This window comes from Streptomyces sp. NPDC044044 (genome assembly GCF_056434405.1).
On the sequence record NZ_JBWKFG010000003.1, the window covers coordinates 1 to 57,223 of the forward strand.

Genomic DNA, 57,223 nt, shown 5'->3' on the forward strand with positions numbered 1-57,223 from the left:
TCACGCTTGTAAGGCCAGAACACCTCACTGCCGTCGTCCTCGGTGTGATTGGTACCCGAGGCGAACTGCACCCGCAGATCCGGCAGTTCATCCGTATCCGGGATACGCCAGGGCTCCGAACCATTGGCCAGATAACCGTCGGAGAGCAGGAACACCGGGGTGCGGTAGCTGACCGCGATGCGGGCCGCCTCGATCGCCGCGTCGAAACAGTCGGCCGGCGTCTTCGGCGCCACGATCGGCACCGGCGCCTCACCATTGCGCCCGAACATCGCCTGCAACAGATCCGCCTGCTCGGTCTTCGTCGGCAACCCCGTACTCGGCCCGCCCCGCTGGATGTCCACCACCAGCAACGGCAGTTCGAGGCTGACCGCCAGCCCGATCGTCTCCGACTTCAGCGCCACCCCCGGCCCCGACGTCGTCGTCACCGCCAGCGAACCACCGAACGCCGCACCCAGCGCCGCACCGATACCCGCGATCTCATCCTCGGCCTGAAACGTCCGCACCCCGAAATTCTTGTGCTTCGACAACTCATGCAGGATGTCGGAAGCCGGAGTGATGGGATACGAACCCAAGTACAGCGGCAGATCCGCCTGCCGGCCCGCCGCGATCAACCCGTACGACAGCGCCAGGTTCCCCGAAATATTGCGATACGTACCCGACGGGAACGCCTCAGAAGCGGGCGCGACCTCATAGGAGACCGCGAAATCCTCCGTCGTCTCCCCGAAATTCCAGCCCGCATGGAACGCCGCGATGTTCGCCTCGGCGATCTCCGGCCTCTTCGCGAACTTCGCCCGCAGGAACTTCTCCGTCCCCTCCGTCGGCCGGTGATACATCCACGACAACAACCCCAAAGCAAACATGTTCTTGCTGCGCCCCGCGTCCTTGCGCGAGAGATCGAACTCCTTCAGCGCCTCCACCGTCAACGTCGTCAACGGCACCGGATGCACGCTGTAACCATCCAGCGAACCATCCTCCAGCGGCGACACCTCATAGCCGACCTTCGCCATCGCCCGCTTGGAGAACTCATCCGTATTGACGATGATCTCCGCCCCACGCGGCACATCGGCAATGTTCGCCTTCAACGCCGCCGGATTCATCGCCACCAGCACATTCGGCGCATCGCCCGGCGTGAGGATGTCATGGTCGGCGAAATGCAACTGAAAGGACGACACCCCCGGCAAAGTCCCCGCAGGAGCACGGATCTCAGCAGGGAAATTCGGCAACGTCGACAGATCGTTCCCGAACGACGCCGTCTCCGAAGTGAACCGGTCACCGGTGAGCTGCATACCGTCACCCGAGTCACCCGCAAAACGGATGATCACCCGATCCAGACGGCGTACATCCTTCTCACCAGCAGGCTTGCGCTGCTCTCCGACGACTGCCCCATCGGCCTGCTCGGCTGGGCTACTGACCTGGCTGGTCACTGAACTGGACCTCCCTCGGGCGGCTGAGCGGGAAGGGCTGGGCGACCGGCCTTCCCAAGGCCCACCCTACGTCTGTAAGGGTCGCCTTCCCGGGGTAGATCGCATGGCGGACGCACTTTTGAGACGCGCATATGCCCCGTTTTGCCATGGTGTGCCTCGCCCCCCGGCCCGACATGGAAGACGCCCCCCGCTCATCCTTTGGTTCTAGGACTGTGCTCCGTACTCGTTCTCCGTGCTCGTTCTCGTGCTCGTTCGCGTGCGCTCGCTCGCGCTTCTTGCTCGTGCGCTTGCGCTTGCTCTCGTCGTAACGAATATCTGACAGGGTGTCAGATTGCTAGGAGTTGAGGTAGGTGAGTACCGCCAGTACGCGCCGGTGGTCCCCGTCGCTCTGGGAGAGCCCCAGCTTCAGGAAGATGTTGCTGACGTGCTTCTCGACGGCGCCGTCACTCACCACCAACTGCCGGGCGACCGCGGAGTTCGTCCGCCCCTCGGCCATCAGACCGAGTACCTCGCGTTCGCGCGGTGTAAGCCCCGCGAGGACGTCCTGCTTGCGGCTGCGGCCGAGCAGCTGCGCCACGACCTCCGGGTCGAGCGCGGTGCCGCCCTGCGCGACACGCACCACCGCGTCCACGAACTCGCGCACCTCGGCGACACGGTCCTTGAGGAGATAGCCGACGCCGCGGCTGGATCCGGCGAGGAGTTCGGTGGCGTACTGCTCCTCGACGTACTGCGAGAGGACGAGTACCCCGAGCCCGGGGAACAGGTGGCGCAGGTGCACCGCGGCCCGCACCCCCTCGTCGGTGTGGGTCGGCGGCATCCGCACGTCGGCGACGACCACGTCGGGCAGCGCGCCCTCCGAGGAGAGTTCGTTGACCGTCTTGATCAGCGCGTCCGCGTCACCCACCCCCGCGACGACGTCGTGCCCACGGTCGGTCAGCAACCGGGTCAGGCCCTCCCTCAGCAGCACTGAATCCTCGGCGATGACGACCCGCACTTTGTCCTCCACGTTCACGGCCCCCCGGCATATTCGATTCTGGTTGTCCCCCGGCACCTCAGTATCGCGCGTGAGAACGCGCGTGAAGGGGCGTTACGGCGTTCGATGGCACGGCAGAACCCATCCGATCACCCCGTGCCGCGGGGTGATCGGATGGGTGGACAGCAGGAGGCTCACGCCGGGCCGGGCAGGATGCCCGCCGCTCGGCCCGGCAGGAGATTCGCCGCTACGCCCGCCAGGGCAGCTCCGCCGTCACCGTCGTGGGCCCGCCCGCAGGCGAATTCACGACCAGGATCCCGTCGACCGCGTCGAGCCGCTCGGCGAGCCCCGCGAGACCGGAGCCGCTGGTCACGTCCGCGCCCCCCGCCCCGTCGTCGGAGACCTGGAGCATCAGCCGGTCCTCGACCTGCCAGACGTCGACCGAGCCACGGGTCGCCCGCGCGTGCTTGCTGATGTTCTGCAGGAGCTCGGAGACCGTGAAGTACGCGATGCCCTCGATGGCGGCGGCGGGCCGCGCGGGCAGGTCCACCTCGACCTGGACCGGGACCGTGCACCGGGCGGCGAGCGAGGAGAGCGCCGCGTCCAGGCCGCGGTCGGTCAGGACCGCCGGGTGGATGCCGCGGGCCAGGTCGCGCAGCTCCTGGAGGGCGACCTTCACCTCGCCGTGCGCCTCGCCCACCATGCGGGCCGCGGCCTCCGGGTCCTCCGTCAGCTTCTCCTTGGCGAGGCCCAGGTCCATGGCGAGCGCCACCAGGCGGGCCTGCGCGCCGTCGTGCAGGTCGCGCTCGATGCGGCGCAGGTCGGCCGCGGCCGTGTCGACGACGACTCCACGGTCCGACTCCAGCTCGACGACGCGCGTCGCCAGGCTCGACGGGCCGAGCAGACCGACGACCATGACGCGGTCGACGGTGGTCAGGGCCCGGATGATCCAGGGCGTGGCCAGCGTGATCAGCAGGCCGGTGAGGGCGGTGACGCCGATCTCGAAGGGGTTGTCCAGGTAGATGCGGTGGCCGTCGTCGCTGTAGAGCTGGATGCCGTCCTGGCCGCCGTACAGCGGGAAGAGCCACTGCCACAGCGGGTACGTGAGCATCGCCCAGCCGTACGTCCAGAAGGCCACCGACACGGTGAAGGAGAAGACCGCCCACGGCATGTGGAGGACGGAGTAGAGGACGTGCCGCCAGGAGACGCCGCTCTTGAGCACGGCGCCCATCCACCCCATCGCGCCGCCGCCCTTGGGCCGCAGCGGCTCCGGGTTCGCCACCTCCACGTCGAGCAGCGCCCGTGCCCGCACCCGCTCAAGGGAGCCGAAGCCGCGGCAGGCGGCGAGCCCGGCGGCGAGCACCGGGATGCCGATGAACGTGATCAGCAGGCCGACGCCGAGCGACAGCATCGTGACCGCGAACGTGAACGTGACGATGCTGATCGGCAGGCTCAGGAGCACATAGCCGAATTCCTTCCAGGCGCGGGCCTCGATCGGCGCGCGCAGCCCGGCGGGGACGCGGGGCCGCCGCTCGTCGAGGTCGGATCCCCGGAACTCCGAACGGTCCATGCGTCCGTACTCCTGTCCGTACTCCGTGGCCATCGGTGTCGTCCGTTTCTGCTCGGTCTGCGGTTCGCGGTTCGCGGTTCGCGCTCTGCGGTTCGCGGTCCACGGTCTGCGGTTCCCGCGGTATCTCCAGAGTGCTGGCCGAGGCTGATCCGGACCATGTGGTGCGTAGGTGTCTTGGACGGGGGGTTTTCCCTACCCCGGACATAGTCCCGGGCATCCCGGACATCATCCCGGGCATCCCGGGCGTCACCCCCGGGCAGCGTCGCCCCGGTCCCGCCACGGCAGTTCCGCCGTGATCGTCGTGGGCCCGCCCTCAGGGGAGTCGATCACGAACAGGCCGTCGACCGCGCCGAGCCGGTCCGCGAGCCCGGCCATGCCCGTGCCCCCGTCCAGACTCGCGCCGCCCCGGCCGTCGTCCCACACCTGGATGAGGAGGCGCTGATCGGCGCGCCACACGTCCACGGACGCCGCACGCGCCCCGCTGTGCTTGCTGACGTTCTGCAGGAGCTCGGAGACCGTGAAGTACGCGCTGCCCTCGATCGCCGCGGCCGGGCGCGACGGCAGATCGGCCGTCACCTTCACCGGGACCGTGCACCGGGCGGCGAGCGAGGACAGCGCCGCGTCCAGGCCGCGGTCGGTCAGGACCGCGGGGTGGATACCGCGGGCGAGGTCGCGCAGCTCCTGGAGAGCCAGCTTCACCTCGCCGTGCGCCTCGTCGACCATCGCCGCCACCGTGTCGTCGGCCTGCCCCTCCAGGAGCTTCTCCTTGGCCAGACCGAGCCCCATGGCGAGCGCCACCAGGCGGGCCTGCGCGCCGTCGTGCAGGTCGCGCTCGATGCGGCGCAGGTCGGCCGCGGCCGTGTCGACGACGACTCCGCGGTCCGACTCCAACTCGACGATGCGCCGCTCCAGTTCGTCGGAGGGCGAGAGAAGTCCGCGCACCATCGCGCGATCGGCGTTGGTCAGTCCGCGCACGATGTAAGGGAGCACCGGCCACAGCACGAAGAGCCCGACCATGCTGACGGTGAACGTCACCACGCCCCAGGGCAGCCGCATGAACGAGTACAGCATCGTGCGCCAGCCGACCGGGTCCTTCAGGCTCGTCCACAGCCAGTTGAAGAAGCCGTGCCCCCGCTGCTTGGGCATCGGACTCGGCTCGTCGATCCGCAGCCCGAGCAGCTTCCGCGCCCGTGCCCGCTCCGACCTGCCGATCAGCCGCGCACCGAGGAGTGCGACCGCGAGCAGCGGCAGGCCGACGACCGTCACGGCGAGACCGCCGCCCGCCGCGAGCGTCACGACCACGTAGACGAAACCGGCCACGCCCAGCGGCAGGTTGGCGAGGAGATGCGCGATCTCCTTCCAGGTCTGCCGGTCGTACGCCGCGAAGCGCGCGGGCGGTGGCGTGGACGTGGACGAGGACGGGGACGGGGACGAGGACATGGTGCTTGCGGTCATACGCGCCAGAGTGCACGGCTTGTCGCCGCGATGCCATGAGGAGGACCGCCCGGACTCCCGGGGGATAACCCCACCGTGCGGTGCGCCCGCGGTGCGCCCGCGGTGCGCCCGCGGTGCACCCGTGGAGCGCCCCCGGTCCACCGCACGGTGGGCCGCCGATGCACTCGCGGTGCCGCATCACGGCCGATCAGTCCTTGCCGATGCGTGACGCTCTGCTTACCTCGTCTTTAGCAGGCCCTAGACTCCCGTGCGTACAGATCGTCGAACAGTGATGAGTGTCAGAGGCGGTCAGGGAGTGAGGGGCTGACGTGCACGTGACGAACGTCGCGGCGAGCTACTACCAGTCGTACTCCGTCGTCGGACTGCTCGCCGTCGTCGGCGTGCTGTTCGTCGCTGTCGCCTTCGGCGCGGGGCGGCTGCTGCGGCCCGTCGTGCCGACACCCGAGAAGCTCCTGACGTACGAGTGCGGCGTCGACCCGGTCGGCGACGGCTGGGCCCACACCCAGGTCCGCTACTACGTCTACGCGTTCCTCTATGTCATCTTCGCCGTCGACTCGATCTTCCTCTTCCCCTGGGCGACGGTATTCGCCGCGCCCGGCTACGGTGCGACGACGCTGGTGGAGATGTTCATCTTCCTCGGCTTCCTGACCGTGGGCCTGCTGTACGCATACAAGAAGGGCGTCCTCACATGGACGTGACCCCGGAGCCCGTGCTCCTGCCCGAGCCGACCCTGCTGCCCACGCCCGAGCCGCAGAAGCTGGGCGTGCTCTCGCGCCTGGCCCCCGAGCCGATGAAGGTGGTCCTCAACTGGGGCCGCCGGTACTCGCTGTGGGTCTTCAACTTCGGCCTCGCCTGTTGCGCCATCGAGTTCATCGCCGCCTCCATGGCCCGGCACGACTTCATCCGGCTCGGCGTGATCCCGTTCGCGCCGGGCCCGCGCCAGGCCGACCTGATGGTGGTGTCGGGCACGGTCACGGACAAGATGGCCCCGGCCGTGAAGCGCCTGTACGAGCAGATGCCCGAGCCCAAGTACGTCATCTCCTTCGGCGCCTGCTCCAACTGCGGCGGTCCGTACTGGGATTCGTACGCGGTGACCAAGGGCGTCGACCAGATCATTCCGGTCGATGTGTACGTGCCCGGCTGCCCGCCCCGTCCCGAAGCGCTGCTCCAGGGCATCCTCAAGCTCCAGGAGAAGATCGCTCGGGAGTCGCTTGCGGAGCGGTACGGCAAGGGCGCCGGCAACGGCGGCGGCAACGGCAATCGGCCTTCGGCGGCGGCTCTGCAGAGCGGACTCGTGAAGCCGCCGACGGCGACGCCCGGGTCCGTGGCATCCGCGACAGAGGAGGGGAAGGCATGACCGGCTGGCTGCCGAGCCCCGTCGAGGAGCTCTTCGGCGCGGAGGCCACGGCGGACGAGTCGTACGACCTCCTGACGGTCGACGTCCCGCCGAGCTCGTGGATCGCGGCGCTCGAAACCGCGCGTACGACCCTGACCTGCACCTATTTCGACTGGCTGAGCGCCGTCGACGAACCGGGCACGGGCTTTCTCGTCTCGGCGCACGTCGTCGCCCTCTCTCCGGTACGCCGCCTCCTCATCCGTACGACCGTCCCGCACGAGGCCCCGGTCCTGCCGACCGCGGTCGACGTCTACGCGGGCGCGGCGTGGCACGAGCGCGAGACGCACGAGATGTTCGGCGTCGCTTTCGAAGGCCACCCGCACCTGGTGCCGCTGCTTCTGCCGGACACCTTCGAAGGCCATCCCCTGCGCAAGGACTTCGTCCTGGCGGCGCGGGTCGCGAAGGCGTGGCCCGGTGCGAAGGAGCCGGGGGAGTCGGAGCACGGCGGTCCCAAGCGCCGCCAGATGCTGCCTCCCGGCGTACCCGACCCGAACGAATGGGGCCCCCTGAAGGGCCAACTCCCCGCGGCCCCGGCCCGCCCGGCCCGCGGCGCCGCCCGCGCGGCAGGCGACCGCCCGGTCCGCAGGGCACGCACGGCGGGCGAGGGCTCGGCGAGCCAGGCGGCAGCGGGTCCGGCCGCCGCGGGTCAGGCCGCCGAAGGTCAGGCCGAGGGTGCGCAGCCCGAGGCGCCGACTCCGCGCCGGGCGCGCAGCGTGAGCCAGGGCTCGGCATCCCAGCGAACGGCGGCGGAGACACCGCCGAAGCCCGAACCGGAGCCTGAGTCGAAGCCCGAACCGAAGCCCGAACCGAAGCCTGAGCCAGAGGCCGCTTCGGCACCTCAGGCGAAGCCCGAGAAGCCCGCGGCCAGTTCCGACGCCCCGTGGCACCAGGCCCGCCCGGCGTTCGAGGACACCAAGAAGCCCGCCGACACCGCCGAAGGCAACGGCCCCGACGGCCCTGAAGACAACGGCCCCGCAGCCAACGACCACCCCGAAGACAACGACCGGCCAGGAGGCACGGAGTGACCGACGTGCTCGACGTCGCCCTGCGTCTCCTCATCGTCTTCGCCGTCTTCCTCGTCCTGCCCCTGGTCATCGGCCAGACCGAGCACAAGGTGATGGCCCACATGCAGGGCCGCCTCGGCCCCATGTACGCGGGCGGTTTCCACGGCTGGGCCCAGCTCGTCGCCGACGGAGTCAAGTTCGCGCAGAAGGAAGACGTCGTACCGGCAGACGCCGACCGCCGCATCTTCCAGCTCGCCCCCGCCGTCGCCCTGCTGCCCTACCTCCTCGTCCTGGTGGCCATCCCCATCGGCCCGAGCGAAGGCGCCGTCGGCCAACTCGTCGACGCCGGCATCTTCTTCGTGCTCGCGGTCATGGGCGTCGGCGCACTCGGCTCGCTCATGGCGGGCTGGGCGAGCGCCAACAAGTTCTCCCTCCTCGGCGGCCTGCGCACCGCCGCCCAGCTCCTCGCGTACGAACTCCCGATGCTGCTCGCCGCGGCCTCGGTCGCGATGGCGGCGGGGACGGTGTCGCTGCCCGGCATCCTCAACGCCTTCGAGTGGTGGTGGCTGCCCTGGCAGATCGTCGGCGCCCTCGTCTTCTTCGTCGCGGGCCTCGCCGAACTCCAGCGCCCGCCCTTCGACATGCCGGTCGCCGACTCGGAGATCATCTTCGGTGCGTACACCGAGTACACGGGCCTGCGCTTCGCCCTCTTCCTCCTCGCCGAGTACGCCGGAATCGTCGTCCTCTGCGGCCTCACCACCGTCCTCTTCCTCGGCGGCTGGCACGGCCCCTGGGGCGCCGACGGCCTCGGCTGGGTCTGGACCCTCCTCAAGACGGGCGTGCTCGCCTTCCTCGTGATCTGGTTGCGCGTCAGCTACCCCCGTCTCCGCGAGGACCAGCTCCAGAAGCTCTCCTGGACCCTCCTCGTCCCGCTCGCCCTCGCGCAGATCGCGCTCACCGGAATCGTGAAGGTGGCGATCAACTAAATGCCTCCGATCCCTGGCAGCGGCCTGGCCAAGGGCCTCGCCGTCACCCTCCGCACGATGACGAAGAAGACCGTCACCGAGCAGTACCCGGAGCACCAGCCCGAACTCCCGCCCCGCACCCGGGGCGTCATCGGGCTCTTCGAGGAGAACTGCACGGTCTGCATGCTCTGCGCCCGTGAGTGCCCGGACTGGTGCATCTACATCGACTCCCACAAGGAGACGGTCCCGCCGGCCGTCGAGGGCGGCCGCGAGCGCAGCCGCAACGTCCTCGACCGCTTCGCCATCGACTTCTCCCTCTGCATGTACTGCGGCATCTGCATCGAGGTCTGCCCCTTCGACGCACTGTTCTGGTCCCCGGAGTTCGAGTACGCCGAGACCGACATCCACGAACTCACCCACGAGCGCGACAAGCTCCGCGACTGGATGTGGACGGTCCCGGCCCCGCCGGCCCTGGACCCCGCGGCCGAGGACCCCAAGGAGATCGTCACCGCCCGCAAGACGGCGGAGAAGCTGGCCGCGGCTCAGGAAGCGGCGTCCACATCGGACACGCCGACCGGACCGGAGGGAGACGCGTGACCCTCGCCCTCGCAGCAACAGCGACCGCCCCTCTGGCCCCTCTGGCGGCCAACGCCCCCCAGGGCTTCCTCTCCCCGACGGGAGTGGAGATCGCCTTCCTCCTGGTCGGCCTCGTCACCCTCGGCTCGGCGATCGTCACCGTCACCACCAAGCAGCTGGTGCACGCCGCCCTGTGGCTGGTGGCGACGCTCGGCGGCCTGGCCGTCGAGTACCTCCTGCTCACCGCCGAGTTCATCGCCTGGGTACAGGTCCTCATCTACGTCGGCTCCGTCGTCGTCCTCCTCCTCTTCGGTCTGATGCTGACGCGGGCCCCCATCGGCCGCTCCCCGGACGCCGATTCGGGCAACCGCCCGGTCGCGCTCGCGGTGGCCGTCCTCGCGGCGGCCGCCCTGGTCTGGGTCGTCGTCGACGCCTTCCGGACGACCTGGATCGACCTCGACCGCGCCGCCGACGAGGCCCAGGGCTCCACCGCCGTGACCGGAAAGTTCCTCTTCCAGCACTGGGTGCTGCCCTTCGAGGCCCTCTCGGTCCTGCTCCTCGCCGCTCTGGTCGGCGCGATCGTCCTCTCCCGCAGGAACGCCCGCATGACCCGCCTGAACGGCGCCCCCGGCGACAGCCCCACGACCGGTGCCCCCAGCGACAAGGAGCAGCGCTGATGCACCTCGCCTATCCCGCCGTCCTGGCCGTCCTCCTCTTCTGCGTAGGCCTGTACGGAGTCCTCGCACGCCGCAACGCGATCCTGGTCCTGATGTCCGTCGAGCTGATGCTCAACGCCGTCAACCTCAACCTGGTCGCCTTCGACGTCTGGCTCCGCGACGCCCTCCACTCCGGCCAGGCCCTGACCCTCTTCACCATCGCCATCGCCGCGGCGGAGATCGGCATCGGCCTCGCGATCGTCCTGGCGGTCTACCGCAACCGCGGCTCCTCCGCCGTCGACGAACTCCGCGACACCGCCGAGGGCCCCGACGACCCCGACGACGACACCGAGGGCGCCACAGCCGACGAGCCCGGCGACGAAGACCCCGCCTCAGCACAGAAGACGCAGAAGACACAGAAGACGCAGAAGGCTGAGGCCACCGCGTGACCACGACCACCCTCGCCGTACTCGTCCCCCTCCTGCCGTTCCTCGGCGCGGTCGCAGGCCTGCTGCTCGGCCGCACCGTCCCCGGTCTCGTACGCCCCCTCGCGGTGCTGCCCACCCTGGTGGCGCTGGTCATCGCCGTCCTGGTCGCGGCCCGCCACGGCGGCGGCGCCGACATCGACTCCGCCACCGAGCTCACCCCGACCGGCTCGGTCCCCATCGAACTCGCCCTGCACATCGACGGCTTCGCCGCCCTGGTCGCCGTCCTGGTCGGCGTCGTCGCCTCCTGCGTGCAGATCTACTCGACGGGCTACCTGCGCGACGACCCGCGCTACCCCTCGTACGCCGCTCTCGTCTCCCTCTTCACCTCCGCGATGCTGCTCGTCGTCTACTCCGGCGACCTGATGGTGCTCCTGGTCGGCTGGGAGATCATGGGCATCTGCTCGTACTTCCTCGTCGGCCACTACTGGGAGACGCCCGAAGCCCGCGCCGCCTCCCTCAAGGCCTTCCTGGTCACCAAGCTCGGCGACGTCCCCTTCCTGATCGGCCTGTTCGCGCTCGCCGTCGACGCCGGGTCGTTCCGCATCACGACGATCCTCGCGAAGGTCGCCGACGGCGGCCTCGACCACCCGACGCTGATCGCCCTGCTGCTCCTGGCCGGTGTGGCGGGCAAGTCCGCGCAGTTCCCGCTGCACACCTGGCTGCCCGACGCGATGGCGGGCCCGACCCCCGTCTCCGCGCTCATCCACGCCGCGACGATGGTCGCCGCCGGTGTCTACTTCGTGGCCCGGCTCCTCCCGGTCTTCGCCGCCTCGTCGGCAGCCCTGGTCGTCCTCGCCGTCATGGCCGCCGTCACGATGGCGGGATCGGCCCTGGCCGCGCTCGCCCAGGACGACATCAAACGCGTCCTCGCCTACTCGACGATCGGCCAGCTCGGCTATCTCACCGGCGCCCTCGCCGTCGGCGACCGCGGTGCCGCCGTCTTCCACCTCCTCTCGCACGGCGCCTTCAAGGCGCTCCTCTTCCTCGGCGCGGGCGTGATCATCCACGCCGCCGGCACCAACTCCCTCGCCGCGATGTCCCGCATGAAGGGCCTGCGCGACCGGGTCCCCGACGCCTTCTGGACGATGACCGTGGCGCTCCTCGCGCTCGCCGCGATCCCGCCCTTCAGCGGCTTCTTCTCCAAGGAAGCCGTCCTGGGCGCCGCCGAGCACGCGGCCACCGGACACTCCGAGACCGCCCCCACCGCGGCGGGCTGGATCGTCCTCGTCGCCGGTCTCGTCACCGCCCTCCTCACCGCGGCCTACGCGACGCGCCTGTGGCTCCTCGCCTTCAACGGCCAGGGCCCCGCGGCCCCCGACCACGGCCGCCAGCCCGTCACGATGACCGCCGTGCTCTGGGTGCTCGCCGTGCCCTCACTCGCCTTCGGCCTCACCGTCGGCGTCCTGCCGGACTGGTTCGACGGCCACTCGCTCACCCCGACCCTCACCACCTCCGTCCTCGGCACGGGACTCGCCCTCGTCGGCGGGCTCGTCACGTACGGAGCGTGGCGGCACACCACCGCGCTCGCCGTCCGCCACCCGATGGGCGCGGTCGCCGTCGACTCGGGAGCCGACGGGGGCCTGGTCGAGGCAGAGGCCATCGCCTCGCACGAACCCGCCTACGGGGACGTGGCCGCCGCCCACGACCCGGCCGACCCCGGCCGCCTCCTGCTCGGCCCGCTGCACCGGCACGCCGCAGTCGGCTTCCACCTCGACGCCCTCTACGCCGCGCTGTTCGTGCGCCCCGTCCAGGCCGCCGCGCGCCTCGTCCGGTTCCTCGACCGCGAGGTCGTCGACACGTACGTACGCGGCGCGGGCACCGCACCCCGCTGGCTCGGCGCGGCCGTCCGCCGCGCGCAGACCGGCAATGTGCAGACCTACCTGAGCGCGCTGCTCGCAGGCACCGTCGTCCTGGCTGTCGCCGCCGTCCTCGTCGCCACCGTCGGAGCGTGAGCAGCCGTGATCGATATCAGTGAATCCGTGATGCAGCTTCTTCTGGCGTTGATCGTGGTCGGCCCGCTCATCGGTGCCGTGGCCGCCCTGCTCCCGGCCCCGCCCGGACTGAAGGGGAAGTCGCCCGACCAGGCGGTGCTGCGCCACGGCGTGGTCGTGACCGGCGTGATCCTCATCGCGGCGATCACCCTCGCGCTCGGCTTCGACCATGACCACCCGTCAAAGATGCAAGCCACGACCGATATCAGCTGGATCCCCGCACTCGACGTGCGCATCCACCTCGGCATCGACGGCATCTCGCTCCCCCTCCTGGTCCTGACCGCGCTGCTGACCTTCCTCTGCGCGCTGTACTCCTACTTCAAGCTGCAACATGAGCGGCTGACGCCGCGGGCGACGGGCCCGTCTCCCAAGGCATTTGTGGCACTGATCCTCGTGCTCGAGTCCGGCACCCTCGCGACCTTCGCCGTCCTCGATCTGCTGCTGTTCTTCCTGGCGTTCGAGATGGTCCTCATCCCGATGTACTTCCTCATCGCCCGCTGGGGCGGCGCCCAACGCACGCAAGCGGCTTGGAAGTTCATCCTCTACACGCTGCTCGGCTCCGTCGTGATGCTGCTCGGTCTCCTCCTCATCGGCCTCAAGTCCGGCACATTCGACATGGTGGCACTCGCCACTGACAACGGCCGGGGCCTGACCACATCCGTGCAGGTCATCGCCGTTCTGGCGATCGGGATCGGGCTCGCGGTCAAGACGCCGATGTGGCCGCTGCACAGCTGGCTGCCGGACGCGCACACCGCCGCGCCCACCGTCGGCTCGGTCCTGCTGGCCGGTGTGATGCTGAAGATGGGCACGTACGGCTTCGTCCGGATCCTGCTGCCGGTCGCGCCGGACGGGATGCGGGAGTTCGCGCCGTACCTCGCGGCCTTCGCGGTCGTCGGGATCATCTACGGCTCGCTCGCCTGCCTCGCCCTCGCCAAGCAGGGCGCGAAGGGCGACCTCAAGCGCCTCATCGCGTACTCGTCCGTGGGCCACATGGGCTTCGTCCTGCTCGGCATCTCGACGATGAGCCCGACCGGCGTGAACGGCGCGCTGTTCGCCAACATCGCGCACGGCCTCATCACCGGCCTGCTGTTCTTCCTCGTCGGCGCGCTCAAGGACCGCACCGGCACCAGCGACCTCGACACCCTCGCGCAGGAATCGGGCGCCGCGCTCTACGGCAAGGCCCCGCGCCTTGGCGGCCTCCTCGCCTTCGGCGCCGTCGCCTCGCTCGGTCTGCCGGGCCTTGCCGGGTTCTGGGGCGAAATGCTCGCCCTGTTCGGCGCGTTCAAGCCCGCCGACGACCTCAGCCGCCCCGCCTTCCTCACCTTCATGGCGATCGCCGCCTTCGGCACCCTGCTCACCGCCGCGTACATGCTCATCGTCGTACGCCGCGTCTGCATGGGCCCGATGCCCCAGGGGGCCGCCACGACCGATTCCCCGGCGCTCGCCGACGTCCAGGGCTATGAGTTCGCCGCCTGGACCCCGCTCGTCGTCCTCACCGTCCTCGCCGGACTCTGGCCCGCCGCTCTGCTCGGCCTCACCGACCCGGCCGTGCAGCAGCTCCTCTCAGGAGGCAAGTCGTGACCGTGGCCGCCGAAGGCGCCGCCGGCGTCGTCCAGTCCGTCGACTGGCTCGCGATCGCTCCGCCCACCATCGCGGCCGTCGTCGGTCTCCTCGTGCTCGTCGCCGACCTCTTCGTGGGCGACAAGAAGAAGGCGCTGCTCGGCTGGATCTCCGTGGCGGGCCTCGCCGTCGCCGCGCTCTCCCTGCTGCCGATCCTGAACGACGACCGCTCGACGTTCTGCCTGACCGGTGGCGCGGACGCCTGCAGCTACACCGCCGACCGCTTCACGCTCGTCATCCAACTGCTCGTCCTCGGCGGCGCCCTGCTGGCCGCGCTGCTCTCGATGAGCGCGCTCAAGGACGCGAACGGCACGGAGAAGGAACTCCCCGAAGGGGAGTTCTGGTTCCTGCTGCTCTCCTCCGCCGCGGGTGCCGCGCTGCTGCCCGCATCGCGTGACCTGGCGACCCTGATCGTCGCCCTCGAAGTCGCCTCGCTGCCCGCCTTCGCGCTCGTGGGCCTGCGGCACGGCGACAAGCGCTCCTCCGAAGCGGCCCTGAAGTTCTTCCTCTCCTCCGTCACCGCGACCGCCGTGACGCTGATGGGCGTCAGCTTCGTGTACGCCGCGACCGGCACGCTGCACCTCACGGAGATCGCCGAAGAGCTCCGGCACGTCGACGGACAGCTGGACACGCTCGCCCAGACCGGCGTCGCCCTCACCCTCGTCGGCTTCGCCTTCAAGGTGGCCGCCGTGCCCTTCCACTTCTGGGTGCCCGACACCTACGTAGGCGCCCCGTTGCCGGTGGCGGCCTACCTCTCCGTGGTCGGCAAGGCGGTCGGCTTCACCGGCCTGATCCTTGTCACCGTCGTCGCCTTCCCCTCGTACGCGGACGTGTGGGGCCCCGCACTGGCCGTGCTCGCCGCCCTCACCATGACCGCGGGCAATGTGGCGGCGCTGCGCCAGCAGTCCACGCGCGCGTACAGCGCGGTCCGGCTGCTCGCCTGGTCCTCGGTCGGTCAGGCGGGATACCTCCTGGTGCCGATCGCCGCCGCCGGATACGCCGACAACCCCGCCGAGGCCGAAAAGGCCATCGGCTCCACCGTCGCGTACGCCCTGATGTACGCGGCCGTGAACCTCGGAGCCTTCGCCGTCGCCGCGCTCGTCGGCCGCACCCAGCGCCTGAACCGCGTCAGCGACTACCGCGGCCTGTACGCGAGGAGCCCCCTCGCGGCCCTGGTGCTCGGCTTCTTCCTGCTCTGCCTGGCGGGCCTGCCGCCGGGCATCATCGGCCTGTTCGCGAAGGTCACCGTCTTCTCGGCGGCCGTCGACGCGGGCCTGGGCTGGCTCACCGTGGTGATGGCCGTGAACGTGGTGATCGCCCTCTTCTACTACCTCCAGTGGACCGCGCTGCTGTTCCGCGCCCCCGAGGGCGAGCCGGTCAAGCACCGCGTCCCCGCGCCCCTGACGGCGGCCATCGCCCTGACCGCGGTCCTCGGCATCGCGCTCTCCGGAGCGCCGCAGCTCGTCCTGAGGTTCTCCGACACCGGCCTCTTCTGACGGGTTCCCCTTCTCCACAGGGCCGCTCGGGCATCACCCGAGCGGCCCACATCGCTCCTGTGCGCACAAGGGAACTAGTGCTCCCCGCCTGGCGTTGACCAGTACGGGAGGGTCCACTGAAGAGTGGAAGCACCAGTAGACAGAGGGTTCCCCCACGCACCACAGGAGGGCGTACCGTGCACCGCCGGCACAACGGGCTGAAGACCGCCGTACTCCTCGGGGGACTGTCCGCTCTCATCCTCGTCATCGGCAGTTTCTTCGGACGTACAGGCCTGATCGTCGCGCTCTTCGTGGCGCTCGGCACCAACGCGTACGCGTACTGGAACAGCGACAAGCTCGCCCTGCGCGCCATGCGCGCGCGCCCGGTGAGCGAATTCGAGGCACCCGAGCTGTACCGCATGGTCCGCGAGCTCTCGACCCAGGCCCGCCAGCCCATGCCCCGCCTCTACATCTCACCCACCGAGGCACCGAACGCGTTCGCGACGGGCCGCAATCCGCGCAACGCGGCGGTGTGCTGCACCGACGGCATCCTGCGCCTCCTGGACGAGCGCGAGCTGCGCGGCGTCATCGGCCACGAGCTCAGCCACGTCTACAACCGCGACATCCTGATCTCGTCGGTCGCCGGCGCACTCGCCTCGGTGATCATGTTCCTGGTCAACTTCGCCTGGCTGATCCCGATCGGCAGGTCGAACGACAACGAAGGCCCCGGCATCTTCGGCATGCTCCTGATCATGCTCCTGGGACCGCTGGCCGCCTCCGTCATCCAACTCGCGATCAGCCGCTCCAGGGAGTACGAGGCCGACGCGTCCGGCGCGCAGCTGACGGGGGACCCACTGGCCCTCGCGAGCGCCCTGCGTAAGCTCGACGCGGGCACCAAGCAGCTTCCGCTGCCGCCCGAGCCTCGCCTCGAGACGGCAAGTCACATGATGATTGCGAACCCTTTCCGTCCGGGGCAGGGCATGTCCAAGATGTTCTCCACGCACCCGCCGATGGCGGAGCGCATCGCCCGGCTCGAGCAGATGGCAGGTCGCCACCAGTGAAGACAATCCTCAACGTCATTTGGCTCGTCCTGTGCGGCTTCTGGATGTTCCTTGGCTATCTCGTCGCGGGGCTGATCCTGTGCATCACGATCATCGGCATCCCGTTCGGCCTCGCCAGCTTCCGGATCGGCCGCTATGCCCTGTGGCCCTTCGGCTACACGACAGTTGAGCGCCGCGACGCGGGCGCGCCGTCCTGCGTCGGCAACGTCCTGTGGCTGGTCCTGGCGGGCTGGTGGCTTGCGCTCGGCCACATCGTCACCGGCTTCCTCCTGTGCGTCACGATCATCGGCATCCCGCTGGGCGTCGCCAACTTCAAGCTGATCCCGGTGTCGTTGATGCCGCTCGGCCGCGAAATCGTGCGCACGGACCAGCCGTTCGCGCAGCGCTAGCGCGCCGGCCGGGCCGCGGTGCGGCCCGGTAAGCGTGTGTCATACACCGCACCGAGCCGATCACCGCAACCGCGCCCCGCCCCTGTGACGTCTTCAAGGGGGACAGCACAACGAGGGGCAGGTACACCGCATGGGCATCATCAGCTGGATCGTTCTGGGGCTGCTCGCCGGTGCCGTGGCCAAGGTCCTGCTGCCGGGCCGCGACCCGGGCGGCTTCATCGGCACGACCGTCATCGGCATCGCAGGCGCCTTCATCGGCGGCTGGTACTCCGCGCGCTATCTCGACCGCCCGATAGCCAACGACTTCTACGACGGCCCGACCTGGGTGGCGGCGATCGGCGGCTCACTCGCCCTGCTCGTCGTCTACCGCATCTTCTTCGGCCACTCGCGCCGCTGAGGCCACACGCGCGCCTCGCGGCGGCAATCCCCCGATCTGCGGCCAGCAGCAAGGGCGGGCACCCGGATCCGGGTGCCCGCCCTTCGGCTTCGTGCGACGAGAAGTCACCAGTACTTACTGGCGACTACCGGTAGTTCGCGAACTGCACGTCGAAATCGAAGTCCTGCCCCTTGATCAGCGCCTGCACGGCCTGCAGGTCGTCGCGGCTCTTCGAGCTGACCCGCAGCTCGTCGCCCTGGACCTGCGCCTTGACGCCCTTGGGGCCCTCATCGCGGATGATCTTGGCGACCTTCTTCGCGTTCTCCTGCGAGATGCCCTCTTCGATCGTGGCGAAGATCTTGTACTCCTTGCCGGAAAGCTGCGGCTCGCCCGCGTCCAGCGACTTGAGCGAGATGCCGCGCTTGATCAGCTTGGACTGGAAGATGTCGAGGATCGCCTTGACCCGCTCCTCGCCGTTCGCCTCCATCAGGATCTTCTCGCCGGACCAGGCGATCGATGCACCCGTGCCCTTGAAGTCGTAGCGCTGCGAGATCTCCTTGGCGGCCTGGTTGAGGGCGTTGTCGACCTCCTGCCGCTCGACCTTCGAGACGATGTCGAAACTGGAGTCGGCCATGTCCTGTGGCTCCTTGTATCGGGGTCTGCGTACTCAGCTGGTGCACGGCCTTCGGTCCCTGGCCGCATCCGCAAAGCCTAGCCACCGCCCCCGCGCCGGGTACTGATCAATCGGGTGGCGAAGCACCCCTGTGCATCAGGTATCGTTTACGTCGTTGCCACGGAGCGCCGCGCAAAGCGAACGATTCCAGGCAGCGACCCAGGCGGTGTGCCCGAGCGGCCAAAGGGAGCAGACTGTAAATCTGCCGGCTCAGCCTTCCCAGGTTCGAATCCTGGCGCCGCCACACGAAGGAGACCCTCTCCGGTCTTGCGGAAACGCGAGTCGGAGGGGGTCTTTTCGTACGCTGAGGCCATGTCGTCCATGCCGTCCTCATCGCGCCGCAGGAACTGTCCCGAGTGCCGCCGGGAAATCGCCGTCGTCGGTGGCCGGTTCGCCCGTCACGATCCGCCGGGCCAGCGCGGCAGCGGCGACCTCGTCTCCTGTCCGGGCTCGCGCAGGCAGGCCCTGCTGGGCGCCGCACAGCCCGCTCTGGACGGCTACACGGTCCCGGACTTCCCCGGCCAGCTCCCGCTGTTCTGAGGCGCTCTCGGGGCCCTCCAGGGCGTTCTGGGGCAGCGATGGGGCTGCGATAGGGCATCTGTGGGGCAGCGATGGGGCATCCGTGGGGCGGGCTACGGCTGCCGTACGTCCATCCGGCTCACCAGGCCGTCGTCGCGGAACGTGTAGACGTGCTCGACCGTCGTCGGTGCCCAGTGGTCGCCCGTCCCGTCCCGCAGCCCTGGCCGCACGGTCGCCACGACCCGCCGTCCGTCGTCGTCGAGCCGCAGCCGCTCCAGATGCACCAGGGGGTGCATCACCGCGAACTGCCGTGCCCAGTAGGCGCGGACAGCCGGGATCCCGCGGGCGCGCGTGTTGTCCAGGAGGTTCGGCCAGTCCACGTCGGGTGCCAGGGAGCGGGGGATGAACGCGTCGCGCTCTTCGGTACTGAAGACGGCGTACATCTGCCGCAGCAGAGCTTCGTGCGCGGCGGGCACATCGGCGGCGGGCATGGTGTTCCTCACGTAGGCGGTGCTTACAGCCAAGCACCGCCCCGCGCGCGGGACATCCCTCAGGAGGCCGACTTCGCCGTACGGACTTCAGTTCCCCGCAACGGACTTGACCGCCACGGACACCGGTGTGGAGCCGCTGACCAGCTCCAGCGTCAGGCCGGCCGTCGCCGACGAGTCGACGAGTTCCGCGAGCACCGCGGCCACGTCGTCACGCGGGATCGGCCCGCGTCCGGTCGAGGCCTCCAGGCGCACGAGTCCGGTGCCCGCGTCGTCCGTCAGCATGCCGGGGCGCAGGATCGTCCAGTCCAGGGCCTTGCGGCCGCGTACGGACGCGTCGGCCTCGCCCTTGGCCCGCAGATAGGCGTCGAAGATCTCGTCGCCCTGGTGCGCGGGATCCGCGCCCATCGACGACACGACCACATAGCGCCGCACTCCGGCGCGCTCCGCGGCGTCCGCGAAGAGCACGGCGGCGTCGCGGTCCACGGTGTTCTTGCGGTCGGCCCCGCTGCCGGGCCCCGCGCCCGCGGCGAAGACGGCCGCGTCCGCGCCCTCCAGAAGCCCGGCGACCTCGTCGACGGACGCCGACTCCAGGTCGCACAGCGCGGCTTCGGCACCCGCGTCCCGCAGATCGGCTTCCTGCCCGCTTCTGCGGACGAGCCCGACGACCTCGTCACCCCGCGCGGCGAGCAACCGCTCGAGCCGCAGCGCGATCTGACCATGACCTCCAGCGATGACAATGCGCATGCCTCCGACCGTACGGCAGCCCCCGCAAGATCGCCCCGCGCACGCGGGGGCGCGTCAGGAGCCGCCGCCCGCCCTCAAGCCCTTCTTCGAGCCCGCCCTCACGACGGTTCCGCGCCCTTCGACCGCCCAGGGCCGCCCTTCTGCGAGCGACCCTGCCGTGGCAGGTCGAGCGCCACGGCGGCAGCCGAATCGCAGTACTCCCGCACCGCGCTCGTCCGTGCCACCACGCGCCCCCGGTGCACCACAATGCGGCTGTACGCGAGCGAGAGCGCCCCCGCGAGATGGTCGCCGCGCACCGCGAGCAGTTCGGCGGGGAAGCCCGCCTCCACCCGCACCTGGGGAAGCCCCATCGCGGCCCGCGCCGCCGAGCTCACCGCGCCGTACGCGTCCTCGGGGCGCAGCCCGCACCGCGAGGCCAGCAGATAGGCGGCCTCCAGCGGATCCCCGCGCCCCACGGGGTTCGACACGTCCCGCATGGCCCCGCTGCCCGCGGCCACCCGCACCCCGGCCGCCCGCAGCAGCCGGACCGGCGCCACGGCGCCCCGCCGGTCCACGCTTCCGCACCCGCCCTGCGGCAGGCACACCACCGTCACTCCGGCCGCCGCCAGCTGTTCCGCGGTCCGCGCGGCCACGTCCGACGGCAGCCGCCCGAGCCCGCCGCACGGCCCGATCGTCACCCCCGGCCGCAGCCCGCCCGCCATCGCGGCGAGCCGCCCGAGCCGCGCCGGATCGCTGCCGTCCGTGTGCAGGTCGACGGGGCAGCCGTGCTCGGCGGCGACTTCGAGCACCGCCTCCACGTACCCGGTCGGATCGGGGTCCAGGTCGGGGCAGCCGCCCACCACGGAGGCGCCCATCTTCACCGCGTCCCGCAGCATCGCGAGCCCGTCGGCGCCGGCGGCCCCGGTCAGCAGGCGCGGCACCGCCACCGTCGTCAGGTCGACCAGGCCGCGCAGCGAACGCCGCGCCTGGAGCACCGCCTCCATCGACGTGAGCCCCGGGACGTCACCGATCCGCACGTGCGAGCGCAGCGCCGTCGCGCCGTGCCCGAGCTGGAGCAGGGCGGACTCTGTGGTCCGGCGCTGGACATCGGCGAGTTCGTACGAGACGGGGCCCTCGGCGTCGGCGGAGAGCGCCGTGTCGCTGTGTGCGTGCGGTTCGGCGGCGGCCGGCAGCAGGAGATAGCCGCTGAGGTCCACGCGCGAGGCGTTGGCCGTCAGGCTGCCCGCCGTGCCGACCGCTTCGATGCGCCCGGAGCCGAGCCGCACGTCCACGGTCCTGCCGTCGGTCAGCCGGGCGCCGCTCAGGAGCAGCGCGGAGGCGTCGGCGTCATCACCTGAGGAGCCGGAAGAGCCTGAGGAGCCGGAGGAGTGGGGCTGCGGCTGGCTGTCGGGCATCGCGCTCCTGAGGTTCGGGGGCGGCTGCGGGGCGTGGCGTCGTCCGGCACCGAAGTGTCCGGAACCAAGGCGTCCAAGATCACGCAGCGTGGGTCGAGCCTAGGGCGACGACCGGCCCTCTTCGAGGAGGAGCGAAATAGTCGTACCGGCGTGGTGCGGGCCTTCGGAGAGGTGTGGTGCGGGGCTCTGAACGGGAGTGGCGGGAGGGGTCGAACCGGTGTGGCGGGAGGGGCCGAACCGGTGTGGCGCGTGGCACCGAAGTGACGTGGTGAGGCGCCCGGGACGCCTGCCGAGATGCCCCTGGACAGCCCCGGCGAAACGGATTTGGGCGATCGGCGACCAACCGTGTAATGTCTTCATCGCTCGCCCCAATAGCTCAGTCGGTAGAGCGTCTCCATGGTAAGGAGAAGGTCTACGGTTCGATTCCGTATTGGGGCTCTGATGTCGAGTGATCCTCGCCCTCGGGCGAGGGGATCCGGCATCGCAGCGGTGTAGCTCAGTCGGTAGAGCAAGCGGCTCATAATCGCTGTGTCACCGGTTCAAGTCCGGTCACCGCTACTCAATTGGTAGCCGATTGTGGGGTCGGACCTTCGATCGGCTACTCTTTTTTTGCGTTCATCCGTCCATCCGTCCGTCAAGGAGCACTCACGTGGCTGCCACAGACGTCCGCCCGAAGATCACGCTGGCCTGCGTGGAGTGCAAGGAGCGGAACTACATCACCAAGAAGAACCGGCGTAACGACCCGGACCGTCTTGAGATGAAGAAGCACTGCCCGCGCTGCAACGCGCACACTGCGCACCGCGAAACGCGCTAGATACAGGCTCGTACACGAGGCCGTCCCCGATTTCTGGGGGCGGCCTCGCGTCGTTTACCCATACCTGCAGGAGGTACCGAGTCCATGGCGCTCGACCAGTCCTTCGTGGGGCGGTCCTACCCGCCCACCGATCCCTATGAGGTCGGCCGGGAGAAGATCCGTGAGTTCGCCGAGGCGGTGGGCGACGCCAACCCCGCGTACACCGACGCGGAGGCCGCCAAGGCGTTCGGGCACCCCGATGTGATCGCCCCGCCGACTTTTGTGTTCGCCATCTCGTTCAAGGCCGCGGGCCTGGTCATCGAGGACCCGCAGCTGGGGCTCGACTACAGCCGCGTCGTGCACGGCGACCAGAAGTTCGCGTACACCCGCCCGGTGCGTGCGGGGGACCGGCTCACGGTCACCTCGACCATCGAGGCCATCAAGTCGCTGGCGGGCAACGACATCCTGGACATCCGCGGTGAGGTCCACGACGAGGCGGGCGAGCACGTCGTCACCGCCTGGACCAAGCTCGTCGCGCGTGCGGCGGAGCCCGCGGCAGAGGGAGCGTGAGTCGATGACCGCCAAGATTTCGTACGACAGCGTCGAGGTCGGCACCGAGCTGACGCCCCAGAGTTTTCCTGTGACGCGCGCCACGCTGGTGCGGTACGCGGGCGCCTCCGGTGACTTCAACCCGATCCACTGGAACGAGAAGTTCGCGGTGGAGGTCGGCCTTCCCGACGTCATCGCGCACGGCATGTTCACCATGGCCGAGGCGATCCGCGTGGTGACGGACTGGGTCGGCGACCCGGCCGCCGTCGTCGAGTACGGCGTGCGCTTCACCAAGCCTGTCGTGGTCCCGAACGACGACAAGGGGGCGCTGATCGAGGTCAGTGCCAAGGTCGCCGTGAAGCTCGACGACAACCGGGTCCGGGTGGACCTGGTGGCGATGAGCGGGGACCAGAAGGTCCTTGGCATGTCCCGCGCCGTGGTCCAGCTCGCCTGACCTTCGCGCGCAGGAAGTGAGTAAGGGGCATCCGCCATGGGCGGGTGCCCCTTACTCGTGCCTCTTCTTGTGCGCGCTCGCCACCTCTTCGCCTGCGCGCTCGCTACCCCTGCGCCCACGTGCTCGCCACCTCTTCGCCTTCGCGCTCGCCACCCCTTCGTCGCGGGTCTCTTGACGTTGGTAGTGATTGGCCACTAATTTTGTTGCATGGTCAGGATGAGCGCAGAGGAGCGACGCGAGAGCGTCATCCGCGCGGCGATGATCGAGTTCGCCCGCGGTGGCTACAACGGCACGTCCACCGAGGTGATCGCCAAGCGGGTGGGCGTCTCGCAGCCGTATCTCTTCCGCCTCTTCCCGGGGAAGCAGGCGATCTTCCTCGCCGCGTCCACGCGCTGCTGCCGGGAGGTCACCGAGGTCTTCAGGAAGTCGTCCGAGGGCCTTGCGGGGGATGAGGCCCTGCAAGCCATGGGCGAGGCCTATCAGGCTCTCATCGCCGACGACCCCGACATGCTGCTCATGCAGATGCAGATGTACGTCGCCGTGGCCTCCGCGGAGGCGTCCGGTGACCGGGAGTTCGGCGAGGCGCTGCGAGCCGGCTGGATGGAGATGTACGACACGGTCCGCCTCGCGCTGGGGTCGGACGTCGGCGAAGCGACGCAGTTCCTCGCCGACGGGATGCTGATCAACGTCCTGGTGTCGATGGGGTTCAAGCCCGAACACCGGGTGTGGGCCGGTCTCTGCGATTCGCCGCAGCCCGAGAAGTCGCAGCCCGAGAAGTCGCAGCCCACGAAGTGAGCCGTGCGGGTCAGAGGGGTGCGTCTTTTTGCGCCCACGAAAGTTAGTCATCAATAACTAACCACAGGGGAAAGCAATGTCACAGCAGACAGCACGGCGCGGGGAAGCGGCCTGGACCCTCGCCATCACCAGCGTCGCCGGATTCATGGCGGCCCTCGACAATCTCGTCGTCACCACCGCCCTGCCCGCGATCCGCGAGGACTTCGGGGGAGCGCTGCACGACCTCGAATGGACGGTGAGCGCCTACACCCTCACGTTCGCCGTGCTGCTGATGTTCGGCGCGGCCCTGGGCGACCGCTTCGGGCGCCGCAAGCTCTTCGTCGTCGGCCTCGCGATCTTCACCGGAGCCTCCGCCGCCGCGGCCCTCGCGCCCGGCATCGAGGCGCTCGTCGCCGCCCGCGCGGTCCAGGGCGTCGGCGCCGCGATCATGATGCCGCTGACGCTGACCCTGCTGACGGCGGCCGTTCCGGTGGCCAAGCGCGGGATGGTGTACGGGATATGGGGCGCGGTCAACGGTCTCGCGGTGGCCAGCGGCCCGCTCATCGGCGGCAGCCTCACCGAACACGTGTCCTGGCAGTGGATCTTCTGGCTGAACGTCCCGCTCGGCCTCGCCGTGCTGCCGCTCGCCCGGCTGCGCCTCTCGGAGTCGTACGGCACGGGCGCACCGCTCGACGTCACCGGCACCGTGCTGGCCAGCGGCGGGCTCTTCGGCATCGTGTACGCGCTGATCCGCGGCAACATCGACGGCTGGACCAGTGCGACCGTCCTCATCGGTCTGATCGGCGGCGGCGTGCTCCTGGCGCTCTTCGTGCGCCACGGCATCCGCAGCGAGAACCCGATGCTGCCGATGCGGCTCTTCCGCAGCCGTGCGTTCACCGCGATCAACACCGCGACCATGATGATGTTCGTCGGGATGTTCGGCGCGATCTTCCTGCTCAGCCAGTTCCTGCAGACCGTCCTCGGCTACTCGCCCACCGAGGCGGGCCTGCGGATGCTCCCCTGGACCGGCATGCCGATGATCGTCTCTCCCGTCGCGGCCTATCTCGCCGACCGGTTCGGCGGCCGCCCCGTCGTCACCGCGGGCCTCGCGCTCCAGGCCGTCGGCCTCGCCTGGTTCGCGGTCATCGTGGAACCCGGAGTGTCGTACGCCGCCCAGCTGCCCGCCCTGATCATCAGCGGGATCGGCATGGCCCTGTACTTCGCCCCCGCCGCGAACCTGGCGATGTCCAGCGTCCGCCCGTCCGAGCAGGGCATCGCGTCCGGCGCCAACAACGCCCTGCGGGAGGTCGGCGGCGCCCTCGGCATCGCGATCCTCGCCTCGGTCTTCTCCGCCCAGGGCGGCTACGGCCCCGCCCAGCACTTCGTGGACGGCCTCGCGCCCGCGCTCTGGGTCGGCGCCGCGCTGGTCGGTGTGGGCGCGGTGGCGGCCGCGCTGCTCCCGGGGCGGACCGTGACCGAGCAGCAGGCCGGTGCCGTACCGGCAGCGGCCGAGACCGAGGCGCGCACCCGCGCCGGCGTCTGAACCGGTTCCGCCCCTCTCGCCCCCACGGTCCGTGGCCCCGCCCGAGCGGCGGGGCCACGGACCGTACCCTTGAGCACGTGCAGGAACTCCACGATGCCCCCCTCGCCCCGCTGACCACCTTCCGGCTCGGCGGTCCCGCGGCCCGTCTGATCACCGCGACGACCGACGCCGAGGTGATCACCGCCGTCCGCGAAGCCGACGAATCCGGGACCCCGCTGCTGCTCATCGGCGGCGGCTCGAACCTCGTCATCGGAGACAAGGGCTTCGACGGCACCGCACTGCGCATCGCCACGAAGGGCTTCGAACTCGACGGGACGAAGCTGGAGTTGGCCGCCGGTGAGGTGTGGACCGACGCGGTGGCCCGCGTCGTGGACGCCGGTCTCGCGGGCATCGAGTGCCTCGCCGGGATCCCCGGCTCCGCGGGTGCGACGCCGATCCAGAACGTGGGGGCGTACGGCCAGGAGGTCTCGTCGACCATCACCGAAGTGATCGCGTACGACAGGAAGACGCACGAGACGGTCTCCGTCACGAACGCCGAGTGCGACTTCTCGTACCGCCACAGCCGTTTCAAGGCCGACCCCGACCGCTTCGTGGTGCTGCGCGTCCGCTTCGAGCTCGAGGACGCCCAGGGGATGAGCGCCCCCCTCAAGTACCCGGAGACGGCCCGCGCCCTCGGCGTGAACGCGGGCGACCGGGTCCCGGCGGCCGTCGCCCGCGAGACCGTCCTGAAGCTGCGGGCGGGCAAGGGCATGGTGCTCGACCCCGAGGACCACGACAGCTGGTCGGCCGGGTCCTTCTTCACCAACCCGATCCTCACGGAGGACGAGTTCGCCGCCTTCCACGCGCGCGTGGCGGACCGTCTCGGCCCGGACGTGGCGCCCCCCGCCTTCCCGACGGACGACGGCCGCGTGAAGACCTCCGCCGCCTGGCTCATCGACAAGGCGGGCTTCACCAAGGGCTACGGAGAGGGCCGGGCCCGCATCTCCACCAAGCACACCCTCGCGCTCACCAACCGCGGCGGCGCGACCACGGAGGACCTGCTGGCCCTCGCCCGTGAGGTCGTCGCCGGGGTGCGGGACGCCTTCGGGGTCACGCTGGTCAACGAGCCGGTGACGGTGGGCGTCAGCCTCTGACGCTTTCGGGCCGCCAGCAGGCGACGCCCTTCGGGCCGCTAGTAGGCGACGCCCACGCCCTGCTTCACCGTCGACAGGTCGTCGATCACCGACAGCATCGCGTGCGCCACATCGGCCCTCCCGATGAACCGGCCGCTGGCCGGGGTGCCCCCGACGACCTTGCGGTAGACGCCCGTCACCGGCTTGTCCTGCAGCCTCGGCGGGCGCACGGACGTCCAGTCCGTCGCGCTGCTCGCAAGGCCGGCCTCCATGGCCCGCAGGTCGTCGTACACGGGCTTCAGGATCCTGCTGACCAAGGCCACCGTGATCCGGTCGACCGCCGGCTGACGCTCGGCCGGAGGGCCGACCGGCGCCGCGCTCACCACCACGAGCCTGCGTACCCCCTCGGCCTCCATCGCGTGCACCACCGAGCGCGTGAGCGCGGTCGTGATCCCCGCGTCCGCCTTCTTGCGCGCACCGAGCCCCGACAGGACCGCGTCACGCCCGGCCACCGCGGCCCGCAGGGACTCCGGGTCGGTCAGATCGGCCCGGACCACCTCCAGGGCCTGTCCCCTCGTACTCAGCCGCGCGGGGTCGCGCACGACGGCCGTGACCGCGTGGCCCGCCGTGAGCGCCTGCCGGACGATCTCCCCGCCGACACCGCCGGTCGCACCGAACACCGTGAGCTTCATTGCGCACCCTCCCCAGGTGGGTAAGTATTCACTCACCCCTAGAGTGAGTATCCACTCACCCCTGCGTCAAGGTTGGTTGGACGGCACATGCAGCAGAAACCCACCCGGGCCCGCATCCTCGACGCGGCCCACGACCTCATGCGCACCATCGGCCTCGCCCGTGCCACCACCAAGGAGATCGCCAAGGCGGCGGGCTGCTCCGAAGCCGCGCTCTACAAGCACTTCGCGAGCAAGGAGGAGCTGTTCGTGGCCGTCCTCCAGGAGCGGCTGCCGCGCCTCGGCCCGCTCCTGCGCCGCCTCGCCGAGGACCCGGGGGAGCGCTCCGTGGAGGAGAATCTCGCCGAGATCGCCCGCCTGGCCAGCCACTTCTACGCCCAGAGCTTCCCGATCGCCGCGTCCCTGTACGCCGAGACCAAGCTCAAGCGCCGCCACGAGGAGTCCATGCAGGAGATGGGCACGGGCCCGCACATGCCCATCGAGGCCCTCGACGCCTACCTCCGCATCGAACGCGACGCAGGCCGCATCGCCCCCGGAGCCGACACCTTCGCGGCCGCCTCGCTCCTCCTGGGCGCCTGCGCGCAGCGCGCCTTCGCCTACGACGCCACGGTCGGCAAGCAGCCCCCGCAGCCCGTCGACGAGTTCGCCGTCGCCCTCGCCCGCACCCTCCTCGCGGGCATCAGCCGCTGAGCCACTCCTCGATCCCCGACAGGAGCTTCTCCTGTACGTCGACCGGGGCGGCCGAGCCGCGCACCGACTGCCGGGCGAGCTCGGCCAGGTCACCGTCGTCGAAGGCGTGGTGCTTGCGCGCGATCTCGTACTGCGCGGCGAGCCGTGACCCGAAGAGCAGCGGGTCGTCGGCCCCGAGCGCCATCGGCACCCCGGCGTCGTACAAGGTCCGCAGCGGCACGTCCTCGGGCTTCTCGTAGACCCCCAGCGCCACGTTGGACGCCGGGCACACCTCGCAGGTCACACCCCGGTCGGCGAGCCGCTTCAGGAGCCGCGGGTCCTCGGCCGCCCGCACCCCGTGCCCGATCCGCCCCGCGTGCAGGTCGTCGAGGCAGTCGCGCACCGAGGCGGGCCCGCTGAGCTCGCCGCCGTGCGGGGCCGCGAGCAGGCCGCCGTCCCGCGCGATCGCGAAGGCCCGGTCGAAGTCCCGTGCGAAGCCCCGGCGTTCGTCGTTCGAGAGCCCGAAGCCGACGATGCCGCGGTCGGCGTACCGCACGGCGAGCCGGGCCAGCGTGCGGGCGTCCAGGGGGTGCTTCATGCGGTTCGCGGCGACGAGCACGCGCATTCCGAGGCCGGTGTCCCGCGAGGCGCTCTCGACGGCGTCCAGGATGATTTCCAGGGCCGGGATGAGCCCACCGAGCCGGGGTGCGTACGACGTCGGGTCGACCTGGATCTCCAGCCACCCCGACCCGTCCCGCAGATCCTCCTCGGCGGCCTCCCGCACCAGGCGCTGGATGTCCTCGGGCTCCCGCAGGCAGGACCGCGCCATGTCGTAGAGCCGCTGGAAGCGGAACCACCCGCGCTCATCGGTCGCCCGCAGCTGCGGAGGCTCACCGCCGGTCAGCGCCGGGGGCAGCCGCACCCCGTACTTGTCGGCCAGCTCCAGCAGGGTCGTGGGCCGCATCGACCCGGTGAAGTGCAGATGCAGATGGGCCTTCGGCAGCTCTCTTACGTCACGTACACGCTCCATTCAAGGATCTTGCCGCACGCACATGGCCTCCCGGTAGCCACTTTCCCCTTCGTGCACATCCCCGAACGAAGAAACGGGCCGCCTCCCCGGAGAAGGGAGACGGCCCGCACGCGCGCGTGGAGCGCGAAAACTCGCTCGATACGTCAGTCGCGGGCCTCGGCCAGGAGCTTCTGGATCCGCGAGACGCCCTCGACGAGGTCCTCGTCACCCAGGGCGTACGAAAGGCGCAGGTAACCCGGTGTCCCGAAGGCCTCGCCAGGAACGACCGCGACCTCGGCCTCCTCCAGGATCAGCGCGGCGAGCTCCACGGAGTCCTGCGGGCGCTTGCCGCGGATCTCCTTGCCGATGAGGCCCTTCACCGACGGGTAGGCGTAGAAGGCGCCCTCCGGCTCGGGGCAGAGCACGCCGTCGATGTCGTTCAGCATCCGCACGATGGTCTTGCGGCGCCGGTCGAAGGCCTCGCGCATCTTGTCGACGGCGGCCAGGTCGCCGGAGACGGCCGCGATGGCCGCGACCTGCGCGACGTTGGAGACGTTCGACGTGGCGTGCGACTGGAGGTTCGTCGCGGCCTTCACCACGTCCTTGGGGCCCACGATCCACCCCACGCGCCAGCCGGTCATCGCGTACGTCTTGGCCACTCCGTTGACCACGATGCACTTGTCGCGCAGCTCGGGCAGGATCGCGGGGAGCGAGGTGAACTTCGCGTCTCCGTAGACGAGGTGTTCGTAGATCTCGTCCGTCAGGACCCACAGGCCGTGCTCGACGGCCCAGCGGCCGATCGCCTCGGCATCGGCCTCGCTGTAGACGGCACCCGTCGGGTTGGACGGCGACACGAAGAGGACGACCTTCGTGCGCTCCGTGCGAGCGGCCTCCAGCTGCTCCACCGAGACGCGGTAGCCCGTGGTCTCGTCGGCGACGACCTCGACCGGCACGCCGCCCGCGAGACGGATCGACTCCGGGTACGTCGTCCAGTAAGGAGCCGGGACGATGACCTCGTCGCCCGGGTCGAGGATCGCGGCGAACGCCTGGTAGATCGCCTGCTTGCCGCCGTTGGTCACCAGGACCTGCGAGGCGTCGACCTCGTAGCCCGAGTCGCGCAGCGTCTTCGCGGCGATCGCGGCCTTGAGCTCGGGGAGCCCGCCGGCCGGGGTGTAGCGGTGGTACTTCGGGTTCTTGCAGGCCTCGACGGCGGCTTCGACGATGTAGTCGGGCGTCGGGAAGTCGGGCTCACCCGCGCCGAAACCGATCACCGGCCGCCCGGCGGCCTTGAGGGCCTTCGCCTTGGCGTCGACGGCGAGGGTCGCGGACTCGGAGATCGCGCCGATGCGGGCGGATACCCGGCGCTCGGTGGGAGAAGTGGAGGCGCTCATCACCCCATCGTTCCAGACCCCAAACGCCCCCGGCACACGGGTTTCGGTGTTTTCCGGGGACGACCGGAACCGATTCTGTTCGACGGAGGGCCGTGAAGCACGTACACTCACTGCTCGTTGGCCCTCACCGGCCGCGCCCTCTCACCGCACTCTGTGCACTCGGGCGGATGCGGTAGGTTGGGGGAAATCAAAGGGTCGTAGCTCAATTGGTAGAGCACTGGTCTCCAAAACCAGCGGTTGGGGGTTCAAGTCCCTCCGGCCCTGCTACACACTCCTCTCGGATGTGTGCGCATGTACGTACTGCATTGCACCGCCGTGCGGCTCATACCGGGCGCGGCACGGCCACGACCCGGAATCAGGTGAGGACGAGTGACGGACGCCGTGGGCTCCATCGACATGCCTGATGCCCAGGACGAGGCGCCGGAGTCCAAGAAGAAGGCCCGTAAGGGCGGCAAGCGCGGCAAGAAGGGCCCCTTCGGCCGTCTCGCGCTCTTCTACCGCCAGATCGTCGCGGAACTCCGCAAGGTCGTCTGGCCGACTCGCAGTCAGCTCACGACGTACACCACCGTGGTGATTGTCTTCGTCGTCATCATGATCGGCCTTGTGACCGTGATTGACTATGGGTTCAACCAGGCCGTCAAGTACGTCTTCGGCTGAGCCGATGGCTGAGCCGAGAGCGAAGGGCGCCGTACCCGGCGCCCGTTTCGCGCGTTCCACCCCTCTGTATCCAGGAAGAAGCAGCCACCGTGTCTGACCCGAACCTGAACGACGCCATCGAGTCGGCGGAGTCCGTGGAGGACCAGCTCGACATCGTCGAGGCGTCGGACGCCGAGGACCCGGACCAGGCCGAGGCTGCTGACGCCGCCGCGGGCGCACCCGCCGAAGAGTCCGCGCTGCACGTCGAGACCGACGCCGAGGCCGCCGACGACGCCGAGGCCGGCGACGAAGCAGCCGGTGAGTCCGACGAGGACGGCGAGGCCGTCGCCGAGGACGAGTCCGAAGAGGACGCCGAGTCTGAAGAGGACGACGAGGCCGCCGAGTCCGCAGAGGACGAGGAGGAGGCCGAGCCGGTCGACCCGATCGTGGCCCTGCGCGAAGAGCTCCGCACCCTCCCCGGCGAGTGGTACGTCATCCACACGTACGCCGGTTACGAGAACCGCGTGAAGACCAACCTCGAGCAGCGTGCCGTCTCGCTGAACGTCGAGGACTTCATCTTCCAGGCCGAGGTGCCGCAGGAAGAGGTCGCGCAGATCAAGAACGGCGAGCGCAAGACCGTCCGTCAGAACAAGCTCCCCGGATACGTCCTGGTGCGCATGGACCTGACGAACGAGTCCTGGGGCGTCGTCCGCAACACCCCCGGCGTCACCGGCTTCGTGGGCAACGCCTACGACCCGTACCCGCTGACCCTGGACGAGATCGTCAAGATGCTCGCCCCTGAGGCCGAGGAGAAGGCAGCCCGCGAGGCCGCCGAGGCCGAGGGCAAGCCGGCTCCGTCCCGCAAGGTCGAGGTCCAGGTCCTGGACTTCGAGGTGGGCGACTCGGTCACCGTCACCGACGGTCCGTTCGCGACGCTGCAGGCGACGATCAACGAGATCAACGCAGACTCGAAGAAGGTCAAGGGTCTCGTCGAGATCTTCGGCCGCGAGACCCCGGTCGAGCTCAGCTTCGACCAGATCCAGAAGAACTAGCCTCCGCGGCTTCCTCTGGAACATACGCCTCCGACCAGGTCAGACGGGCTCTCAAAGCCTGTCTGACCTGCTCGGTTTTTGGCCGCGCGACTATACCCGTTATCGTGGTGCGGTATGCCTCCATCCGGATGACTGGATGGTGGCTGGAAACTCTCACTAGGACCCGGAGAGAGCAATGCCTCCCAAGAAGAAGAAGGTCACGGGGCTTATCAAGCTCCAGATCCAGGCCGGCGCAGCCAACCCGGCCCCGCCGGTCGGCCCCGCGCTGGGCCAGCACGGCGTCAACATCATGGAGTTCTGCAAGGCCTACAACGCCGCGACCGAGTCGCAGCGTGGCTGGGTCATCCCGGTGGAGATCACGGTCTACGAAGACCGCTCCTTCACCTTCGTGACCAAGACTCCGCCGGCCGCCAAGATGATCCTCAAGGCCGCGGGTGTCGAGAAGGGCTCCGGCGAGCCGCACAAGACCAAGGTCGCCAAGATCACCGAGGCGCAGGTCCGCGAGATCGCCACCACCAAGATGGAAGACCTCAACGCCAACGACCTGGACGCCGCGTCGAAGATCATCGCCGGCACCGCCCGTTCCATGGGCATCACGGTCGAGGGCTAAGAGCTTTCCCCGTCTGACCTTTCTCAGTGGTAGGACCAAGCGCTGGTCCGCACCACGACTCCACACCTGAAACCAACAGGAGCAGAAGTGAAGCGCAGCAAGACTCTCCGCGCTGCGGACGCCAAGATCGACCGGGACAAGCTCTACGCCCCGCTCGAGGCCGTCCGTCTCGCCAAGGAGACCTCCTCGACCAAGTTCGACGGCACCGTCGAGGTCGCCTTCCGCCTGGGTGTCGACCCGCGCAAGGCCGACCAGATGGTCCGTGGCACCGTGAACCTCCCGCACGGCACCGGCAAGACCGCCCGGGTCCTGGTCTTCGCGACCGGTGACCGTGCTGCGGCCGCGGAAGCCGCTGGGGCCGACATCGTCGGCGCCGACGAGCTCATCGACGAGGTCGCGAAGGGCCGCCTGGACTTCGACGCCGTCGTCGCCACCCCGGACCTCATGGGCAAGGTCGGCCGCCTCGGCCGCGTGCTCGGTCCGCGTGGTCTGATGCCGAACCCGAAGACCGGCACCGTGACCCCCGATGTCGTGAAGGCTGTCAACGACATCAAGGGCGGCAAGATCGAGTTCCGCGTCGACAAGCACTCGAACCTGCACTTCATCATCGGCAAGGTGTCCTTCGACGACACCAAGCTGGTGGAGAACTACGCCGCCGCGCTGGACGAGATCCTTCGTCTGAAGCCGTCGGCCGCCAAGGGTCGCTATATCAAGAAGGCCGCGCTGGCCACCACGATGGGCCCCGGCATTCCGCTGGACAGCAACCGCACCCGCAACCTCCTCGTCGAGGAGGACCCGGCCGCCGTCTGAATCTGACGGCAGTCGCGTCGCGTACGCGTTTGTGACGACGGGCCCCGCAACCTTTCGAGGTGCGGGGCCCGTCCTCGTATTCGTGCATGTCCGTCAGAGCTGTCGGGGGACTGCGCTAGCGTGCAGGATTCACACGAGTGCAAGGGGTGGGATGTCATGAACAGCACGACCATGCGACGCGCGGGCCTTTCGATCGCGGTGGCCGCCGCGCTGTCCGGGGTCGCGGCCTGTGGCTCCTCCGGCGGTGACGGCGACGGTGGCACGAAGAGCAAGGACAAGGGCTCTGCGGCCCTCAGCCCGATAGCCGCCTTGCGCACCATCGAGAACAAGACCGACAACGCCGACTCGGCCAAGGTCGAGGGCAAGACGGTCATGGGCGCCCAGATGTCGATGGACATGAAGGGCGTCATGGGCTGGAAGGACGGCGTGACCGGCGAGGTGACGGCGACCCTCACCGGCGGTACCGCGGCCGAGCAGATGGAACAGCTCGGCCAGACCACGATCGACTACCGCTATCTGCCTGACGCGTACTACGCGAACATGGGCGACAAGTTCGCGTCCCAGTCCGGCGGCAAGCACTGGATCGAGTACGACTACGCCACGCTGGCCGAGATGGGCGGCGCCGCGGGCGAGGCCTTCAAGGACCAGATGCAGAACACCACGCCCAACTCCTCGGTGAAGATGCTCCTCGCGTCCGGCGACGTGAAGCGGGTGGGCGAGGAGAGCGTCCGCGGCACGAAGGCGACCCACTACTCGGGGACCGTCGACGTCGCGGACCTCACCGGCAAGAACACGGACCTCGACGCCGATCAGATGGCCGAGCTGGAGAAGCAGTTCAAGCAGGCCGGCATGAGCACCGAGAAGATCGACATCTGGGTCGACGGCAACGACCTGCTGGTCAAGAAGACCGAGAAGGCCGACATGAAGACCGGCTCCTTCTCCCAGACGGTCTACTACAGCGACTACGGCACCCCGGTCTCCGCCGAGAAGCCCCCGGCAGGGGACACCATGAGCTTCAAGGACCTCATGAACCAGCAGCCGCAGGCCTGACCTCGGACGTCGGGTATTCTCGCCAGACCGAATTGTGTCGATCATGTGTTCCTAGGGGTGGGGTCATGACTGTGAAGAGAGCTGCGGGCGCCGTGCTCGCCACCGCGCTGCTGTGTACGGGTGCGGTTGCTTGTGGAGGCTCGGACGGCGGCAAGAAGGCCAAGGGGGCGGGCTCGGGGGAGACCCAGTCCCGGTCGCAGGTGACCGAGGTCATCACGGCCGCGTACGAGAAGACCGCGAAGGCCAAGTCGGCCAAGGTCGAGATGACGATGACGGCGCCGAAGTCGATGGGCGGCGGCTCCGGCGACATGAAGATGTCCGGCGTCATGGGCTGGGACCCGACCGTCATGGATATGACGATGACGGGTTCGGCGCTCACGGAGGGCGATCCCGAGGCCCCGGAGAAGATCCGGATGCTCTGGCTCGACAACGTCATGTACATGGACATGGGGGCTGTCGCCGCCAAGGACATGGACGGCAAGCAGTGGGTCAAGATGGACCTGAACACCATCGCGGAGCAGGTCGGCGACGAGAAGGCCGCCAAGCAGCTCACCGGCGGCCTGGACAGCATGAACCAGGACCCGGCGCAGCAGCTCGCGATGCTCCTGGACTCGCCGAACCTCAAGCACGTCGGCTCGGCCGAGGTCGACGGCGCTGAGACCCAGCGTTACAAGGGCCGGCTCTCCGTCAAGGAAATGATGGAGTCGAACAAGGGCCTCGACGAGATGCTCGGCAAGAGCGAGCGCGAGGAACTGCTCAAGGGCATCGAGAAGTCGGGGATCAAGGGGTACGACACCGAGGTCTGGGTCAACGAGGACGACTACCCCGTCCGCATGGACATCGACATCAAGTCCCCCGAGGGCACGATGAAGACGTCCCAGAAGTTCTCCGAGTACGGCGCCGCCGCCAAGGTGACCCCGCCGCCCGCCGGCAAGACCTTCGACCTGATGGACATGTTCAAGGAGCTCGAGAAGAGCGGCGGCGGTACCGGCTCGGACAGCGGTTTCTGAGCCGATTTGCTTGACGCGAACCCGTTCGCGTACTCTTCCACAGAAGCCAAAGACCGCTGGTCGTTGCCGTGTGCTCGCAAGAGGATGCGGTGGCCGAAGGATCCGCTGAAACTGCGGACGACCCGCGTAGGTGACTGTGGAAGTGAGTGCTCCCGGACGGATTCCGTCAGGTCGAGCTCATGCCCCGGCGCCTGCGCCGGGGCGTTTTGTTTTGTCAGCCCCTTTTGAGCGGTCCTCATCACCCGGAAGGAGGCCGACGCTCTATGCCGACGCCCGACAAGGCTGCCGCGGTAGCCGAGCTCACGGACAAGTTCCGCAGCTCGAACGCCGCCGTGCTGACCGAGTACCGGGGTCTCACCGTGGCCCAGCTCAAGCAGCTGCGCCGCTCCCTCGGTGAGAACTCCGAGTACGCCGTGGTGAAGAACACGCTGACCAAGATCGCGGCCAATGAGGCCGGGATCAACCAGCTGGACGACCTGTTCTCGGGTCCGACCGCTGTTGCCTTCGTCACCGGTGACCCGGTGGTGTCGGCGAAGGGTCTTCGTGACTTCGCCAAGGACAACCCCAACCTCATCATCAAGGGCGGTGTCCTTGACGGTAAGGCGCTGTCCGCCGATGAGATCAAGAAGCTCGCGGACCTCGAGTCCCGCGAGGTTCTGCTCGCCAAGCTGGCCGGCGCGCTGAAGGGCAAGCAGACGCAGACTGCGCAGCTCTTCCAGGCTCTGCCGTCGAAGTTCGTCCGCACCGCGGAGGCGCTTCGTGCCAAGAAGGCCGAGCAGGGCGGTGCCGAGTAATTCGGCTCGCGCATTGATCGCCGTCCGATAGGGCGACGGTCGCAGCGGGCCCAACGTACGCCCGCCTTCATGTACACCCGGCACCAGCCGAAATAGTGGAAGGATCGCCCATCATGGCGAAGCTCAGCCAGGAAGACCTGCTTGCTCAGTTCGAGGAGCTCACCCTCATCGAGCTCTCCGAGTTCGTGAAGGCCTTCGAGGAGAAGTTCGACGTCACCGCCGCCGCGGCCGTCGCCGCTGCCCCGGCCGGCCCGGGCGCCGTCGCCGAGGCCGTCGAGGAGCAGGACGAGTTCGACGTCATCCTCACCGGCGCCGGCGAGAAGAAGATCCAGGTCATCAAGGTCGTGCGTGAGCTGACCTCGCTGGGTCTCAAGGAGGCCAAGGACCTCGTCGACGGCACCCCGAAGCCGGTCCTCGAGAAGGTCGCCAAGGAGGCCGCCGAGAAGGCTGCCGAGTCCCTCAAGGCTGCCGGCGCCTCGGTCGAGGTCAAGTAACCTCGCGAGTCGTCTGACTCCTTTTGAGCGTCGCTCAGGCGACGCCTGCCAAGGGCGATCACCCATCTGGGTGGTCGCCCTTCGGCGTTCTCCAACGCACCCCGACGGCTGCCTTGCGCAGCCCGCCGCGACGAGTATGGTGATCTTCGTTGTGCCTCGGAGCAGCCGTGACGGTGACCTCTGAGAGCCAAGTCGGGGCAGGGGGGCCTTGACGAACCGCACGCAGCGCGCAATTCTCAGGACGCGTCGTCACATCGATCCGCATCCGAGGCATGGATCGACGGCGAAGAGGGCAGTATCGATGTGCATCGAGGGCGTGGCTTGCAGCAGGGGTTGAGAACAACGAGGGTCTTCAAAAACCCGCACTGGACATCAGTGGGCCTAGTGGCTACACTGACCCTTTGCGCTGCCTGTTAGCTGCCTCCTGCCCGTCACCAGGGGCATGCCCATGCTTGAGCACTGTGGAACGAAACTTCCCTGACCGGGGATTTCTGTCTCTGTGTCCAGCCTGGGACCGGTACGCGCGTAGTGAGTCCGAGCCCTCGGAAGGACCCCCTCTTGGCCGCCTCGCGCACTGCCTCGACCGCGAATACGAACAACGGCGCCAGCACCGCCCCGCTGCGCATCTCCTTTGCAAAGATCAGGGAGCCCCTCGAGGTTCCGAACCTTCTTGCGCTGCAGACCGAGAGCTTTGACTGGCTGCTCGGCAATGAAGCGTGGAAGGCTCGTGTCGAGGCGGCTCTCGACAGTGGACAGGACGTCCCCACCAAGTCCGGTCTGGAGGAGATCTTCGAGGAGATCTCTCCGATCGAGGACTTCTCCGGGTCGATGTCCTTGACGTTCCGCGACCACCGTTTTGAGCCTCCGAAGAACTCCATCGACGAGTGCAAGGAGCGCGACTTCACGTTCGCCGCCCCGCTCTTCGTCACCGCTGAGTTCACCAACAACGAGACCGGCGAGATCAAGTCCCAGACGGTCTTCATGGGCGATTTCCCGCTCATGACGAACAAGGGCACCTTCGTCATCAACGGCACCGAGCGTGTCGTCGTGTCGCAGCTGGTCCGTTCGCCGGGTGTCTACTTCGATTCCTCGATCGACAAGACGTCCGACAAGGACATCTTCTCCGCCAAGATCATCCCGTCCCGGGGTGCCTGGCTGGAGATGGAGATCGACAAGCGCGACATGGTCGGTGTGCGCATCGACCGCAAGCGCAAGCAGTCGGTCACCGTTCTGCTCAAGGCTCTCGGTTGGACGACCGAGCAGATCCTCGAGGAGTTCGGCGAGTACGAGTCCATGCGCGCCACCCTGGAGAAGGACCACACCCAGGGCCAGGACGACGCGCTGCTCGACATCTACCGCAAGCTCCGTCCGGGCGAGCCGCCGACGCGCGAGGCTGCTCAGACGCTGCTTGAGAACCTCTACTTCAACCCCAAGCGCTACGACCTCGCGAAGGTCGGCCGCTACAAGGTCAACAAGAAGCTGGGTGCGGACGCTCCGCTCGACGCGGGCATCCTCACGGTCGAGGACATCATCGCCTCGATCAAGTACCTGGTGAAGCTGCACGCCGGTGAGACCGAGACCGTTGGCGACAGCGGTACGTCGATCGTCGTCGAGACCGACGACATCGACCACTTCGGCAACCGTCGTCTGCGCAACGTCGGCGAGCTCATCCAGAACCAGGTCCGCACGGGTCTGGCTCGTATGGAGCGCGTCGTGCGTGAGCGCATGACGACTCAGGACGTCGAGGCGATCACGCCGCAGACCCTGATCAACATTCGCCCGGTCGTGGCGTCGATCAAGGAATTCTTCGGCACCTCGCAGCTGTCGCAGTTCATGGACCAGAACAACCCGCTGTCGGGTCTCACCCACAAGCGCCGTCTGTCGGCGCTTGGCCCGGGTGGTCTCTCCCGTGAGCGGGCCGGCTTCGAGGTCCGTGACGTGCACCCGTCTCACTACGGCCGCATGTGCCCGATTGAGACCCCTGAAGGCCCGAACATCGGTCTGATCGGTTCGCTCGCCTCGTACGGCCGCGTCAACGCGTTCGGCTTCGTCGAGACGCCGTACCGCAAGGTCGTCGAGGGCGTCGTCACCGACGACGTCGACTACCTCACGGCCGACGAAGAAGACCGCTTCGTGATCGCCCAGGCCAACGCCGTGCTCGGCGAGGACATGCGCTTCACCGAGTCGCGCGTCCTGGTCCGCCGTCGTGGCGGCGAGATCGACTACATCCCCGGCGACGACGTCGACTACATGGACGTCTCGCCGCGCCAGATGGTGTCGGTCGCGACCGCGATGATCCCGTTCCTCGAGCACGACGACGCCAACCGTGCCCTCATGGGCGCGAACATGATGCGTCAGGCCGTGCCGCTGATCACCGCCGAGGCTCCCCTCGTCGGCACCGGCATGGAGTACCGCTGTGCGGTCGACGCCGGTGACGTGATCAAGGCCGAGAAGGCGGGTGTGGTCCAGGAGGTCTCCGCGGACTACGTCACGGTCACGAACGACGACGGCACGTACACCACGTACCGCATCGCCAAGTTCTCCCGGTCGAACCAGGGCACCTCGGTCAACCAGAAGGTTGTCGTCGACGAGGGCGCCCGCGTGATCGAGGGCCAGGTCCTGGCCGACGGTCCCGCGACCGAAGAGGGCGAGATGGCCCTCGGCAAGAACCTGCTCGTGGCGTTCATGCCCTGGGAAGGTCACAACTACGAGGACGCGATCATCCTGTCGCAGCGCCTCGTGCAGGACGACGTCCTCTCCTCGATCCACATCGAGGAGCACGAGGTCGACGCCCGTGACACCAAGCTGGGCCCGGAGGAGATCACCCGGGACATCCCGAACGTCTCCGAAGAGGTCCTCGCCGACCTCGACGAGCGCGGCATCATCCGTATCGGTGCCGAGGTCGTCGCCGGCGACATCCTCGTCGGCAAGGTCACGCCCAAGGGTGAGACCGAGCTGACGCCGGAAGAGCGCCTGCTGCGCGCGATCTTCGGTGAGAAGGCGCGCGAGGTGCGCGATACCTCGCTGAAGGTGCCGCACGGTGAGATCGGCAAGGTCATCGGCGTCCGCGTCTTCGACCGTGAAGAGGGCGACGAGCTGCCGCCGGGCGTGAACCAGCTGGTTCGTGTCTACGTGGCGCAGAAGCGCAAGATCACGGACGGCGACAAGCTCGCCGGTCGTCACGGCAACAAGGGCGTCATCTCCAAGATCCTTCCGATCGAGGACATGCCCTTCCTCGAGGACGGCACGCCGGTCGACATCATCCTCAACCCGCTGGGTGTCCCGTCCCGAATGAACCCGGGTCAGGTCCTGGAGATCCACCTCGGCTGGCTCGCCAGCCAGGGCTGGGACGTCTCCGGTCTCAGCGAGGAGTGGGCGCAGAGCCTGCAGCGCATCGGCGCCGACCAGGTCGCCCCGCGGACGAACGTCGCGACTCCGGTCTTCGACGGCGCCCGCGAGGACGAGCTGACCGGCCTCCTCGAGCACACCGTCCCGAACCGCGACGGCGACCGCATGGTCCTGCCGTCCGGCAAGGCGCGGCTGTTCGACGGACGCTCGGGCGAGCCGTTCCCGGACCCGATCTCGATCGGGTACATGTACATCCTCAAGCTGCACCACCTGGTCGACGACAAGCTCCACGCTCGTTCGACCGGTCCGTACTCCATGATCACCCAGCAGCCGCTGGGTGGTAAGGCTCAGTTCGGTGGTCAGCGCTTCGGTGAGATGGAGGTGTGGGCGCTTGAGGCTTATGGCGCCGCTTACGCCCTCCAGGAGCTGCTGACGATCAAGTCCGACGACGTGACCGGCCGCGTGAAGGTCTACGAGGCCATCGTCAAGGGCGAGAACATCCCGGAGCCCGGCATTCCCGAGTCCTTCAAGGTGCTCATCAAGGAAATGCAGTCGCTCTGCCTCAACGTGGAGGTGCTGTCCTCGGACGGCATGTCCATCGAGATGCGCGACACCGACGAGGACGTCTTCCGCGCGGCGGAGGAGCTCGGCATCGACCTGTCCCGGCGCGAGCCGAGCAGCGTCGAAGAGGTCTGACGGGTTGGCCGGCCGGACCTCGTGTCCGGCCGGCTCTCCCCGGACCCGTTCAGACCATGATTGAGACTCGACCCCGAAAGAGGGATTGACGACAAAGTGCTCGACGTCAACTTCTTCGACGAGCTGCGGATCGGCCTTGCCACCGCGGACGACATCCGACAGTGGTCCCACGGCGAGGTCAAGAAGCCGGAGACCATCAACTACCGCACGCTCAAGCCCGAAAAGGACGGACTCTTCTGCGAGAAGATCTTCGGTCCGACCCGGGACTGGGAGTGCTACTGCGGTAAGTACAAGCGTGTCCGCTTCAAGGGCATCATCTGCGAGCGCTGCGGCGTCGAGGTCACTCGCGCCAAGGTGCGTCGTGAGCGGATGGGCCACATTGAGCTGGCCGCCCCTGTCACGCACATCTGGTACTTCAAGGGCGTTCCGTCGCGCCTCGGCTACCTGCTTGATCTCGCCCCGAAGGACCTCGAAAAGGTCATCTACTTCGCGGCGTACATGATCACGTTCGTGGACGAGGAGCGCCGTACGCGTGACCTGCCCTCCCTGGAGGCGCACGTCTCCGTGGAGCGTCAGCAGGTCGAGAACCGTCGCGACTCCGACCTGGAGGCCCGCGCCAAGAAGCTCGAGACCGACCTGGCCGAGCTCGAGGCCGAGGGCGCCAAGGCCGACGTACGCCGCAAGGTGCGCGAAGGTGCCGAGCGCGAGATGAAGCAGCTGCGTGACCGTGCGCAGCGCGAGATCGACCGTCTCGACGAGGTCTGGAACCGCTTCAAGAACCTCAAGGTCCAGGACCTGGAGGGTGACGAGCTGCTCTACCGCGAGCTGCGTGACCGCTTCGGCACGTACTTCGACGGTTCGATGGGTGCCGCTGCACTGCAGAAGCGCCTTGAGTCGTTCGACCTGGATGAGGAAGCCGAGCGGCTTCGCGAGATCATCCGTACCGGCAAGGGCCAGAAGAAGACCCGTGCGCTCAAGCGCCTCAAGGTCGTCTCCGCGTTCCTGCAGACCAGCAACAGCCCCAAGGGCATGGTGCTCGACTGCGTGCCGGTCATCCCGCCGGACCTGCGTCCGATGGTGCAGCTGGACGGTGGCCGCTTCGCGACCTCCGACCTGAACGACCTGTACCGCCGCGTGATCAACCGCAACAACCGCCTGAAGCGGCTTCTCGACCTCGGTGCTCCCGAGATCATCGTGAACAACGAGAAGCGCATGCTCCAGGAGGCCGTCGACGCGCTCTTCGACAACGGCCGTCGTGGTCGCCCGGTCACGGGCCCCGGCAACCGTCCGCTGAAGTCGCTCTCCGACATGCTCAAGGGCAAGCAGGGTCGATTCCGTCAGAACCTTCTCGGTAAGCGTGTGGACTACTCCGCGCGTTCCGTGATCGTCGTCGGCCCGCAGCTGAAGCTGCACCAGTGTGGTCTGCCCAAGGCCATGGCGCTGGAGCTCTTCAAGCCGTTCGTGATGAAGCGCCTGGTTGACCTCAACCACGCGCAGAACATCAAGAGCGCCAAGCGCATGGTCGAGCGCGGCCGCACGGTCGTGTACGACGTCCTGGAAGAGGTCATCGCCGAGCACCCGGTTCTCCTGAACCGTGCGCCGACGCTGCACCGCCTCGGTATCCAGGCCTTCGAGCCGCAGCTGGTCGAGGGCAAGGCCATTCAGATCCACCCGCTCGTCTGCACCGCGTTCAACGCGGACTTCGACGGTGACCAGATGGCCGTGCACCTGCCGCTTTCGGCAGAGGCGCAGGCCGAGGCCCGCATCCTGATGCTGTCCTCGAACAACATCCTGAAGCCGGCAGACGGCCGTCCCGTCACCATGCCGACCCAGGACATGGTCCTTGGCCTCTTCTTCCTCACGACGGACGAGGAAGAGCGCAAGGTCATCGGCGAGGGCCGGTCCTTCGGCTCCACGGCCGAGGCGATCATGGCGTTCGACGCCAAGGAGCTCTCGCTCCAGGCGAAGGTCGACATCCGCTTCCCGGTGGGCACCATCCCGCCGCGCGGCTGGACCCCGCCGGCCGTCGAAGAGGGCGAGCCCGAGTACCAGCAGGGCGACAGCTTCCGGCTGCGTACGACCCTGGGCCGCGCGCTCTTCAACGAGCTGCTGCCCGAGGACTACCCGTTCGTCGACTACTCGGTGGGCAAGAAGCAGCTCTCCGAGATCGTCAACGACCTGGCCGAGCGCTACCCCAAGGTCATCGTGGCGGCGACGCTCGACAACCTGAAGGCATCGGGCTTCTTCTGGGCGACCCGCTCCGGCGTCACCGTGGCCATCTCCGACGTCGTGGTCCCCGAGGCCAAGAAGGCGATCGTCGCGGGCTACGAGGCGCAGGACGAGAAGGTCCAGAAGCAGTACGAGCGCGGTCTGATCACCAAGGACGAGCGCACGCAGGAGCTCATCGCGATCTGGACCAAGGCGACCAACGAGGTTGCCGAGGCGATGAACGCGAACTTCCCCAAGACGAACCCCATCTTCATGATGGTTGACTCGGGTGCCCGAGGAAACATGATGCAGATGCGTCAGATCGCCGGTATGCGTGGTCTGGTGTCGAACGCGAAGAACGAGACGATCCCGCGCCCGATCAAGGCATCGTTCCGTGAGGGCCTTTCGGTCCTCGAGTACTTCATCTCGACGCACGGTGCTCGTAAGGGTCTTGCGGACACGGCTCTCCGTACCGCCGACTCCGGTTACCTCACCCGTCGTCTGGTCGACGTCTCTCAGGACGTCATCATTCGCGAGGAGGACTGTGGCACCGAGCGCGGTCTGAAGCTCAAGATCGCGGTCAAGGGCGAGGACGGTGTGCTCCGCAAGACGGAGAACGTCGAGACCTCGGTGTACGCCCGCATGCTGGCCGAGGACGTCGTCATCGACGGCAAGGTCATCGCGCCGGCCAACGTCGACCTGGGCGATGTCCTGATCGACGCCCTGGTCGCCAACGGCGTCGAGGAGGTCAAGACCCGTTCGGTCCTGACCTGTGAGTCCGCAGTCGGCACCTGTGCCTTCTGCTACGGCCGTTCGCTCGCCACCGGCAAGCTGGTCGACATCGGTGAGGCGGTCGGCATCATCGCCGCCCAGTCCATCGGTGAGCCCGGCACGCAGCTGACGATGCGTACGTTCCACACCGGTGGTGTGGCCGGTGACGACATCACCCAGGGTCTGCCCCGTGTCGTCGAGCTCTTCGAGGCTCGTACGCCCAAGGGTGTCGCCCCGATCTCGGAGGCGGCAGGCCGCATCCGTATCGAGGAGACCGAGAAGACCAAGAAGATCGTCGTCACGCCGGACGACGGCAGCGACGAGACTCCCTTCCCGATCTCGAAGCGTGCCAAGGTCCTCGTGCGTGAGGGTGACCACGTCGAGGTGGGCCAGAAGCTCACCTTCGGTGCCACCAACCCGCACGACGTGCTGCGGATCCTCGGTCAGCGCGCGGTCCAGGTCCACCTGGTCGGCGAAGTCCAGAAGGTCTACAACAGCCAGGGCGTGTCGATCCACGACAAGCACATCGAGATCATCATCCGGCAGATGCTGCGCCGCGTGACGATCATCGAGTCCGGCGACGCGGAGCTGCTGCCGGGCGAGCTCGTCGAGCGCTCGAAGTTCGAGACCGAGAACCGTCGTGTGGTCACGGAAGGCGGCCACCCGGCCTCCGGCCGTCCGCAGCTGATGGGTATCACCAAGGCCTCGCTGGCGACGGAGTCGTGGCTGTCCGCGGCTTCCTTCCAGGAGACGACCAGGGTCCTGACGGACGCGGCGATCAACGCCAAGTCCGACTCCCTGATCGGCCTCAAGGAGAACGTCATCATCGGTAAGCTCATCCCGGCCGGTACGGGCCTGTCCCGCTACCGCAACATCCGGGTGGAGCCGACCGAGGAAGCCAAGGCTGCGATGTACTCGGCCGTCGGTTACGACGACATCGACTACTCGCCCTTCGGCACGGGCTCCGGCCAGGCTGTTCCGCTGGAGGACTACGACTACGGGCCTTACAACCAGTAGGCGTTGCCAGTCAGTCGCTTGAGTTGAACTGAAGGGCGCTCATTCCGTTTCGTACGGGGTGGGCGCCCTTCGGCGTTTCCCGGGCGGGCCTCAGAGGTGCGTCCGCAGGTAGGGCTCGAGAGCCCGCAGCCGGGTGTGGGTCTCGGGGTGGCTTGAGAGCAGGCGGGACATCGTGCCCCGCGCCTTGACCCGGTACCCGGCCGTGACCGCTCGTGCGCGATCGGCCTCGTCCTGGGCCTGCGCCTGATGCAGAACCTCCGCCAGCATCGGAGCGAAGCCCAGAGCCGCAGCCTGCTGGTCGGCGCGGAGTTCGCCGTGGCGGCCGAAGTGGGCGAGCAGGTACGGGGTGATGAGCAGGGGGATCATGACGAACCACAGGGTCGCCGTCACGGCCAGCAGAAAGACGCCGACGACCAGGAGGGCAATACCGGTGGCTGCCGGTGAGACGTGTCGCGCCACGTAGAACGCGACCAGGGTGATGCGACGGGCCAGGGCCCAGACCACGCGCCCCGGCATCGAGTACCACTGGCCGAGCAGGCCGGCCCAGGCGTGTCCGCCGGTGTGATGGCCCAGCTCGTGGGCGAGTACGGCGGCCAGCTTGCTGCTGGGCAACTGCTTCAGGGAGTACGTCGTGACGCCGACGACGTGGCCGGCGGCGGCGAGCGCGTTGAGCTCGCCACTGTTCTCGACCATCAGCTCGTACGTGTGCGGTTCGATGCCCGCGCGAGCGGTGACCTCCCGCCAGACCGGTTCGAGCCGCATCCGCTCATCGGCCAGGGGCCGGCGCAGGCCGAGGACGTGCCGGGCGAAGGCCAGTTCGGTCGGCCGGTGGAAGACCAGCGCTCCGGACGCCAGCCAGGCGAGGACGACGAACCAGCCAACGGTGCCGAACAGGGCGGCGCAGAGGCCACTGACGATGACGAAGCTCACGACGAACCCGGGCACCTGAACGAGGAGGCGACCCACGGCCGTGGCATCCGTGCCGCGTTGATGGGCGGCCACATGCAGTCGGGCACCTTGGTGCCGATAGTCGAGGTCGTCGGGGGCCTGGCGCGTCTGCGGGGGGTGGGCCGGAGCCGGCGGGGCGGCGGGGTGGGGTGCGGGGCTCTGTGGGGCCGGGGCAGGGGCTGCCGGTGTGGCTGTGGCTGCGTCTGAGCCCGGATATGCGGGGGCCGGGTACGTGGGCTCGGGGTACGCCGGAGCGGGGGGAGTGGGCCCGGGGCCTGCGGCATCTGGGTAGACGGGGGCCGGGTACGTGGGCTCGGGGTAGGCAGGCTCCGGGTAGGAAGGTCCCGGGTAGGTCGCCTCGGGATACGTGGGTGCGGTGTGTATGGGCTCGGGGTGTGCGAGGGGCTCCGGGCCGGATGGTCGCTCCGGCGGGGCGGGGTCGCTCGGGTGGGGCGGGGCCATGGACAGGCTCCTTCGCTTCGTGTGGTCGTCAGCTGATGAGGAGGGCGGCGGGCAGCAGCACGGTGCCGACACCGAAGGCGATCAGGCCCACTCGGATCCACTGGTGCTTGCGTACGGCGATGCGGCTGGTCTCGGCGAGCGCGGCGGTGAGCCCGGACAGGGGGGCGTGCTCGGTCTCGGTGAGCGCCTGGAGCAACCTGCCCTCGCGCACGGCCTGTTGGATGTCTCCGAAGTACGACAGGGGACGTCCGGCCGTCCACGTCGTACCGCGCAGCCGCGGCAGCACCGCGAGCAGCAGTGCGAACAGGGCGGACACAAAAGCCAGCACACCCGCCCACCAGATCGTCGCCCCGGCCGCGGTCAGCTCACCCGGCTGCCAGTTCCGCCCTGCGAGGAGCCCGCTGAACACGCCGGCTGTCATGCCCAGGGCGGCCACAAGGACTGACGCCTTGCTGTCCGCCCGTGCGATCTCGGACCGCAGGTCGGCGAGGAGACGTTCGGCGGTGTGCGCGCCGCGGGGCTCGGGCGGAGCGGCGGGGGGCGGGTCGGTGACGCCCGGGGCGCTCATGCGGGCGTGGTGTCGTGCGGCGGCCTGCGTGGGTCGGCGGGTGCGGCGGCGTCGGTCGCGCGGGCCGCTTCCTCGGCGGGCGGTGACGTGTACGCCCCCACGGTCGGTCCCGGCTCCGGCGGTCCCCAAGCGGCATAGGGCGGCTGTGGCCGCGCATCGGGCGACGCCTGGTCCGTGGACGCTTGGTCCGTGTAGGCCCCGGAACGTGCTCCGGGCACCGAGCCGTCGTACGGCTGCTGTGGTGCTGCCTGCGCGGGCAGTGCGGTCCGTTGCCCGGCGTCCGCGTCGGACGGGGCCGCGACGGGACCGAGGCCCTGCTGGTGGAGGAGTTCGTTGACCGCGTTCAGGGCGTACTTCGCCGACTCGGCCTTCTGATAGTCCTCCAGACCGTCACCGCTGATCAGCTCCAGCTGGCTCTGGATGAGGGAGAGCTGGTCCTTGCGGATGCTGCTCATCACGAGCTGGGTGTCCTCGGGGTGCTGGGCGAGATGCAGCGCCCACGCCCCGACCCCGCCGTGCTGCAGGTGGTAGCGGTAGAACTCGATCTTCCGTGCGGTCAGTTCCTGGGCCTGCTGCTGGCGCAGCACCTCCAGCTCGTGCTGCTGCCGGGCCTGCTGCAGGTGGTACTGGTGCTCGGGGGCGAGCATCTCGTGCTCGTAGCGCAGGCTGCGCTGCCGCCGCCGGTGCGCGACCGCTTCGTCGTCGAGGCGCAGCCGCAGCATGCAGGTGACGGCGACCCCGATTCCCGCCGCGAAGACGCCCGATTCCACCGCCTGCTGCACCGCGCTCTCGGCCGCCGGGCTGTCCTCGATGGAGAAACGGCGGCTGACCGGTCGGGCGTACTGATGCAGTTCTCGGGTGAGCCGCGTGGGCACGTCACGTTCGCCGCTGCGTACGTACGCGATGGGATCGGCGACCCGCCAGGTCAGATCGGCGGTCACCCCGAACGAGAACGCGTCGTCATCGCTGGGCAGCTGCAGGTCCAGCTGGACGGGATGGCTGCCCATGTCGACCTCGTACACGGAGATGTAGCGGCGCGTCGCCGCATCCGCCCGGGTGGGTCGGTGCGGCGGGACGTAGACGTCGTACACGCCGGCCGAGGTGGCGAAGACCAGGGCGTGGTCGATCGCGGTGACGGGTCTGCGAGCGGTGTAGTCGAAGCGTGAGATCGGCCGGACGGTGAGCACCGGGTCGATCAACTGACTGTGCCGGTCGGCCTGTTGCTGCCATTCCGGCTGACGGCGGAACTCCGCCATGGGGCTCAACTCCTCGGTGGTCAGGGCAGAGGTCAGGGATCACAGGGCGGCGGGCGTGGCGCCTGCCGGGCGCACGGAGGTCAGGAGCCGGTCGGCGATGGCGGGCCGGGGGCCGCCGTCCTCGGCCCGCAGCGTGTGCAGCAGGTGGACCAGGCGGTCCCGGTCGGCTGCCGTCTTCACCAGGGACGGCAGGAGCAGGGCGAGGGCCTGCTCGGCTTCGGCCCGCTGACCGGCGACGTACACCCAGGTCCGCAGCGCGTCGAGGGCCTCGCGCGTGTGGGCGCGCTCGCCCAGTGCGGTGTGCCAGAGGGTCACGAGGTCCCGGGCCCACTCCGGGCTGTGCACGCCGGACTCCGCGTACCACTCCAGGAGACTCCCCTCCTCCCGGTTGTCGCAGGCACGCACGAAAGCGGCGAGTGCCAGTGCCCGGACTGCGGGGGTGTCCAGGTGCAGCAGTCGCACCAGCTCGGCGAGCATCTCCCCGCGGCTTCCGGCGGACAGAAGCAGCGCCGTCGACTCGATCAGGTTGTGGCGCTCGGCATCGCTGCTGCTCTCCGCTCGCGCCCGGGAGGACAGCGCGTCCAGGGCGGGCCCCGCCAGGTCCGGGCGGAGCGGGGCCAGCAGCGCGAAGGCGCGGATCGCCGTCCAGCGCCGGGCCCAATGCCGATCGGTGCACCACTGCGCAAGCAGCTGCGGGATGACCGGAGCTCCCGAGAGCTGCGCCAGGGTGAGCGTGTTGGCCGCGGTCACGCGCGGCCCGAAGGAGGGGGAGACCGACCATCCGTCGATCAGGAGTGCCACGGTCGACGGCAGGTCGGCGGCGGCGAGCAGCGCGGTCGCGGCGGCCGCGCGGGTGCGCACCAGGGGACGTCCGTCGCGGGCCATCTGCTTGAGCCAGGCGACCAGGGCCGGGCGGGTCGAGGGATGGCCTGTCCACACCTCGGTGAGCAGCGTGCCCGGCATGCGTCCCTCGCTGAAGTACGCCACGTACTGAGGGACGGGCCCCCAGTCCGTCGCCTCGCTGCGCAGCTCCCCGACGGCCCGCGCGAGGTCGAGACGGTCCGTCGGGGCGGGACCGAACACCGGGATCTCCGGTGGTTGTTCCGGGTGCTGGAGCCGTTGGAAGTGGACGAAGAGCGCGTCGGCGAACTCGGCGGCCAGCACGTAGGGAGCCTGGTCGAAGAGGGCGAGCGAGATGAGGAACGCCTTGTCGCGCAGACCGAGTGCGGGATCGCTCAGCCAGTCGCGGCACTGCTTCTCCACGGAGGCGAGGCTGAAGCCGCACAGCCGGTCGAGCGCCTGTTCCGTCCCGTCGTACGCAGCGAGGCCGATGGCGAGGTCGGCGGCCTCGGCGGGTCTGCGGTGGCCGTGCTCGAGGAACTCCCGTACGGGGTCGAGTGCGAGCAGACGCTCGGCGCCGGCCGTAGGGGGGAGGTGGGCGGACAGATGTGCGCGGAGCACGTCGGCGGCGTCGGGAGCCTCCCAGCCGACCGGGTCGACGCCCAGCAGATGCGGGGAGTTCTCGACGGTGATCACCAGGTGCCCGCCGGTCTTCTTGAGCTGGTCGCGCGCCGCGTAGAGGTGGGTCTCTCGCAGGGGCTTGTTCCGGCTCAGCGGCATGTCGCACAGCACGTGGCCGCCGCCATGGGCGAGCTGGCCGGCGAGTGCGGTGGGGCTGGTTTCGGGTTGCAGGGCGCGCACGGCCGGGACACCGAGGTGGTGCAGAAGCATCAGAGCCGCGGCGCTGCGGCCGGTGGCGTGCGCGCCGCGGAGCACCAGAACGCGTTCCTCGCGCAGGCGCCGCAGGGCGAGCGCGAAGACGGGACCTTCGACGAACACCTCGGCCAGGGCGTCGAGCCGCTCGCGCGGAATCTCTCCGGATACGTACGCGGGTGAGTCGACGGAGCCGTGGTGGTGGATCTCGGTCTTGGCGCCCATGACGACATCGCGGCCGACATGTCCACCGGACACCCCGTGCTGTGCCCCGCCGACCAGCGAACCTCCGAAGGAGGAGGCCGAGCCGAGGATGAACTCCGGTGCATGGGCGAACAGTTCGCGCTGCGCCGCGCGTGCTTCTTGCGCCTGTTCTTCCGGTTCGGTGGTCTCGGCCGGACGGGAGCCCGGCGCCTCCGGTCTGCCCGGGGGGTTCGGGGCAGGGTCCTGTGCCGGGCCTGCCGGGCCCTTTGCCGGGTGCACGGGGCGGGCCTGTGGTGGCACCGCGCGCGGGGGTACGTTCACGACTCCGCGCCCCGCTCGGACGCCGGGGTGCCGGAGCCGCCGAGGTGGACGTCACCGTGCACGGTCCCGCCGGACACACCGTGCTGGTCACCGCCGACCAGGCTGCCGCCGAAGCTGGGCGCGCCGCCGTTGAAGTGGAAGGCGACGCCGCCCGCCGCGGGTGCCGCGCCCTGCCCCGGCGCCGGACGTTCCCCCGAGCTGACGTCCGGCGCCGGGGCTTCCCCGGCCCCCCTCTCACTGTGGTCATCGGCCGGGCCCCGCGCGGCGCCGTGCTCCTCGGCCCCGGCGGGCACCGGGCCGTGCAGCCAGGCCCGCAGCGGCCCGTTCTTGCTCGCCATGGTCACGGGGTGGAAGTCCGCGGCCGGTACGCCGGGCCAGTCGTGCCGCACCACCCCCGCGTGCACGCCCTCGGAGACGCAGAGGGCGAAGTCGTTCGTACGTTCCCGCAGGGCCGCGCGCAGAACGTCGCCGTCGAGCAGCCGACAGGCGTGGTTGAGGTCGGAGCCGACCCACCCCTGGAGGTCGTCGACCACCACGTATCCGGTGGCCACCACCGCGCGCAGCCGGATCTGGGCGGAACTGGAAGCCATCCTGTTCACTCCCCGCAGCTGCGCCGGCACTTCGCCGAGCAGGGCACGGAGCAGGGCCTGCACCGAGGCGTTGGCATCGATCAGCTCCATCACGGAGTCGCCGCGGTCGGCGCGCAGGCGCAGGGTCTCGTCGACGCCCGCGCTTTCCAGTGCCCGGTCGGTGATGTCGTACAACATGCGCCGCAGATACGCCTGCTCGACGTCGTCCCTGTCGCTGTACTTCTCGATGTCGAGCAGCAGGATGGTGCGGCTCACGGAGTCGGTCATGGTCGCCTTTCGCCCGGGGGAGTTGCGCCGATCTGAAGCGTGCCGACGATGCGATCCCCGTGGTGAGGGCGGATGACGCACTCGGAGTGTGACCGTGTGCACAGAGTCGCTCTCGGGGATGCACGGGTCACTGCGGGTCATCGCGGGCGGACCGCTCGGTGCGCGCGATGCGGCGCAGCAGATCGGGCCGCATGATCACGAGGGCGCGCCGCCCGGTGGCCACGGCATCGCGGTCCCGTAACTCCTTCAGGAGCCGCTGCACCATCTCCCGGGACGCCCCGACGGACCCGGCGAGCTCCTGCTTGCTCAGGGGCACGGCGAGCTCGATGCCCTCGTCCGTACGCCGCCCGTGGGTGCGGGCCAGATCGAGCAGCAGCGCGGCGAACCGCTCCCGCACGCTCATGGAGGCGAACTCCAGGCGGCGCCGGTCGGCGGCCCGGGTGCGGTCGGAGGTCAGACCGAGCAGGGCGAACGAAGCGGCGGGGGAGCGGCCGAGGAAATCCGTGAACCGGTCGTGCTCGACGGCCACCGCGCGCACGGCTTCGAGGGCGGTCACCGTGGCCGAGCGAGGGCGCCCGGTCAGCGCCGCGGATTCGCCGATGATGTCGCCGGGGCCGCGCAGGGCGAGGAGTGCCTCGTATCCGTTGGCCGCCGCCGCGGTCACCTTGGTCCAGCCGTGCACGATGAGCAGGACGTGCGACGAGGGTTCGTTCTGGTGCAGGAGCTGGATGCGGGGCGCGAAGCTCAGCTCGTGGCCGAGGGCGAGGAGAGCGGACCTCTCCTCGTTCTCCAGGCGGGCGAGGAAGGGGACGCGGTCGTCCAGACCGCCGTCCCCGGGTAAGTGGGCCGCCGTCATGGGTCCCCCGATCGTGCAGCGGACCGATCAAGGTACTCAAACCGAGTGCCCCATGAACATGGAATGGACAGGATCGGCCCGGGAGAGGGCGGGAGAGGAGCCGAAAAGCCCGGCGTGTCGCCCCCCACCGCATTTGTTTTGACCGAACCCGATGAGGTAGGTACGCTCAGACCTTGTGCCTGGGGTGTGCCTGGGCTCGCGCGCGTGTCCTCAACCGCATCGTGAGTCCGTGAACGGCCACCGTAATCTGCGCCCCTCCTCGCCTTGCGGCGGGAGTCTGCAGCATTCGACACACCCGACCGCGTGGGTCGGCGATGTTTCAGGTTAGCTTTACTATTCGGCACACAGAAACCGGAGAAGTAGTGCCTACGATCCAGCAGCTGGTCCGGAAGGGCCGGCAGGACAAGGTCGAGAAGAACAAGACGCCCGCACTCGAGGGTTCGCCCCAGCGCCGCGGCGTCTGCACGCGTGTGTTCACGACCACCCCGAAGAAGCCGAACTCGGCCCTCCGTAAGGTCGCGCGTGTGCGTCTGACCTCCGGGATCGAGGTTACGGCCTACATTCCGGGTGAGGGACACAACCTGCAGGAGCACTCCATCGTGCTCGTGCGTGGTGGCCGTGTGAAGGACCTGCCGGGTGTTCGTTACAAGATCATCCGCGGCTCCCTTGACACCCAGGGTGTCAAGAACCGCAAGCAGGCCCGCAGCCGCTACGGCGCCAAGAAGGAGAAGTAGAAATGCCTCGTAAGGGCCCCGCCCCGAAGCGCCCGGTCATCATCGACCCGGTCTATGGTTCTCCTCTGGTGACCTCCCTCATCAACAAGGTGCTGCTGAACGGCAAGCGCTCCACCGCCGAGCGCATCGTGTACGGCGCCATGGAGGGCCTGCGCGAGAAGACCGGCAACGACCCGGTCATCACGCTCAAGCGCGCGCTCGAGAACATCAAGCCGACCCTCGAGGTCAAGTCCCGCCGCGTCGGCGGTGCGACCTACCAGGTTCCGATCGAGGTCAAGCCCGGTCGCGCCAACACGCTGGCCCTGCGCTGGCTGGTGGGTTACTCCCGCGCCCGTCGCGAGAAGACGATGACCGAGCGTCTCCTCAACGAGCTCCTCGACGCCTCCAACGGCCTTGGTGCCGCTGTGAAGAAGCGTGAGGACACCCACAAGATGGCCGAGTCCAACAAGGCCTTCGCGCACTACCGCTGGTAGTCGCTACCCACATCGAGACCGAGAGAAGACTGAGCCGATATGGCTACCACTTCACTTGACCTGGCCAAGGTGCGCAACATCGGCATCATGGCTCACATCGACGCGGGCAAGACGACGACCACCGAGCGGATCCTGTTCTACACCGGTGTCTCGTACAAGATCGGTGAGGTCCACGACGGTGCCGCCACCATGGACTGGATGGAGCAGGAGCAGGAGCGTGGCATCACGATCACCTCTGCTGCCACCACCTGTCACTGGCCGCTGAACGACGTCGACCACACGATCAACATCATCGACACCCCGGGCCACGTCGACTTCACCGTCGAGGTAGAGCGTTCGCTCCGTGTGCTCGACGGTGCCGTGACGGTGTTCGACGGCGTCGCCGGTGTCGAGCCGCAGTCCGAGACCGTGTGGCGTCAGGCTGACCGCTACGGCGTCCCGCGCATCTGCTTCGTCAACAAGCTCGACCGCACGGGTGCCGAGTTCCACCGCTGCGTCGACATGATCATCGACCGCCTCGGTGCGACCCCGATCGTCATGCAGCTGCCCATCGGCGCAGAGGCTGACTTCAAGGGCGTCGTCGACCTCGTCACGATGAAGGCCTTCGTCTGGTCCGCAGAGACCAAGATGGGCGAGGCCTACGACATCGTCGACATCCCGGCGACGCACGTCGAGGCCGCCGACGAGTGGCGCGGCAAGCTGCTCGAGGCTGTCGCCGAGAACGACGAGCAGATGATGGAGCTGTACCTCGAGGGCCAGGAGCCCACCGAGGAGCAGCTGTACGAGGCGATCCGCCGCGTCACCATCGCCTCCGGCAAGGGCGGCGACACCACCGTCACCCCCGTGTTCTGCGGCACCGCGTTCAAGAACAAGGGCGTCCAGCCCCTGCTCGACGCGGTCGTGCGTTACCTGCCTTCCCCCCTGGACGTCGAGGCCATCGAGGGCCACGACGTCAAGGACCCCGAGACGATCGTCAAGCGCAAGCCTTCGGACGAGGAGCCGCTTTCGGCTCTCGCGTTCAAGATTGCGAGCGACCCGCACCTCGGCAAGCTCACCTTCGTCCGGATCTACTCCGGTCGCCTGGAGGCCGGCACTGCGGTGCTGAACTCCGTCAAGGGCAAGAAGGAGCGCATCGGCAAGATCTACCGCATGCACGCGAACAAGCGTGAGGAGATCGCGTCGGTGGGCGCCGGTGACATCGTCGCCGTCATGGGCCTGAAGCAGACCACCACCGGTGAGACGCTGTGTGACGACAAGAAGCCGGTCATCCTGGAGTCCATGGACTTCCCGGCGCCGGTCATTCAGGTCGCCATCGAGCCCAAGTCCAAGGGCGACCAGGAGAAGCTGGGTGTAGCCATCCAGCGTCTCTCGGAGGAGGACCCCTCCTTCCAGGTGCACTCGGACGAGGAGACCGGCCAGACCATCATCGGTGGTATGGGCGAGCTTCACCTCGAGGTGCTCGTCGACCGCATGAAGCGCGAATTCCGCGTCGAGGCGAACGTCGGCAAGCCCCAGGTCGCGTACCGCGAGACGATCCGTCGGGCCGTCGAGCGCGTGGACTACACCCACAAGAAGCAGACCGGTGGTACCGGTCAGTTCGCCAAGGTGCAGATCGCGATCGAGCCCATCGAGGGCGGCGAGGCGTCGTACGAGTTCGTGAACAAGGTCACCGGTGGCCGTATCCCGCGGGAGTACATCCCGTCGGTGGACGCCGGTGCGCAGGAGGCCATGCAGTTCGGCATCCTCGCGGGCTACGAGATGACTGGTGTTCGCATCACGCTTCTCGACGGCGCCTACCACGAGGTCGACTCCTCCGAGCTCGCCTTCAAGATCGCCGGTTCGCAGGCGTTCAAGGAGGCCGCGCGTCAGGCCAAGCCCGTGCTGCTCGAGCCGATGATGGCCGTTGAGGTCACCACGCCCGAGGACTACATGGGCGACGTCATCGGTGACATCAACTCCCGCCGTGGCCAGATCCAGGCCATGGAGGAGCGCAGTGGCGCCCGTGTCGTGAAGGGCCTCGTGCCCCTCTCGGAGATGTTCGGCTACGTCGGAGACCTCCGCAGCAAGACCTCGGGTCGCGCAAGCTACTCGATGCAGTTCGACTCCTACGCCGAGGTTCCGCGGAACGTCGCCGAGGAGATCATCGCGAAGGCCAAGGGCGAGTAACTCAACCTAGTTGACGCTTTAGGCTTGACTCCGGAGCCTCCGGGGCATTCCGACCCTCTTCGGGACGGGTGCCCCGGGCCCCGGGTATCCCAGCAAAGATCACCTGGCGCCGATGAAGCAAGGCGTACAGAACCACTCCGCAGGAGGATTCAGTGGCGAAGGCAAAGTTCGAGCGGACTAAGCCGCACGTCAACATCGGCACCATCGGTCACATTGACCACGGTAAGACGACCCTCACGGCCGCCATTACCAAGGTGCTGCACGACGCGTACCCCGAGCTGAACGAGGCCTCGGCCTTCGACCAGATCGACAAGGCTCCCGAGGAGCGCCAGCGCGGTATCACGATCTCGATCGCGCACGTCGAGTACCAGACGGAGACGCGTCACTACGCGCACGTCGACTGCCCGGGTCACGCGGACTACATCAAGAACATGATCACGGGTGCCGCGCAGATGGACGGCGCCATCCTCGTGGTCGCCGCCACCGACGGCCCGATGCCGCAGACCAAGGAGCACGTGCTCCTGGCCCGCCAGGTCGGCGTTCCGTACATCGTCGTCGCCCTGAACAAGGCCGACATGGTGGACGACGAGGAGATCCTGGAGCTCGTCGAGCTCGAGGTCCGTGAGCTCCTCTCCGAGTACGAGTTCCCGGGCGACGACCTTCCGGTCGTCAAGGTCTCGGCGCTCAAGGCGCTCGAGGGCGACAAGGAGTGGGGTGAGTCCGTCCTCAACCTGATGAAGGCTGTCGACGAGTCCATCCCGGAGCCCGAGCGTGACGTCGACAAGCCGTTCCTGATGCCGATCGAGGACGTCTTCACGATCACCGGTCGTGGCACCGTCGTCACCGGTCGTATCGAGCGTGGCATCCTCAAGGTCAACGAGACCGTCGACATCATCGGCATCAAGACCGAGAAGACCACCACCACGGTCACCGGCATCGAGATGTTCCGCAAGCTGCTCGACGAGGGCCAGGCCGGTGAGAACGTCGGTCTGCTCCTCCGTGGCATCAAGCGCGAGGACGTCGAGCGCGGCCAGGTCATCATCAAGCCCGGTTCGGTCACGCCGCACACCGAGTTCGAGGCCCAGGCCTACATCCTGTCGAAGGACGAGGGTGGCCGTCACACCCCCTTCTTCAACAACTACCGCCCGCAGTTCTACTTCCGCACCACGGACGTGACCGGCGTCGTGACCCTCCCCGAGGGCACCGAGATGGTCATGCCGGGCGACAACACTGAGATGACCGTTGAGCTCATCCAGCCCGTCGCGATGGAAGAGGGCCTGAAGTTCGCCATCCGTGAGGGTGGCCGGACCGTCGGCGCCGGCCAGGTCACCAAGATCAACAAGTAAGCTCCGCTTGCTTGTTGATCGGGGAGACCCGGTCGCTCTGAACTGAGCGCAGCGAAAAGCCCCGTCCACCTCCGGGTGGGCGGGGCTCTTTGCGTACGCGATGTCGGCCGTGGCAGCTTGACAGCTCGGCCCGATTGGCCTTCGTCGTCCCACGTGTGGCACACTGTTCAGGTTGCTCGGTTGAGTGCCGATGCTGCGCGCCTCCCGCCGGGAGGACCGGAAGCGAGTCCCACAGTACTCGTCGCCCCATCTGTCGAACGGTCGTAAAAAGCCCGCAGGCAGCGCTGGAGCGGACGTACGGGAATCTTCTGGGAAGTGCGGTGCGGAGGCTTAACCAGGCGCCCGGTGGGTTTCTTCCCCCGGACCCGCGGTCATCTGGGCCGCAGCCCCTAGCAGGGAAATCCTTCGGGAAATCTCCGTGAGCGGGACTGCGACACGCCCGACCGCGTGGGTCGGAGGAAGTAGAAAAAAGGGCCTTCCGGGAGCCAGAGCGTTCGAGACAAAGGACTACCAAGTAGCCATGGCGGGACAGAAGATCCGCATCCGGCTCAAGGCCTACGACCACGAGGTCATCGACTCTTCGGCGAAGAAGATCGTCGA

53 protein-coding genes and 4 tRNA genes (1 of these 57 cut by a window edge) are annotated in these 57,223 nt (G+C 68.7%); 40 read left to right on the forward strand and 17 right to left on the reverse strand.

The features are described 5' to 3' along the window. The 4 genes from AC07AG_RS10855 to AC07AG_RS10870 form a co-directional block, all read right to left on the reverse strand. The coding region (locus AC07AG_RS10855; protein ID WP_478754011.1) for a 2-oxoacid:acceptor oxidoreductase family protein at positions 1–1,424 on the reverse strand (1,424 nt) is incomplete at its 3' end. Between the two features lie 334 nt (positions 1,425–1,758). Further along, complete coding sequence (locus AC07AG_RS10860) at positions 1,759–2,418, reverse strand: LuxR C-terminal-related transcriptional regulator (protein ID WP_478755495.1); 660 nt, start codon at positions 2,416–2,418, stop codon at positions 1,759–1,761. Between the two features lie 226 nt (positions 2,419–2,644). Further along, positions 2,645–4,000, reverse strand: a complete 1,356-nt coding sequence (locus AC07AG_RS10865; protein ID WP_478754013.1) for a sensor histidine kinase — start codon at positions 3,998–4,000, stop codon at positions 2,645–2,647. Between the two features lie 213 nt (positions 4,001–4,213). Next, positions 4,214–5,422, reverse strand: coding sequence for a sensor histidine kinase (locus tag AC07AG_RS10870; protein WP_478754015.1), 1,209 nt, complete (start codon positions 5,420–5,422; stop codon positions 4,214–4,216). Between the two features lie 308 nt (positions 5,423–5,730). Between AC07AG_RS10870 and AC07AG_RS10875 the strand changes: the two genes are divergently transcribed. From AC07AG_RS10875 to AC07AG_RS10935, 13 genes are all read left to right on the forward strand, one after another. Then, on the forward strand, positions 5,731–6,120 hold the full coding sequence (locus AC07AG_RS10875; protein WP_361182433.1) for an NADH-quinone oxidoreductase subunit A: 390 nt from the start codon (positions 5,731–5,733) through the stop codon (positions 6,118–6,120). Continuing rightward, complete coding sequence (locus AC07AG_RS10880) at positions 6,111–6,779, forward strand: NADH-quinone oxidoreductase subunit B (protein WP_478754017.1); 669 nt, start codon at positions 6,111–6,113, stop codon at positions 6,777–6,779. Before AC07AG_RS10875 ends, AC07AG_RS10880 begins: the two co-directional genes overlap by 10 nt. Further along, positions 6,776–7,843, forward strand: coding sequence for an NADH-quinone oxidoreductase subunit C (locus tag AC07AG_RS10885; protein ID WP_478754019.1), 1,068 nt, complete (start codon positions 6,776–6,778; stop codon positions 7,841–7,843). Before AC07AG_RS10880 ends, AC07AG_RS10885 begins: the two co-directional genes overlap by 4 nt. Continuing rightward, on the forward strand, positions 7,840–8,808 hold the full coding sequence (locus tag AC07AG_RS10890; protein WP_478754021.1) for a complex I subunit 1/NuoH family protein: 969 nt from the start codon (positions 7,840–7,842) through the stop codon (positions 8,806–8,808). Before AC07AG_RS10885 ends, AC07AG_RS10890 begins: the two co-directional genes overlap by 4 nt. Further along, on the forward strand, positions 8,809–9,384 hold the full coding sequence (locus tag AC07AG_RS10895) for a NuoI/complex I 23 kDa subunit family protein (protein WP_478754023.1): 576 nt from the start codon (positions 8,809–8,811) through the stop codon (positions 9,382–9,384). Next, a complete protein-coding gene (locus AC07AG_RS10900; RefSeq protein ID WP_478754025.1) occupies positions 9,381–10,040 on the forward strand; it encodes an NADH-quinone oxidoreductase subunit J family protein in 660 nt (219 codons plus the stop codon). Before AC07AG_RS10895 ends, AC07AG_RS10900 begins: the two co-directional genes overlap by 4 nt. After that, complete coding sequence (gene nuoK / locus AC07AG_RS10905) at positions 10,040–10,468, forward strand: NADH-quinone oxidoreductase subunit NuoK (RefSeq protein WP_478754027.1); 429 nt, start codon at positions 10,040–10,042, stop codon at positions 10,466–10,468. Before AC07AG_RS10900 ends, nuoK begins: the two co-directional genes overlap by 1 nt. After that, positions 10,465–12,459, forward strand: coding sequence for an NADH-quinone oxidoreductase subunit 5 family protein (locus tag AC07AG_RS10910; protein ID WP_478754029.1), 1,995 nt, complete (start codon positions 10,465–10,467; stop codon positions 12,457–12,459). Before nuoK ends, AC07AG_RS10910 begins: the two co-directional genes overlap by 4 nt. 6 nt (positions 12,460–12,465) lie before the next feature. Then, positions 12,466–14,079, forward strand: a complete 1,614-nt coding sequence (locus AC07AG_RS10915) for an NADH-quinone oxidoreductase subunit M (RefSeq protein ID WP_478754030.1) — start codon at positions 12,466–12,468, stop codon at positions 14,077–14,079. Continuing rightward, positions 14,076–15,614, forward strand: coding sequence for an NADH-quinone oxidoreductase subunit N (locus AC07AG_RS10920; RefSeq protein ID WP_478754032.1), 1,539 nt, complete (start codon positions 14,076–14,078; stop codon positions 15,612–15,614). The genes AC07AG_RS10915 and AC07AG_RS10920 overlap by 4 nt, the downstream gene beginning before the upstream one ends. A gap of 176 nt (positions 15,615–15,790) precedes the next feature. Further along, the gene (gene htpX / locus AC07AG_RS10925; protein WP_249588360.1) at positions 15,791–16,654 is read left to right on the forward strand and encodes a zinc metalloprotease HtpX; all 864 of its coding nucleotides are present in this window, start codon (positions 15,791–15,793) and stop codon (positions 16,652–16,654) included. After that, positions 16,651–17,043 (forward strand): YccF domain-containing protein, encoded by a 393-nt coding sequence (locus tag AC07AG_RS10930; protein ID WP_361058738.1) that lies wholly within the window; start codon positions 16,651–16,653, stop codon positions 17,041–17,043. The genes htpX and AC07AG_RS10930 overlap by 4 nt, the downstream gene beginning before the upstream one ends. A gap of 130 nt (positions 17,044–17,173) precedes the next feature. Continuing rightward, positions 17,174–17,440, forward strand: a complete 267-nt coding sequence (locus AC07AG_RS10935; RefSeq protein ID WP_249588358.1) for a GlsB/YeaQ/YmgE family stress response membrane protein — start codon at positions 17,174–17,176, stop codon at positions 17,438–17,440. A gap of 124 nt (positions 17,441–17,564) precedes the next feature. Here AC07AG_RS10935 and AC07AG_RS10940 read toward each other — a convergent pair whose 3' ends face one another. After that, positions 17,565–18,053, reverse strand: coding sequence for a YajQ family cyclic di-GMP-binding protein (locus tag AC07AG_RS10940; protein WP_478754034.1), 489 nt, complete (start codon positions 18,051–18,053; stop codon positions 17,565–17,567). Between the two features lie 201 nt (positions 18,054–18,254). Here AC07AG_RS10940 and AC07AG_RS10945 point away from each other — a divergent pair. Next, positions 18,255–18,336 (forward strand) — tRNA-Tyr (locus AC07AG_RS10945). A 77-nt stretch (positions 18,337–18,413) separates the two neighbouring features. Then, positions 18,414–18,632: a hypothetical protein gene (locus AC07AG_RS10950; protein ID WP_478755497.1), complete on the forward strand. Its 219-nt coding sequence runs from the start codon at positions 18,414–18,416 to the stop codon at positions 18,630–18,632. 92 nt (positions 18,633–18,724) lie between these two features. Here the strand turns inward: AC07AG_RS10950 and AC07AG_RS10955 are convergent, their stop codons facing one another. The 3 genes from AC07AG_RS10955 to AC07AG_RS10965 all read right to left on the reverse strand — a co-directional run bounded on the left by AC07AG_RS10955 (position 18,725) and on the right by AC07AG_RS10965 (position 21,240). After that, positions 18,725–19,102 (reverse strand): nuclear transport factor 2 family protein, encoded by a 378-nt coding sequence (locus tag AC07AG_RS10955; protein ID WP_478754036.1) that lies wholly within the window; start codon positions 19,100–19,102, stop codon positions 18,725–18,727. A gap of 87 nt (positions 19,103–19,189) precedes the next feature. Then, positions 19,190–19,846, reverse strand: a complete 657-nt coding sequence (locus AC07AG_RS10960) for an SDR family oxidoreductase (protein WP_478754038.1) — start codon at positions 19,844–19,846, stop codon at positions 19,190–19,192. Between the two features lie 98 nt (positions 19,847–19,944). Next, entirely contained in the window at positions 19,945–21,240 is a 1,296-nt protein-coding gene (locus tag AC07AG_RS10965; RefSeq protein ID WP_478754040.1) for an amidohydrolase family protein, read from the reverse strand. A 365-nt stretch (positions 21,241–21,605) separates the two neighbouring features. Here AC07AG_RS10965 and AC07AG_RS10970 point away from each other — a divergent pair. From AC07AG_RS10970 to AC07AG_RS11005, 8 genes are all read left to right on the forward strand, one after another. Further along, positions 21,606–21,678 (forward strand) — tRNA-Thr (locus AC07AG_RS10970). 47 nt (positions 21,679–21,725) lie between these two features. Then, positions 21,726–21,798 (forward strand) — tRNA-Met (locus AC07AG_RS10975). A gap of 91 nt (positions 21,799–21,889) precedes the next feature. Next, positions 21,890–22,054, forward strand: a complete 165-nt coding sequence (gene rpmG, locus AC07AG_RS10980) for a 50S ribosomal protein L33 (RefSeq protein ID WP_004571794.1) — start codon at positions 21,890–21,892, stop codon at positions 22,052–22,054. Between the two features lie 84 nt (positions 22,055–22,138). After that, on the forward strand, positions 22,139–22,603 hold the full coding sequence (locus AC07AG_RS10985; protein ID WP_478754042.1) for an FAS1-like dehydratase domain-containing protein: 465 nt from the start codon (positions 22,139–22,141) through the stop codon (positions 22,601–22,603). A gap of 4 nt (positions 22,604–22,607) precedes the next feature. Continuing rightward, complete coding sequence (locus tag AC07AG_RS10990) at positions 22,608–23,036, forward strand: MaoC family dehydratase (RefSeq protein WP_478754044.1); 429 nt, start codon at positions 22,608–22,610, stop codon at positions 23,034–23,036. Between the two features lie 207 nt (positions 23,037–23,243). Beyond that, entirely contained in the window at positions 23,244–23,831 is a 588-nt protein-coding gene (locus AC07AG_RS10995) for a TetR/AcrR family transcriptional regulator (RefSeq protein ID WP_478754046.1), read from the forward strand. A 76-nt stretch (positions 23,832–23,907) separates the two neighbouring features. Beyond that, positions 23,908–25,353 carry a DHA2 family efflux MFS transporter permease subunit gene (locus AC07AG_RS11000; protein ID WP_478754047.1) on the forward strand — a complete coding sequence of 482 codons (1,446 nt, stop codon included), beginning with the start codon at positions 23,908–23,910 and terminating at the stop codon, positions 25,351–25,353. Beyond that, positions 25,350–26,486, forward strand: coding sequence for a UDP-N-acetylmuramate dehydrogenase (locus AC07AG_RS11005; protein ID WP_478755499.1), 1,137 nt, complete (start codon positions 25,350–25,352; stop codon positions 26,484–26,486). The genes AC07AG_RS11000 and AC07AG_RS11005 overlap by 4 nt, the downstream gene beginning before the upstream one ends. Positions 26,487–26,524: 38 nt before the next feature. Here AC07AG_RS11005 and AC07AG_RS11010 read toward each other — a convergent pair whose 3' ends face one another. Continuing rightward, positions 26,525–27,157 (reverse strand): NAD(P)-dependent oxidoreductase, encoded by a 633-nt coding sequence (locus AC07AG_RS11010; protein WP_478754049.1) that lies wholly within the window; start codon positions 27,155–27,157, stop codon positions 26,525–26,527. 87 nt (positions 27,158–27,244) lie between these two features. Here AC07AG_RS11010 and AC07AG_RS11015 point away from each other — a divergent pair, with 87 nt between their 5' ends. After that, on the forward strand, positions 27,245–27,844 hold the full coding sequence (locus tag AC07AG_RS11015) for a TetR/AcrR family transcriptional regulator (protein ID WP_478754051.1): 600 nt from the start codon (positions 27,245–27,247) through the stop codon (positions 27,842–27,844). Here the strand turns inward: AC07AG_RS11015 and AC07AG_RS11020 are convergent. Both AC07AG_RS11020 and AC07AG_RS11025 read right to left on the reverse strand, forming a co-directional pair. Beyond that, on the reverse strand, positions 27,834–28,853 hold the full coding sequence (locus AC07AG_RS11020; RefSeq protein ID WP_478754053.1) for an adenosine deaminase: 1,020 nt from the start codon (positions 28,851–28,853) through the stop codon (positions 27,834–27,836). The two genes, AC07AG_RS11015 and AC07AG_RS11020, sit on opposite strands and share 11 nt — an antisense overlap. A gap of 143 nt (positions 28,854–28,996) precedes the next feature. Next, entirely contained in the window at positions 28,997–30,223 is a 1,227-nt protein-coding gene (locus tag AC07AG_RS11025; RefSeq protein ID WP_478754055.1) for a pyridoxal phosphate-dependent aminotransferase, read from the reverse strand. Between the two features lie 191 nt (positions 30,224–30,414). Between AC07AG_RS11025 and AC07AG_RS11030 the strand changes: the two genes are divergently transcribed. From AC07AG_RS11030 to AC07AG_RS11080, 11 genes are all read left to right on the forward strand, one after another. Continuing rightward, positions 30,415–30,487 (forward strand) — tRNA-Trp (locus tag AC07AG_RS11030). A 105-nt stretch (positions 30,488–30,592) separates the two neighbouring features. Then, on the forward strand, positions 30,593–30,880 hold the full coding sequence (gene secE / locus AC07AG_RS11035; RefSeq protein WP_190084400.1) for a preprotein translocase subunit SecE: 288 nt from the start codon (positions 30,593–30,595) through the stop codon (positions 30,878–30,880). A gap of 89 nt (positions 30,881–30,969) precedes the next feature. Then, positions 30,970–31,911, forward strand: coding sequence for a transcription termination/antitermination protein NusG (gene nusG, locus AC07AG_RS11040; RefSeq protein ID WP_478754057.1), 942 nt, complete (start codon positions 30,970–30,972; stop codon positions 31,909–31,911). Positions 31,912–32,086: 175 nt separating this feature from the next. Continuing rightward, positions 32,087–32,521, forward strand: coding sequence for a 50S ribosomal protein L11 (gene rplK / locus AC07AG_RS11045; RefSeq protein WP_160506641.1), 435 nt, complete (start codon positions 32,087–32,089; stop codon positions 32,519–32,521). Between the two features lie 87 nt (positions 32,522–32,608). After that, on the forward strand, positions 32,609–33,331 hold the full coding sequence (rplA, locus tag AC07AG_RS11050) for a 50S ribosomal protein L1 (RefSeq protein ID WP_249588342.1): 723 nt from the start codon (positions 32,609–32,611) through the stop codon (positions 33,329–33,331). Between the two features lie 156 nt (positions 33,332–33,487). After that, complete coding sequence (locus AC07AG_RS11055) at positions 33,488–34,381, forward strand: SCO4651 family lipoprotein (RefSeq protein WP_478754059.1); 894 nt, start codon at positions 33,488–33,490, stop codon at positions 34,379–34,381. Positions 34,382–34,446: 65 nt separating this feature from the next. Next, complete coding sequence (locus tag AC07AG_RS11060) at positions 34,447–35,391, forward strand: SCO4651 family lipoprotein (protein WP_478754061.1); 945 nt, start codon at positions 34,447–34,449, stop codon at positions 35,389–35,391. A gap of 263 nt (positions 35,392–35,654) precedes the next feature. Beyond that, complete coding sequence (gene rplJ / locus AC07AG_RS11065; RefSeq protein WP_249588339.1) at positions 35,655–36,185, forward strand: 50S ribosomal protein L10; 531 nt, start codon at positions 35,655–35,657, stop codon at positions 36,183–36,185. 113 nt (positions 36,186–36,298) lie between these two features. Then, the gene (gene rplL / locus AC07AG_RS11070) at positions 36,299–36,679 is read left to right on the forward strand and encodes a 50S ribosomal protein L7/L12 (RefSeq protein WP_249588338.1); all 381 of its coding nucleotides are present in this window, start codon (positions 36,299–36,301) and stop codon (positions 36,677–36,679) included. A gap of 558 nt (positions 36,680–37,237) precedes the next feature. Continuing rightward, positions 37,238–40,723: a DNA-directed RNA polymerase subunit beta gene (rpoB, locus tag AC07AG_RS11075; protein WP_249588337.1), complete on the forward strand. Its 3,486-nt coding sequence runs from the start codon at positions 37,238–37,240 to the stop codon at positions 40,721–40,723. 96 nt (positions 40,724–40,819) lie between these two features. Beyond that, entirely contained in the window at positions 40,820–44,719 is a 3,900-nt protein-coding gene (locus AC07AG_RS11080) for a DNA-directed RNA polymerase subunit beta' (protein ID WP_478754063.1), read from the forward strand. A gap of 90 nt (positions 44,720–44,809) precedes the next feature. Here the strand turns inward: AC07AG_RS11080 and AC07AG_RS11085 are convergent, their stop codons facing one another. From AC07AG_RS11085 to AC07AG_RS11110, 6 genes are all read right to left on the reverse strand, one after another. Further along, complete coding sequence (locus AC07AG_RS11085; protein WP_478754065.1) at positions 44,810–45,721, reverse strand: M48 family metalloprotease; 912 nt, start codon at positions 45,719–45,721, stop codon at positions 44,810–44,812. Between the two features lie 436 nt (positions 45,722–46,157). Then, entirely contained in the window at positions 46,158–46,697 is a 540-nt protein-coding gene (locus tag AC07AG_RS11090) for a Pycsar system effector family protein (RefSeq protein ID WP_478754067.1), read from the reverse strand. Further along, positions 46,694–47,953 (reverse strand): PE-PGRS family protein, encoded by a 1,260-nt coding sequence (locus tag AC07AG_RS11095; RefSeq protein ID WP_478754069.1) that lies wholly within the window; start codon positions 47,951–47,953, stop codon positions 46,694–46,696. Before AC07AG_RS11095 ends, AC07AG_RS11090 begins: the two co-directional genes overlap by 4 nt. A 39-nt stretch (positions 47,954–47,992) precedes the next feature. Then, on the reverse strand, positions 47,993–50,191 hold the full coding sequence (locus tag AC07AG_RS11100; RefSeq protein ID WP_478754071.1) for a hypothetical protein: 2,199 nt from the start codon (positions 50,189–50,191) through the stop codon (positions 47,993–47,995). Then, complete coding sequence (locus AC07AG_RS11105) at positions 50,188–51,048, reverse strand: hypothetical protein (protein ID WP_478754073.1); 861 nt, start codon at positions 51,046–51,048, stop codon at positions 50,188–50,190. The genes AC07AG_RS11100 and AC07AG_RS11105 overlap by 4 nt, the downstream gene beginning before the upstream one ends. A 127-nt stretch (positions 51,049–51,175) precedes the next feature. Next, positions 51,176–51,904, reverse strand: coding sequence for a Crp/Fnr family transcriptional regulator (locus AC07AG_RS11110; protein ID WP_478754075.1), 729 nt, complete (start codon positions 51,902–51,904; stop codon positions 51,176–51,178). A gap of 362 nt (positions 51,905–52,266) precedes the next feature. Between AC07AG_RS11110 and rpsL the strand changes: the two genes are divergently transcribed. From rpsL to rpsJ, 5 genes are all read left to right on the forward strand, one after another. Further along, positions 52,267–52,638, forward strand: coding sequence for a 30S ribosomal protein S12 (gene rpsL / locus AC07AG_RS11115; RefSeq protein ID WP_003948652.1), 372 nt, complete (start codon positions 52,267–52,269; stop codon positions 52,636–52,638). Positions 52,639–52,640: 2 nt separating this feature from the next. Then, positions 52,641–53,111 carry a 30S ribosomal protein S7 gene (gene rpsG, locus AC07AG_RS11120; RefSeq protein WP_003974303.1) on the forward strand — a complete coding sequence of 157 codons (471 nt, stop codon included), beginning with the start codon at positions 52,641–52,643 and terminating at the stop codon, positions 53,109–53,111. Between the two features lie 39 nt (positions 53,112–53,150). Next, positions 53,151–55,277: an elongation factor G gene (fusA, locus tag AC07AG_RS11125; RefSeq protein ID WP_249588333.1), complete on the forward strand. Its 2,127-nt coding sequence runs from the start codon at positions 53,151–53,153 to the stop codon at positions 55,275–55,277. A gap of 152 nt (positions 55,278–55,429) precedes the next feature. Continuing rightward, entirely contained in the window at positions 55,430–56,623 is a 1,194-nt protein-coding gene (gene tuf / locus AC07AG_RS11130; protein ID WP_160506655.1) for an elongation factor Tu, read from the forward strand. A gap of 520 nt (positions 56,624–57,143) precedes the next feature. After that, positions 57,144–57,223, forward strand: the start of a protein-coding gene (rpsJ, locus tag AC07AG_RS11135) for a 30S ribosomal protein S10 (protein ID WP_003948644.1). Its footprint extends 229 nt past the window's final position; 80 of the gene's 309 nt are visible here — the first part of the coding sequence; the start codon lies at positions 57,144–57,146; the stop codon falls past the right edge of the window.

Coding starts and splice junctions, on each gene's coding strand:
- AC07AG_RS10880 (WP_478754017.1), top strand. CDS start 6,111: ATGGACGTGACCCCGGAGCCCGTGCTCCTGCCCGAGCCGACCCTGCTG.
- AC07AG_RS11110 (WP_478754075.1), bottom strand. CDS start 51,904: ATGACGGCGGCCCACTTACCCGGGGACGGCGGTCTGGACGACCGCGTC.
- AC07AG_RS10995 (WP_478754046.1), top strand. CDS start 23,244: ATGGTCAGGATGAGCGCAGAGGAGCGACGCGAGAGCGTCATCCGCGCG.
- AC07AG_RS10940 (WP_478754034.1), bottom strand. CDS start 18,053: ATGGCCGACTCCAGTTTCGACATCGTCTCGAAGGTCGAGCGGCAGGAG.
- AC07AG_RS10955 (WP_478754036.1), bottom strand. CDS start 19,102: ATGCCCGCCGCCGATGTGCCCGCCGCGCACGAAGCTCTGCTGCGGCAG.
- AC07AG_RS10965 (WP_478754040.1), bottom strand. CDS start 21,240: ATGCCCGACAGCCAGCCGCAGCCCCACTCCTCCGGCTCCTCAGGCTCT.
- AC07AG_RS10990 (WP_478754044.1), top strand. CDS start 22,608: ATGACCGCCAAGATTTCGTACGACAGCGTCGAGGTCGGCACCGAGCTG.
- AC07AG_RS11105 (WP_478754073.1), bottom strand. CDS start 51,048: ATGACCGACTCCGTGAGCCGCACCATCCTGCTGCTCGACATCGAGAAG.
- AC07AG_RS11020 (WP_478754053.1), bottom strand. CDS start 28,853: ATGGAGCGTGTACGTGACGTAAGAGAGCTGCCGAAGGCCCATCTGCAT.
- AC07AG_RS11000 (WP_478754047.1), top strand. CDS start 23,908: ATGTCACAGCAGACAGCACGGCGCGGGGAAGCGGCCTGGACCCTCGCC.
- AC07AG_RS10865 (WP_478754013.1), bottom strand. CDS start 4,000: ATGGCCACGGAGTACGGACAGGAGTACGGACGCATGGACCGTTCGGAG.
- AC07AG_RS10960 (WP_478754038.1), bottom strand. CDS start 19,846: ATGCGCATTGTCATCGCTGGAGGTCATGGTCAGATCGCGCTGCGGCTC.
- fusA (WP_249588333.1), top strand. CDS start 53,151: ATGGCTACCACTTCACTTGACCTGGCCAAGGTGCGCAACATCGGCATC.
- AC07AG_RS11010 (WP_478754049.1), bottom strand. CDS start 27,157: ATGAAGCTCACGGTGTTCGGTGCGACCGGCGGTGTCGGCGGGGAGATC.
- AC07AG_RS10885 (WP_478754019.1), top strand. CDS start 6,776: ATGACCGGCTGGCTGCCGAGCCCCGTCGAGGAGCTCTTCGGCGCGGAG.
- rpsG (WP_003974303.1), top strand. CDS start 52,641: ATGCCTCGTAAGGGCCCCGCCCCGAAGCGCCCGGTCATCATCGACCCG.
- AC07AG_RS11015 (WP_478754051.1), top strand. CDS start 27,245: ATGCAGCAGAAACCCACCCGGGCCCGCATCCTCGACGCGGCCCACGAC.
- AC07AG_RS10870 (WP_478754015.1), bottom strand. CDS start 5,422: ATGACCGCAAGCACCATGTCCTCGTCCCCGTCCCCGTCCTCGTCCACG.
- AC07AG_RS11090 (WP_478754067.1), bottom strand. CDS start 46,697: ATGAGCGCCCCGGGCGTCACCGACCCGCCCCCCGCCGCTCCGCCCGAG.
- nuoK (WP_478754027.1), top strand. CDS start 10,040: ATGCACCTCGCCTATCCCGCCGTCCTGGCCGTCCTCCTCTTCTGCGTA.
- AC07AG_RS11060 (WP_478754061.1), top strand. CDS start 34,447: ATGACTGTGAAGAGAGCTGCGGGCGCCGTGCTCGCCACCGCGCTGCTG.
- AC07AG_RS10985 (WP_478754042.1), top strand. CDS start 22,139: ATGGCGCTCGACCAGTCCTTCGTGGGGCGGTCCTACCCGCCCACCGAT.
- AC07AG_RS11025 (WP_478754055.1), bottom strand. CDS start 30,223: ATGAGCGCCTCCACTTCTCCCACCGAGCGCCGGGTATCCGCCCGCATC.
- rplK (WP_160506641.1), top strand. CDS start 32,087: ATGCCTCCCAAGAAGAAGAAGGTCACGGGGCTTATCAAGCTCCAGATC.
- rplJ (WP_249588339.1), top strand. CDS start 35,655: ATGCCGACGCCCGACAAGGCTGCCGCGGTAGCCGAGCTCACGGACAAG.
- AC07AG_RS10895 (WP_478754023.1), top strand. CDS start 8,809: ATGCCTCCGATCCCTGGCAGCGGCCTGGCCAAGGGCCTCGCCGTCACC.
- AC07AG_RS11055 (WP_478754059.1), top strand. CDS start 33,488: ATGAACAGCACGACCATGCGACGCGCGGGCCTTTCGATCGCGGTGGCC.
- rplL (WP_249588338.1), top strand. CDS start 36,299: ATGGCGAAGCTCAGCCAGGAAGACCTGCTTGCTCAGTTCGAGGAGCTC.
- AC07AG_RS11095 (WP_478754069.1), bottom strand. CDS start 47,953: ATGGCGGAGTTCCGCCGTCAGCCGGAATGGCAGCAACAGGCCGACCGG.
- AC07AG_RS10935 (WP_249588358.1), top strand. CDS start 17,174: ATGGGCATCATCAGCTGGATCGTTCTGGGGCTGCTCGCCGGTGCCGTG.
- AC07AG_RS10950 (WP_478755497.1), top strand. CDS start 18,414: ATGCCGTCCTCATCGCGCCGCAGGAACTGTCCCGAGTGCCGCCGGGAA.